Origin of the sequence: Gilvimarinus agarilyticus (genome assembly GCF_000832015.1) — a bacterium.
Classification (GTDB): Bacteria; Pseudomonadota; Gammaproteobacteria; order Pseudomonadales; family Cellvibrionaceae; genus Gilvimarinus; species Gilvimarinus agarilyticus.
The window spans coordinates 2,120,014-2,175,111 of the sequence record NZ_JXCJ01000001.1; the positions used below are offsets into that span (position 1 = coordinate 2,120,014).

Annotated in this window: 67 protein-coding genes and 1 tRNA gene (1 of these 68 only partly in view); 44 read left to right on the forward strand and 24 right to left on the reverse strand. The window is 53.3% G+C overall.

What is annotated here, in order from left to right; translation table 11 throughout:
• The 3 genes in view from SD69_RS09005 to SD69_RS09015 are tightly spaced (at most 44 nt apart) and all read left to right on the forward strand, a layout consistent with a single transcriptional unit that may run on beyond the window.
• Positions 1–1,316: the 3' portion of a PH domain-containing protein gene (locus SD69_RS09005; protein WP_041522955.1), read on the forward strand. 178 nt of this gene lie to the left of the window's left edge; 1,316 of the gene's 1,494 nt are visible here — the last part of the coding sequence; its start codon lies beyond the left edge, outside the window; the stop codon is at positions 1,314–1,316.
• 27 nt (positions 1,317–1,343) lie between these two features.
• The gene (locus tag SD69_RS18440; protein WP_084591528.1) at positions 1,344–1,724 is read left to right on the forward strand and encodes a putative signal transducing protein; all 381 of its coding nucleotides are present in this window, start codon (positions 1,344–1,346) and stop codon (positions 1,722–1,724) included.
• 44 nt (positions 1,725–1,768) lie between these two features.
• Positions 1,769–2,416: a hypothetical protein gene (locus SD69_RS09015; protein WP_157471645.1), complete on the forward strand. Its 648-nt coding sequence runs from the start codon at positions 1,769–1,771 to the stop codon at positions 2,414–2,416.
• Between the two features lie 61 nt (positions 2,417–2,477).
• Here the strand turns inward: SD69_RS09015 and SD69_RS09020 are convergent, their stop codons facing one another.
• A complete protein-coding gene (locus tag SD69_RS09020; RefSeq protein ID WP_041522957.1) occupies positions 2,478–4,187 on the reverse strand; it encodes a DEAD/DEAH box helicase in 1,710 nt (569 codons plus the stop codon).
• A 971-nt stretch (positions 4,188–5,158) separates the two neighbouring features.
• Here SD69_RS09020 and SD69_RS09025 point away from each other — a divergent pair.
• From SD69_RS09025 to SD69_RS09035, 3 genes are all read left to right on the forward strand, one after another.
• On the forward strand, positions 5,159–6,004 hold the full coding sequence (locus SD69_RS09025) for a hypothetical protein (protein WP_041522958.1): 846 nt from the start codon (positions 5,159–5,161) through the stop codon (positions 6,002–6,004).
• A gap of 10 nt (positions 6,005–6,014) precedes the next feature.
• Positions 6,015–6,404, forward strand: a complete 390-nt coding sequence (locus SD69_RS09030) for an HIT family protein (protein WP_041522959.1) — start codon at positions 6,015–6,017, stop codon at positions 6,402–6,404.
• A gap of 1,135 nt (positions 6,405–7,539) precedes the next feature.
• Positions 7,540–7,615: transfer RNA gene (locus tag SD69_RS09035), tRNA-Ala, on the forward strand.
• Positions 7,616–7,734: 119 nt separating this feature from the next.
• Here SD69_RS09035 and SD69_RS09040 read toward each other — a convergent pair.
• From SD69_RS09040 to SD69_RS18075, 17 genes are all read right to left on the reverse strand, one after another.
• Positions 7,735–8,934 (reverse strand): tyrosine-type recombinase/integrase, encoded by a 1,200-nt coding sequence (locus tag SD69_RS09040; RefSeq protein ID WP_041522960.1) that lies wholly within the window; start codon positions 8,932–8,934, stop codon positions 7,735–7,737.
• A gap of 28 nt (positions 8,935–8,962) precedes the next feature.
• Positions 8,963–9,181: a hypothetical protein gene (locus tag SD69_RS09045; RefSeq protein ID WP_041522961.1), complete on the reverse strand. Its 219-nt coding sequence runs from the start codon at positions 9,179–9,181 to the stop codon at positions 8,963–8,965.
• The gene (locus SD69_RS18940) at positions 9,165–9,347 is read right to left on the reverse strand and encodes a hypothetical protein (RefSeq protein WP_041522962.1); all 183 of its coding nucleotides are present in this window, start codon (positions 9,345–9,347) and stop codon (positions 9,165–9,167) included. Before SD69_RS18940 ends, SD69_RS09045 begins: the two co-directional genes overlap by 17 nt.
• The gene (locus tag SD69_RS09055; RefSeq protein WP_041522963.1) at positions 9,344–9,754 is read right to left on the reverse strand and encodes a hypothetical protein; all 411 of its coding nucleotides are present in this window, start codon (positions 9,752–9,754) and stop codon (positions 9,344–9,346) included. Before SD69_RS09055 ends, SD69_RS18940 begins: the two co-directional genes overlap by 4 nt.
• Positions 9,751–11,295, reverse strand: a complete 1,545-nt coding sequence (locus SD69_RS09060) for a DNA cytosine methyltransferase (RefSeq protein ID WP_041522964.1) — start codon at positions 11,293–11,295, stop codon at positions 9,751–9,753. The genes SD69_RS09055 and SD69_RS09060 overlap by 4 nt, the downstream gene beginning before the upstream one ends.
• Complete coding sequence (locus SD69_RS09065) at positions 11,292–11,618, reverse strand: hypothetical protein (RefSeq protein ID WP_041522965.1); 327 nt, start codon at positions 11,616–11,618, stop codon at positions 11,292–11,294. Before SD69_RS09065 ends, SD69_RS09060 begins: the two co-directional genes overlap by 4 nt.
• Positions 11,611–11,850 (reverse strand): hypothetical protein, encoded by a 240-nt coding sequence (locus SD69_RS09070; RefSeq protein WP_041522966.1) that lies wholly within the window; start codon positions 11,848–11,850, stop codon positions 11,611–11,613. The genes SD69_RS09065 and SD69_RS09070 overlap by 8 nt, the downstream gene beginning before the upstream one ends.
• Positions 11,843–12,013, reverse strand: a complete 171-nt coding sequence (locus tag SD69_RS18755; RefSeq protein WP_157471646.1) for a hypothetical protein — start codon at positions 12,011–12,013, stop codon at positions 11,843–11,845. Before SD69_RS18755 ends, SD69_RS09070 begins: the two co-directional genes overlap by 8 nt.
• Before the next feature lie 78 nt (positions 12,014–12,091).
• Complete coding sequence (locus tag SD69_RS09075) at positions 12,092–12,916, reverse strand: YfdQ family protein (protein ID WP_052481020.1); 825 nt, start codon at positions 12,914–12,916, stop codon at positions 12,092–12,094.
• A 39-nt stretch (positions 12,917–12,955) separates the two neighbouring features.
• A complete protein-coding gene (locus SD69_RS09080; RefSeq protein WP_041522967.1) occupies positions 12,956–13,327 on the reverse strand; it encodes a hypothetical protein in 372 nt (123 codons plus the stop codon).
• Between the two features lie 23 nt (positions 13,328–13,350).
• Positions 13,351–13,566 carry a hypothetical protein gene (locus SD69_RS18760; RefSeq protein WP_157471647.1) on the reverse strand — a complete coding sequence of 72 codons (216 nt, stop codon included), beginning with the start codon at positions 13,564–13,566 and terminating at the stop codon, positions 13,351–13,353.
• 8 nt (positions 13,567–13,574) lie between these two features.
• Positions 13,575–13,778: a hypothetical protein gene (locus SD69_RS09085; RefSeq protein WP_041522968.1), complete on the reverse strand. Its 204-nt coding sequence runs from the start codon at positions 13,776–13,778 to the stop codon at positions 13,575–13,577.
• On the reverse strand, positions 13,775–14,047 hold the full coding sequence (locus tag SD69_RS09090) for a hypothetical protein (protein WP_041522969.1): 273 nt from the start codon (positions 14,045–14,047) through the stop codon (positions 13,775–13,777). The genes SD69_RS09085 and SD69_RS09090 overlap by 4 nt, the downstream gene beginning before the upstream one ends.
• An 87-nt stretch (positions 14,048–14,134) precedes the next feature.
• Positions 14,135–14,479 (reverse strand): phage antirepressor KilAC domain-containing protein, encoded by a 345-nt coding sequence (locus SD69_RS09095; RefSeq protein WP_041522970.1) that lies wholly within the window; start codon positions 14,477–14,479, stop codon positions 14,135–14,137.
• A 180-nt stretch (positions 14,480–14,659) separates the two neighbouring features.
• Positions 14,660–15,304, reverse strand: a complete 645-nt coding sequence (locus tag SD69_RS18945; RefSeq protein ID WP_198144081.1) for a DUF6378 domain-containing protein — start codon at positions 15,302–15,304, stop codon at positions 14,660–14,662.
• Positions 15,305–15,702: 398 nt separating this feature from the next.
• Positions 15,703–16,317: a type VI secretion system-associated protein TagO gene (locus tag SD69_RS09105; protein ID WP_052481021.1), complete on the reverse strand. Its 615-nt coding sequence runs from the start codon at positions 16,315–16,317 to the stop codon at positions 15,703–15,705.
• 61 nt (positions 16,318–16,378) lie between these two features.
• Positions 16,379–17,287, reverse strand: coding sequence for a LexA family protein (locus tag SD69_RS18075; RefSeq protein WP_084591529.1), 909 nt, complete (start codon positions 17,285–17,287; stop codon positions 16,379–16,381).
• A 17-nt stretch (positions 17,288–17,304) separates the two neighbouring features.
• Here SD69_RS18075 and SD69_RS09115 point away from each other — a divergent pair, with 17 nt between their 5' ends.
• From SD69_RS09115 to SD69_RS18095, 34 genes are all read left to right on the forward strand, one after another.
• Positions 17,305–17,544: a YdaS family helix-turn-helix protein gene (locus SD69_RS09115; protein WP_041522971.1), complete on the forward strand. Its 240-nt coding sequence runs from the start codon at positions 17,305–17,307 to the stop codon at positions 17,542–17,544.
• Between the two features lie 207 nt (positions 17,545–17,751).
• The gene (locus tag SD69_RS09120; protein ID WP_041522972.1) at positions 17,752–18,219 is read left to right on the forward strand and encodes a phage regulatory CII family protein; all 468 of its coding nucleotides are present in this window, start codon (positions 17,752–17,754) and stop codon (positions 18,217–18,219) included.
• An 8-nt stretch (positions 18,220–18,227) separates the two neighbouring features.
• Positions 18,228–18,437, forward strand: coding sequence for a TraR/DksA C4-type zinc finger protein (locus SD69_RS09125; protein ID WP_041522973.1), 210 nt, complete (start codon positions 18,228–18,230; stop codon positions 18,435–18,437).
• Complete coding sequence (locus tag SD69_RS18080) at positions 18,434–19,459, forward strand: PriCT-2 domain-containing protein (protein WP_052481023.1); 1,026 nt, start codon at positions 18,434–18,436, stop codon at positions 19,457–19,459. Before SD69_RS09125 ends, SD69_RS18080 begins: the two co-directional genes overlap by 4 nt.
• 300 nt (positions 19,460–19,759) lie before the next feature.
• A complete protein-coding gene (locus SD69_RS09140; RefSeq protein ID WP_052481024.1) occupies positions 19,760–21,511 on the forward strand; it encodes a virulence-associated E family protein in 1,752 nt (583 codons plus the stop codon).
• A 283-nt stretch (positions 21,512–21,794) separates the two neighbouring features.
• Positions 21,795–22,301: a hypothetical protein gene (locus SD69_RS09145; RefSeq protein ID WP_157471648.1), complete on the forward strand. Its 507-nt coding sequence runs from the start codon at positions 21,795–21,797 to the stop codon at positions 22,299–22,301.
• Between the two features lie 158 nt (positions 22,302–22,459).
• Complete coding sequence (locus SD69_RS09150; RefSeq protein WP_041522976.1) at positions 22,460–22,933, forward strand: hypothetical protein; 474 nt, start codon at positions 22,460–22,462, stop codon at positions 22,931–22,933.
• Positions 22,934–22,936: 3 nt separating this feature from the next.
• A complete protein-coding gene (locus SD69_RS09155; protein ID WP_041522977.1) occupies positions 22,937–23,281 on the forward strand; it encodes a phage holin family protein in 345 nt (114 codons plus the stop codon).
• Positions 23,265–23,657: a hypothetical protein gene (locus SD69_RS09160; RefSeq protein WP_041522978.1), complete on the forward strand. Its 393-nt coding sequence runs from the start codon at positions 23,265–23,267 to the stop codon at positions 23,655–23,657. Before SD69_RS09155 ends, SD69_RS09160 begins: the two co-directional genes overlap by 17 nt.
• Positions 23,644–23,940, forward strand: coding sequence for a hypothetical protein (locus SD69_RS09165; protein WP_041522979.1), 297 nt, complete (start codon positions 23,644–23,646; stop codon positions 23,938–23,940). The genes SD69_RS09160 and SD69_RS09165 overlap by 14 nt, the downstream gene beginning before the upstream one ends.
• Positions 23,930–24,106: a hypothetical protein gene (locus SD69_RS18765; RefSeq protein ID WP_157471649.1), complete on the forward strand. Its 177-nt coding sequence runs from the start codon at positions 23,930–23,932 to the stop codon at positions 24,104–24,106. The genes SD69_RS09165 and SD69_RS18765 overlap by 11 nt, the downstream gene beginning before the upstream one ends.
• Before the next feature lie 2 nt (positions 24,107–24,108).
• Positions 24,109–24,468, forward strand: a complete 360-nt coding sequence (locus tag SD69_RS19195; RefSeq protein ID WP_084591530.1) for an HNH endonuclease — start codon at positions 24,109–24,111, stop codon at positions 24,466–24,468.
• Between the two features lie 124 nt (positions 24,469–24,592).
• Positions 24,593–25,012, forward strand: a complete 420-nt coding sequence (locus tag SD69_RS09175) for a P27 family phage terminase small subunit (protein ID WP_041522980.1) — start codon at positions 24,593–24,595, stop codon at positions 25,010–25,012.
• Entirely contained in the window at positions 25,012–26,703 is a 1,692-nt protein-coding gene (locus SD69_RS18085; RefSeq protein ID WP_052481025.1) for a terminase large subunit, read from the forward strand. Before SD69_RS09175 ends, SD69_RS18085 begins: the two co-directional genes overlap by 1 nt.
• The gene (locus SD69_RS09185; protein ID WP_052481026.1) at positions 26,703–28,004 is read left to right on the forward strand and encodes a phage portal protein; all 1,302 of its coding nucleotides are present in this window, start codon (positions 26,703–26,705) and stop codon (positions 28,002–28,004) included. Before SD69_RS18085 ends, SD69_RS09185 begins: the two co-directional genes overlap by 1 nt.
• Positions 27,997–28,728, forward strand: a complete 732-nt coding sequence (locus SD69_RS09190) for a head maturation protease, ClpP-related (protein ID WP_052481027.1) — start codon at positions 27,997–27,999, stop codon at positions 28,726–28,728. Before SD69_RS09185 ends, SD69_RS09190 begins: the two co-directional genes overlap by 8 nt.
• A gap of 81 nt (positions 28,729–28,809) precedes the next feature.
• Entirely contained in the window at positions 28,810–30,069 is a 1,260-nt protein-coding gene (locus SD69_RS09195) for a phage major capsid protein (protein ID WP_041522981.1), read from the forward strand.
• 68 nt (positions 30,070–30,137) lie between these two features.
• Positions 30,138–30,509 carry an ETC complex I subunit gene (locus tag SD69_RS09200; RefSeq protein ID WP_041522982.1) on the forward strand — a complete coding sequence of 124 codons (372 nt, stop codon included), beginning with the start codon at positions 30,138–30,140 and terminating at the stop codon, positions 30,507–30,509.
• Positions 30,510–30,513: 4 nt separating this feature from the next.
• Complete coding sequence (locus tag SD69_RS09205; protein ID WP_041522983.1) at positions 30,514–31,101, forward strand: head-tail connector protein; 588 nt, start codon at positions 30,514–30,516, stop codon at positions 31,099–31,101.
• Positions 31,102–31,111: 10 nt separating this feature from the next.
• Positions 31,112–31,459, forward strand: a complete 348-nt coding sequence (locus tag SD69_RS09210) for a phage head closure protein (RefSeq protein ID WP_041522984.1) — start codon at positions 31,112–31,114, stop codon at positions 31,457–31,459.
• Positions 31,460–31,508: 49 nt separating this feature from the next.
• A complete protein-coding gene (locus SD69_RS09215; protein ID WP_041522985.1) occupies positions 31,509–31,736 on the forward strand; it encodes a hypothetical protein in 228 nt (75 codons plus the stop codon).
• Positions 31,737–31,745: 9 nt separating this feature from the next.
• Complete coding sequence (locus tag SD69_RS09220; RefSeq protein WP_052481028.1) at positions 31,746–32,264, forward strand: HK97-gp10 family putative phage morphogenesis protein; 519 nt, start codon at positions 31,746–31,748, stop codon at positions 32,262–32,264.
• A gap of 142 nt (positions 32,265–32,406) precedes the next feature.
• The gene (gp17, locus tag SD69_RS09225) at positions 32,407–32,769 is read left to right on the forward strand and encodes a tail completion protein gp17 (RefSeq protein ID WP_041522986.1); all 363 of its coding nucleotides are present in this window, start codon (positions 32,407–32,409) and stop codon (positions 32,767–32,769) included.
• A 128-nt stretch (positions 32,770–32,897) separates the two neighbouring features.
• Positions 32,898–33,389: a phage tail tube protein gene (locus SD69_RS09230; RefSeq protein ID WP_041522987.1), complete on the forward strand. Its 492-nt coding sequence runs from the start codon at positions 32,898–32,900 to the stop codon at positions 33,387–33,389.
• A gap of 52 nt (positions 33,390–33,441) precedes the next feature.
• On the forward strand, positions 33,442–33,828 hold the full coding sequence (locus SD69_RS09235) for a phage tail assembly chaperone family protein, TAC (RefSeq protein ID WP_041522988.1): 387 nt from the start codon (positions 33,442–33,444) through the stop codon (positions 33,826–33,828).
• 41 nt (positions 33,829–33,869) lie between these two features.
• Entirely contained in the window at positions 33,870–34,145 is a 276-nt protein-coding gene (locus SD69_RS19285) for a phage tail assembly protein T (protein WP_456297718.1), read from the forward strand.
• Positions 34,145–38,128 (forward strand): hypothetical protein, encoded by a 3,984-nt coding sequence (locus SD69_RS18090; RefSeq protein ID WP_052481029.1) that lies wholly within the window; start codon positions 34,145–34,147, stop codon positions 38,126–38,128. The genes SD69_RS19285 and SD69_RS18090 overlap by 1 nt, the downstream gene beginning before the upstream one ends.
• Positions 38,125–39,027, forward strand: a complete 903-nt coding sequence (locus SD69_RS09250) for a hypothetical protein (protein WP_041522989.1) — start codon at positions 38,125–38,127, stop codon at positions 39,025–39,027. Before SD69_RS18090 ends, SD69_RS09250 begins: the two co-directional genes overlap by 4 nt.
• Positions 39,027–40,556 carry a phage head spike fiber domain-containing protein gene (locus tag SD69_RS09255; protein ID WP_041522990.1) on the forward strand — a complete coding sequence of 510 codons (1,530 nt, stop codon included), beginning with the start codon at positions 39,027–39,029 and terminating at the stop codon, positions 40,554–40,556. Before SD69_RS09250 ends, SD69_RS09255 begins: the two co-directional genes overlap by 1 nt.
• Positions 40,553–41,134, forward strand: coding sequence for a hypothetical protein (locus SD69_RS09260; protein ID WP_041522991.1), 582 nt, complete (start codon positions 40,553–40,555; stop codon positions 41,132–41,134). Before SD69_RS09255 ends, SD69_RS09260 begins: the two co-directional genes overlap by 4 nt.
• Positions 41,134–41,904, forward strand: a complete 771-nt coding sequence (locus tag SD69_RS09265) for a DUF4376 domain-containing protein (protein ID WP_041522992.1) — start codon at positions 41,134–41,136, stop codon at positions 41,902–41,904. The genes SD69_RS09260 and SD69_RS09265 overlap by 1 nt, the downstream gene beginning before the upstream one ends.
• Positions 41,874–42,257 (forward strand): DUF1353 domain-containing protein, encoded by a 384-nt coding sequence (locus tag SD69_RS09270; protein ID WP_198144082.1) that lies wholly within the window; start codon positions 41,874–41,876, stop codon positions 42,255–42,257. Before SD69_RS09265 ends, SD69_RS09270 begins: the two co-directional genes overlap by 31 nt.
• A gap of 235 nt (positions 42,258–42,492) precedes the next feature.
• Positions 42,493–43,431: a zinc-dependent metalloprotease family protein gene (locus SD69_RS09275; protein WP_041522993.1), complete on the forward strand. Its 939-nt coding sequence runs from the start codon at positions 42,493–42,495 to the stop codon at positions 43,429–43,431.
• A 312-nt stretch (positions 43,432–43,743) separates the two neighbouring features.
• Positions 43,744–44,502, forward strand: coding sequence for a hypothetical protein (locus tag SD69_RS18095; protein ID WP_052481031.1), 759 nt, complete (start codon positions 43,744–43,746; stop codon positions 44,500–44,502).
• Here SD69_RS18095 and SD69_RS09285 read toward each other — a convergent pair.
• The gene (locus SD69_RS09285) at positions 44,499–45,071 is read right to left on the reverse strand and encodes an SOS response-associated peptidase (protein ID WP_052481032.1); all 573 of its coding nucleotides are present in this window, start codon (positions 45,069–45,071) and stop codon (positions 44,499–44,501) included. The two genes, SD69_RS18095 and SD69_RS09285, sit on opposite strands and share 4 nt — an antisense overlap.
• 1,313 nt (positions 45,072–46,384) lie before the next feature.
• On the opposite strand from SD69_RS09285, the gene SD69_RS09290 reads away from it, so the two are divergent.
• Positions 46,385–46,714, forward strand: a complete 330-nt coding sequence (locus tag SD69_RS09290) for a helix-turn-helix transcriptional regulator (RefSeq protein WP_041522994.1) — start codon at positions 46,385–46,387, stop codon at positions 46,712–46,714.
• Between the two features lie 89 nt (positions 46,715–46,803).
• Here the strand turns inward: SD69_RS09290 and SD69_RS09295 are convergent, their stop codons facing one another.
• The 3 genes from SD69_RS09295 to SD69_RS09305 form a co-directional block, all read right to left on the reverse strand.
• A complete protein-coding gene (locus SD69_RS09295; RefSeq protein WP_041522995.1) occupies positions 46,804–47,604 on the reverse strand; it encodes a hypothetical protein in 801 nt (266 codons plus the stop codon).
• Positions 47,604–48,044 carry a hypothetical protein gene (locus SD69_RS09300; RefSeq protein WP_041522996.1) on the reverse strand — a complete coding sequence of 147 codons (441 nt, stop codon included), beginning with the start codon at positions 48,042–48,044 and terminating at the stop codon, positions 47,604–47,606. The genes SD69_RS09295 and SD69_RS09300 overlap by 1 nt, the downstream gene beginning before the upstream one ends.
• A gap of 470 nt (positions 48,045–48,514) precedes the next feature.
• Positions 48,515–49,555, reverse strand: coding sequence for an IS110 family RNA-guided transposase (locus SD69_RS09305; protein WP_041522997.1), 1,041 nt, complete (start codon positions 49,553–49,555; stop codon positions 48,515–48,517).
• A gap of 337 nt (positions 49,556–49,892) precedes the next feature.
• Between SD69_RS09305 and SD69_RS09310 the strand changes: the two genes are divergently transcribed.
• The gene (locus tag SD69_RS09310) at positions 49,893–50,852 is read left to right on the forward strand and encodes an AEC family transporter (RefSeq protein WP_041522998.1); all 960 of its coding nucleotides are present in this window, start codon (positions 49,893–49,895) and stop codon (positions 50,850–50,852) included.
• A gap of 156 nt (positions 50,853–51,008) precedes the next feature.
• The gene (locus SD69_RS09315) at positions 51,009–51,542 is read left to right on the forward strand and encodes a P-loop NTPase family protein (RefSeq protein WP_041522999.1); all 534 of its coding nucleotides are present in this window, start codon (positions 51,009–51,011) and stop codon (positions 51,540–51,542) included.
• 155 nt (positions 51,543–51,697) lie between these two features.
• Here the strand turns inward: SD69_RS09315 and SD69_RS09320 are convergent, their stop codons facing one another.
• On the reverse strand, positions 51,698–53,413 hold the full coding sequence (locus SD69_RS09320; RefSeq protein WP_084591533.1) for a glycoside hydrolase family 43 protein: 1,716 nt from the start codon (positions 53,411–53,413) through the stop codon (positions 51,698–51,700).
• A 281-nt stretch (positions 53,414–53,694) separates the two neighbouring features.
• Between SD69_RS09320 and SD69_RS09325 the strand changes: the two genes are divergently transcribed.
• Positions 53,695–54,456: a hypothetical protein gene (locus SD69_RS09325; RefSeq protein ID WP_041523000.1), complete on the forward strand. Its 762-nt coding sequence runs from the start codon at positions 53,695–53,697 to the stop codon at positions 54,454–54,456.
• 160 nt (positions 54,457–54,616) lie between these two features.
• Here the strand turns inward: SD69_RS09325 and SD69_RS09330 are convergent, their stop codons facing one another.
• Complete coding sequence (locus tag SD69_RS09330; protein WP_041523001.1) at positions 54,617–54,979, reverse strand: YajD family HNH nuclease; 363 nt, start codon at positions 54,977–54,979, stop codon at positions 54,617–54,619.
• Positions 54,980–55,098 lie beyond the last annotated feature (119 nt).

The window sequence follows — 55,098 nt, forward strand, 5'->3', positions numbered from 1 at the left end:
TAGTGAGCGTGTTTTTACAGTACTGGTTTTTTAGCTATAAAGTTGAGCCCACCCGGTTAACCTTGCGCTCGGGTGTGCTTAATCGTAAACGCCTTACCCTCGATTTTGAACGGGTACAGCAGGCCGACATTGCCCACCCGTTTTACTTTCGCCCGTTTAACCTGGCAACGCTCGGCTTTGAGAGTGCTGGCTCGGCCCAGCAGGAAGTGGATGTGCCCGGCTTGAGTGTGCAGGCGGCTGAGAATTTACGCCAGCGGGTGTTAGAGCAGGCGGCTCAGTCGACAGAGGATGGGACGATTGATGCCCAGCCAGAAACGCTGGACCGTGAGCCGGAATTCTCGTTGCATTTACCGCCGACCGAGATACTGCGCTACGGTTTAATGCACAATACGCTTTTGTACCTGGCCCCGCTGGCGGCGCCTTTGGGGCAATATCTCGGCCCGCTTATCGAAACCTCGGTCGCCTCGCTTGAGCACTCACAAGTGTACGGTTTGGTGACATGGGTAAGTGACAACCTGGCGGTGTCGGTAACTTTAGTGCTGGCACTTATGGCGGTAATGGCTGGTACGGCGCTGTTGTTTGGGCTGTCGGTTATTTTGGCGCTCGTACGTTACTGGAACTACCAGCTAACCCGGGTAGGGGATCGGTTTCAGTATCGCGCCGGCCTTACCACCATACGCACCCGTGGCTTTAAGCATTACAAACTACAAAAGGTCACCATTAGCCAAGGGCTAATAGCGCGTTTATTGCGGCGCTATACCATGCACATTAGTAAAGCCGGTAGCTTTAGTGCAGCGCAGGTACAAGATAATCAGCGTTTTATTGTACCGGTGCTGGATATTGTCAATGTGTTATTGCTGCGTGGAGAGTTGTCGCTGCCGACGGCCCAGTGGCTAAGCGTTAGTCGCTTTTACCTGGTATTTCCGGTGCTGACGCTCAGTGTTATTACGTTGGCGGCTGTGGTGACGGGCTGGTTTACGCTGGGTGCGGTGAGCTTGCTGGGTTTACTGTTTATCCCGTTAATTTACGGTTATTTTTGGCGCCGCTGGCATTGCCTGGGTTACTACCGCAGTGCTGAGTGGTTGGCATTGCGCACCGGGTTTATCGGCTTTACCGAGCGCTGGTTGCCTACCGGCAAGTTGCAAAAAATACGGGTGGTAGCCACGCCTGTATCCCGTTGTTTTGGGCTTGCGCATTTGCAGGTGTGGAGCGCCGATGGCGTGTTGACCATTCCCTGTTTGCCGGCGGCAATGGCGAGCGATTTGCGCGACTCGCTGTTAACCGATGTGGTTAACTACCGTCGCGCTTGGCTGTAGCAACGTCGGTTTTACTGAGGTGGAATTATGAGCGATACACTGTTGTACCAAGCCGCCAATACCATTGAGGCGAACATGATTGTCGATGTGTTGGGGCAAGCGGGTATCGCGGCACGCATACAGGGTGAATACCTGCAAGGCGGCATCGGCGAGCTGCAGGCGTTGGGAGTGGTTCGGGTGATGGTGGCTGAGTCCGATTACGGTAGTGCGCGGCAAGTGGTGGATGACTGGGACAAGGCCGAGCCCGTTATCGATGCCAGCATCGAGCAAGCGGCGGCGAGCTCTGATCGTCTTGAAAGCGCTGAGTGGGCACCCATCCCAAAAGCTACCGCTTCGCGCGTGTTGTGGGGCGTGTTAATTGGCGCTGTGCTGGCCATCGCCGTATTGCTGGTTTCGGCCAGTGTTTAGCCACATTATAGAATGGTATTAAGCAAAAGCCAGGAGGCAACAAGGTGAGGATGATAACGCGAGGGATTTGGCTGGGCATGATGTTGTTAGCGGTATCGGTCAGCGCCGCCGACGAAAAGGCAACATTGCTATCGGCGTGGGAGGCGGTTCAGGCGCAGCACGAGCAGGTGGCAAGCTTTGAAAAGCAGGGTGACGGATTGTACCGAATTGAATTTACGTCGCTGCCATTTAAGGGTGCGTTGAGAGTGCTCGCGTACGATACTGAGCCTTTGTCTTATGGCGGCGAGAAATCTTCGTTTAAGCAAACCGGTTATATCGAGTACGAGCTGGTGGGCGCGCCCGACGATATGCAAGAAAAATATTGGCGCACATTCCAGAACTGGAATGAGAGTAACACCTTGTATTACAGCGAGTCACAACAGCGGTGGGTGACTCAGCGAGAGTTTGCCGAGCAGATGAGCAGCGAGTTGCCTAAGGATAGCGGCGTCAGCGTGTGGCTATTGATATACCAATACTGGAGCTACGCGCTGATTGCGATTGTGATGTACTTTTTTATCTCGCAAATGATTAATAGCCGCCGGATGAAACGCTCGTTAGAGCTTCAGCAGCAAGCGGTAGAACGTTCGGCCGAGTTGCACGCCGAGACTAACCGCTTACTGGCCGATATTCTCGCCGCAACCCCAAAGCGCTGATTGCCAATGCATAAAAAAGGGGCCGCTTTGCAGCGGCCCCTTTTTTTGTCGTTTGCGTTACTTACTTATTAGCAAACTTTTTCTTTTTGCCTTTTGGCTTAAAGCTACCGCCGCCTTTGCGAGCGGGGCCGCGATCTTCACTCAGCGACAACACTTGTCCGCGTACGTGAATAGAGGCAATCTTCTGCGCCATAGGTGCGGCCATATCTTCGGGCAGGTCCAGAGTCGAGAAGCTATCGAACAGTTTGATCTGGCCGATTTGACGGCTTTGCAAGCCGGCCTCATTGGCAATAGCACCGACGATGTCGCCTGGACGGGCACCGTGAGTGCGGCCAACCTCAATGCGAAAGCGCTTCATGCCTTGCTCGGGCGCACGAGAGCGACGTTCAGGGCGCTCGCCTCGGTCACCGCGTTCGCGTTTTTCACGAACTGGGTCGGGCTTAATGTCAGCCAGCTTAACTTGCAGCGGACGATCTTTTTGCAGCAGGTAAGCCATCGCCATGGCCAGTTGTTCGGGCTCGATTTCTTTTTCGCGGCAGTAGTTACCCAGCAGCTCGTCAAAAAAGCTCATGTCCTGGTCCGACTCTAATACATCGGTAATGCCCTGTAGAAACTGATCCACACGGGCAGCGGTGATGGTGTCGCCGCTGGGTAGTTTCATGGCTTCAATGCGCTGTGAGGTCGCCTTTTCGATTGAGTAAAGCAGGCGTTTTTCGCGCGGGGCGACAAACAAAATCGCTTTACCTGAGCGACCAGCACGGCCGGTACGGCCAATACGGTGAACGTAGGCTTCGCTATCGTACGGAATATCGTAGTTGATAACGTGGCTTACGCGCTCCACATCGATACCGCGTGCGGCCACGTCGGTGGCAATCAAAATGTCCAGTTTCTTGTTCTTTAAACGCTCAATGGTGCGCTCGCGTAACTGCTGGTTCATGTCACCGTTAATGGCAGCCGCCGAGTAGCCGCGTGCTTCTAGTTTTTCGGCCAGTTCAACGGTGGCGGTTTTGGTGCGCACAAACATAATGATGGCATCAAACGGCTCAACTTCGAGGATACGGGTTAGCGCGTCCAGCTTGTTGGTGCCGCTTACCATCCAGTACACCTGCTCGATGTTGGCGCCGGTTTTACTCTCGTTGGCGATGCGGATTTCTTCCGGGTTGCGCAAGTAAGTAGTGGCGACACGGCGAATTTCTTTGGGCATGGTGGCCGAGAATAGCGCGGTTTGGCGTGTGGCCGGGGTGTGCTCCAAAATCCAGGATACGTCGTCGATAAAGCCCATGCGCAGCATTTCGTCGGCTTCATCCAATACTAAGTTGGTTAACTTAGACAGGTCTAAGCTGCCGCGGCGCAAGTGGTCCATGACCCGGCCGGGGGTACCCACAACAACCTGAGCGCCACGCTTAAGCTGACGCAACTGGCCGCGCATGTCCTGGCCGCCGTAAATAGGCAGCACGTGAAAGCCGGGCATCTCGCTGGCATAGCGTTGAAAGGCCTCGGCTACCTGAATAGCAAGCTCGCGGGTAGGGGCCAATACCAGAATTTGTGTGTGCGATTTAGTTACATCGACTTGTGACAGCATCGGCAAAGCAAAAGCGGCGGTTTTACCGGTACCGGTTTGCGCCAGGCCAACGATGTCTTTACCGTCCAACAGGGCCGGAATAGCAGCCGCCTGAATCGGTGAAGGTACTTCATAGCCGACTTTGGTTACGGCGCTTAATACCGCCGGTGAAAGGGCCAAATCGGAAAAAGTAAGGTTTTCTGTGGTCATTTATAGTTCCCAGGTGCGCCAATGCGCAACAATCTTTACGGTGACGCGACACTGCGCGCCGTGAGGCGGAGTTTGACCCGGAATGATCGCAGCGACGCACCCGCGTGAGGGGTGACGTTTACGATAAAGTGCAACACAGACAACGACCGGCAACCGTAGCGGGGCTACAGTTAAACTCGGGTATTCGCCATTTGGCTCGTTGATAACGACGCAGATTGCGAAACAACCGCTGCGTAGATAACTGGGGCGCGGCTAGGCGCCAAAATAAGCACAGGCGAGACACATGCATGGTATACACACTGCCGGGAAGCTACGTTCAGATAACTATTCAGCTTTTAGCGCAATTTTTCCTGCAATCTGAACCGTTACTTTTTTAGCTTCCTCCCGGGCTCCGATTCTCTGACATTTGCCAGAGTCTAGAGCCAATCAGCATTACCCTGCAGTGTTCTTTGCACGCAGACGAGCCTTATAAATCGTGGCTCTTTATATAGGAGGGCTTTACTGAGGCGCGCAGTATAGGGTATTGGCTAGGGTTTGACCAGCGGTATTTTTAGGCGGGCTTTGGCGCCGGCCTCCATATGTAAGGTTGCCATTAGCGCGGGCTTTTAATATGCCCGTGTCGCCGGGCGTGGTGAGTTACTTTTCTTTGTTGGGGCGAAAGCAAAGCTCTCAAAGCCGCGCCTGCACATTTCGACAGCTATACCTGCGTTGTTCTGCGCCCTCACAGCCATATGATGGGGGGTGTAAGCAAAGGACTAGAACTAGCACACCCCGTGGGCGCTCAAGGGCGCTTGTGCAGAGCAGCGTAACGACCTACCCGTCATCCCGTGCAGGGTGAAGCGGCGACACGGGATCCGGTGGCTTAGTATTGTGCCCGGAGCTTTGATCAAACCGCATTTTATAGCGGCTCTGTAATATCATGTTACGCTTGATGTTTACGTGGGACGCGGGCTTTTTGATACGGATAGGTTATGCAGGATAAACAAGCACATAAGCATTTATCGACCACCGCGCTGGCGCGGGCTATTGGCAAAGACAGCAAAGAGCTGTTTATTTTGCTGGCCAATAGCGGCTGGATCGTCAAAGTGGACGGCCAGTGGCACTTGACTGAAAAGGGCCGCTTTGAGGGGGGCACTTACGCCAACCACCCCAAGTATGGCGAGTACATTGTCTGGCCCGAGTCGTTGCGTCAGCACAGCGTGCTGCGCTTGTTGCCCGACGCCCCCTTGAGTGCGCGTAACTTATCGCAAAAGCTAAATTTACCGGCGCGTTTAGTGAATTTATTACTAGCTGAGCGCGGGTGGATAAAACGCCATGTGCACGGCTGGCATTTAACTGAGCGCGGTGAGGCGTTGGGCGGGCAACAGCATGTCAGTGATAGCACCGCCATCCCTTTTGTGACCTGGCCCGAGAGCCTGCTGGAAAATCCGCAACTTAAATTGGCCGCGCAGCAATTAGCGCCCTCGGCTACAACCTGCACCGACGGGCACCCGGCGGGCGACGTCGGTCGCGCACAAATCGATAATTGGCTGTATGTGGCAGGCCTGACCCACGCCGTGGATTACACCTTGGTGTTGCCCGGTAGCGCGGGCGGTATAGAGCGCTTAACCGTTGACTTCTATTTGCCCCAGCAACAAATAGCCATCGTCTATTGGGGCAAGCCAACGGGCCCTGGTGAGTTGGCCGAACACTTAGATGCCCGCGAGAAACTAAAAACCGCGCACTTTTCGATTATCGAGATTGAGCACGAGCAACTGAATAATTTAGACGAATTTTTAACGCGTGCGCTTATGCAACACAGTATCGCTGTTTATTAAAGGAGGCTTTATGACCAGTATTTTTAGCAAAATTATCGCCGGTGATATTCCCGGCCACTTTGTTTGGCAAGATGATATTGCCGTTGCCATTATGACCATCGGCCCGTTAAAACCCGGCCATGTATTGGTGATTCCGCGCCAAGAAGTCGACCACTGGTATGACCTCGACGCCGACACCATGGCGCACTTAACCGTAGTGAGCCAGAAAATCGCACGCGCCTTGCAGCAAGCGTTTCCCGCCGAGCGCGTGGCGATGATTATCGCGGGTTTAGAAGTGCCCCATACGCATTTACATCTGGTGCCGATGGATGAAATGGGGGAGTTGGATTTTGCCCGCGCGGGGCAGGGCGAGCCGGATGAGCTTGCGGCACAAGCGGAGAAGATTCGTAGTTTTTTGTAGTCGCGCAGTTAGAGCGTCATCCCGGGCAGAGCGAAGCGGCGACCCGGGGTCCAGTGGCTTTAGGTTGATTGATAAGGGCTGCCGCTAACGCGGATTTTGTTGGTATGTCCGACTTGCCGGGCGTGGCGAATGACTTTTCTTTGTTTGGCTGGTCTCAAAGAGGCACTCCAACCGACTTTAGCGGGCCGTATTATGAGGGCGCCCATGCCCTCACGATACTTGCGCAAAAGCGGCTCAGGCCGGCCTGTCTGTCTTCTTTTGTTTGCTTACTCCCTAAAGTCGTTCTGTGTTCGGCTTGCTCTCAGGGGCCCTGTGAGGGTGCCGGATTCAGGGGGCGAGTGAATCTGTGCCTCTGGAAGGTCTTGATCAGGTTCGTAGTGTACTTCTCGCCCTCTGTCGCCGGGCGGGGGCGAATTACTTCTTGTTGTGCGACAAGAAGTAATCAAGAAACGCACCCCGGTTCGCGGCCCTGCGGGTGCCCCTCACTCCAACCGATTTTAGGGGGCCGTATCGACAGGGCGTCCATGCCCTGACGATACTTGCGTGAGCGTCCTGCTCACTTACCCCCTAAAATCGCTCTGCGTTCGGCTCGCTCTCAGGGGCCCCTGGGGGTGCCATATTCGGATTTGGGGGTGATCTATGAGTGTTTGGCGGAATATTAGTCAGATTGCATAAGGGGTGAATAGTAGGGTGAGAATCTATAAATTTCTTTATCGGAAGTGTTGGCAGTTTTCCGTTTCACGCCTTTATGCGCACTTCTTTCGGGGCCTTAGCTCAGCTGGGAGAGCGCAACACTAGCAGTGTTGAGGTTAGTGGTTCACAAATTCGCCGGGAGCGAATTTGCACGGCGAATGCCGCCCGGAGGGTGGGGCACAAGGACGTGCCCCATGCATCCCGCTAGGCGGGGGTTCTATCAGTGCCTGGCGTGTTTCGACGTCCTATTTCGTGATTTATAGGTATGGGCTAAACAGCCTCAACTTGGGCTAGATAAGGCTGATCCTCGTCTGAGGTGTTTGCGTTGCTGAAAAATCAGGCAGATTGAATAAGGGGTAATCGGTATAGTAAAAAGGCTTAATTTTCTTGATTGAAGGCCTTGACAGTTTTCCGTCTCACGCCTATTATGCGCACCTCTTTCGGGGCCTTAGCTCAGCTGGGAGAGCGCAACACTGGCAGTGTTGAGGTCAGCGGTTCGATCCCGCTAGGCTCCACCAATACCGAGGGTTTGCCGGTTATCAGTTACTAACTGAACAACAACCGGACAAAAACTCTGAACAAAAAAGCCGAGGCGTAAAAACCTCGGCTTTTTTGTGTCTGTAATTTCCTGTCTGTTTTAAAACTTACCACCCAATATTTCATCGCTGATTGATATGTCTATGTCGGTGTAGTGCGTGCCGTGGCCAGCTTGGTAGCCGCGGGTAACGCGTTCGTCGGTGTGGGCCATTAGCTGTTGCACTTGCTTAATGTCGTGGCCAGATTCGTCCAGGCGGTTGCTGGCTAGGCCGCGCACTTCGTGGAATGTGGGGCGTTGGTCTTCGTCTAAGTGTTTGAACAGTCCGGTGGCGTCGCGCACTTGGGCGAATATTTTTGTGAGTCGGTCGGGCGTTACCTGAGCGAAGTGGGTTTTGGTTTTGCCTACTTTACGAATGATGGGCGTATGGCTTATCAGGTAGGGGCAGCGGTAGTTTTGCAGGCTGAGCTCGCGGGCGCGGTTGATGATTTGCTGCAGCATGGGGTGTTTGTTTAGGTCCCACTGTAGGTGGGCGGCGCCCATGGAGCGCTTTTGTGCGTCTGATTTGTTGATGGTTTTGCGCAGATAGTTATCGGTGACGTGGCGGTCTAGCCGGATATCGCAGATATCGCCACGGCGCATGGTGGTGAGTAGTGAGGCGCCCATGGCGATTTGCAGGCATTCAAAACCCATCTTGGGGGCTAGGTTATAGATTGCCCAGAACGCGTTTAGCCGCAGCCGCTGGCGTTTTACGGCGGGCTTGGCGCGCTCCATTAGCCGGGGGCGATCATCGGCGGTGGTAAAGGGGTTGTACGGCAGTGACGGCGTGAGCCCTTGCCCGGCTAAATAATTAAACAGTTTGTTAAATTCGGCGCGGCGTGCGTGTTGCTGGTGGTAGGTGAGCTGCTCCCACCACGGGCGCAGCGCGTCTAGTGTTATTTGGCCGATGGCAGTGTGGGTAAAGTCGTCGCCAAAGTTGTGCATGTGGCCGCACCGGTTGCGCCAGCTGGCTTTTTGCTCGAGCGTAGGGTCGTAGCTTTGTCGCCAATCGATAAACCGCGCTATGTGAAACGTGAGGCTCGAGCGATCGGGGATTTTGCGCTGTAGCTGTACGGCTTTGTCGCGATGTTTGTTGGCATCGGTTGCCAGGCGTATGGCCTCGGTGGTGTCGGCTTTAAAGGTGCGGTATTTGCCGTCGGGCTTGCGGTAGCGCCAGTGGCCGGCTCGTTTACGCGAGTCGGGGTAGAGGTTGTCGGGCAACGGCTTGCCGTCAAACAGCCGTTGCTTCGGTGGTCTGGCCATGGTGATTCCTGAGTGTTGAGCTTTGTGCTTACGCTAGCAGATCGAGCCCGTTTAAGGGATGGTGAGCATCGTTAGCCGACACCGCGCCCACGGCAAAGCGGTCGGCGTCAACGTACGGTACGCCGTCGATTAATCGCCCGGGTATCTCGCCAGAGTCGATCCATTTAATTATTTTAGCCGGCGTGGGGCGCGAGCCTTTTTCGAATGTCTCTTTCGCCCACAGGGTGCCTTTAACCAAGTGCCCCATGGCTGCCTCCAAGCTCAATCTTTACTCGTTTATTTTCTTCTCTAATGCACGCCCCGCACACATCATACGTGCGGCCTGCTGCACCTTCCTCGAAGTCTTTGTGCTCTGTTACATCATCGCTATAGTTTCCGCACCACTCACAGTGGCCTGAAAATGTCGGCTTCATGGGTTAACTCCTATGCACTCTATTTCAAATTCGGTGTGGCGGTAGTGTTCGGGTGCGCCGTGGCGCATTAGGGCTTTTATTTGCTCGATGGCGGTGTCGTTTATTTGGCTGATGGTCGCGTATGCCTCGAGCTCAACGGGCACGTATTGATCGGCGCCGTTGGGGTAGCTGAATACGTTGGTGATGGTGACTAGCCAGCGCAGCGGTTGTTGGTAGGTGATGAATTCGCCGTAGCCGCTCCATACGTCTTTTGCGCACAGGCGGTACACGGGGTTGCGGTGGCTGACTTTGCCATCAACTATGTCGGTTGTGTCGCGCAGCGGGTTTTTGTCGGCCCAAGTGATGATTAGGCCTTTTATGCCGGCGTGTACGCGCTTGCCGCGATTTTTTTTGCGGGTGTTTTTCATGCGGCCACCTGCGCTTGTTGCGGTTGCTGGTAGTTCGCGTTAACGATGGCCTCGGCGATGGGCGGGCATACGCTGTTGCCGCAGCGGGCTACTTGTTTGTATTTGGGTATGGCGTTGCCGTCGGCATCGATGTTGATGACGTAGTCGTCCGGAAAGCCTTGGGCGGCAAAAAGTTCGTGCGGCTCTAGCATGCGCATGCCGATGTCTACGATTTGGTATTGCTCGCCTTTTACGGTTACCAAGCCAAAGCGATGTTTGGTGGTGACGGTTTGCAGGGGTTCGTTTACGTGGTGGCCGATGTTGGTGCCGTAGTATTTGAGCAGGAAGGCGCGTACTTCGCGGATGTGTGTGCCGCTGGCGGTGATGGTCGGTACTGGCGCATCTGTTTGGCTGCCGGTGTTGGTGTCGCGCAGCTTGACCATGTGCGAGGTGACAAGGGCGTTATGGTCTACGGTGGTGATGGTGGGCGCGGGTTGCTCGAGTGATACACCCGGGCCGTTGTAGTTGCCGCCGTAGTGTTTCGCCATAAAGGCTGTCACCAAGGCGCACTTGCCGCCACCGCCTGCGGTTATGGTGGCGAGCGGATCCGCGGCGCTGTTGCAATTGCTGGCACTAAATTGACGCTCTATTACTGGCGTTACTAAACAATGCTCGGCTTTGGTGGTGATGGTCGTTAACGGCTTGTCGCTTTGGTATTGCATGCGATCAGCGCCAAAGCCTTGCTGACCGATGCGCACGATAAACGGTTTTGGGTTGTCGATAACAAAGCGTTGTATGCCTCGCGCAATGCGGCGCAGGGTGTTGTCGGCTAACGGGCGTTTGCGCTCGAATATGCTGGGGCAGGGTATGCTCCAGTCGATAATGTCGGCGGCGGTTTTCCATTTTTTAAGGCCGGATTTTTTAAAGCCAGGCGCGCTTGGGTCGCCATGGGTAGGTGTTGGCCATACGATGGGTTGGCCGTCGCAGCGGGCGATTAAAAACAGGCGTTGGCGTGTGGTGGGTGCGCCGTAATCACAGGCGCGCAGTATTTTATGCTCTACCTGGTAACCTAGTTTTTGCAGTTGGCGTTTAAAGCTGGCGAAGGTTTGGCCTTTGCGTTTTGGGCAGGGGCGGTCGTTTTTTAGTGGGCCCCAGGTGGTAAATTCCTCGACGTTTTCTAACACGATAATGCGCGGTTTAACGGTTGCTGCCCAGCGCACGGCGACCCATGCCAGGCCGCGTATTTCTTTGTTTACAGGTGTGCCGCCTTTGGCCTTAGAAAAATGCTTGCAGTCCGGGCTAAACCACGCAAGCCCAACCGGTTGACCACCGCACACGTTGCGCGGGGAAATATCCCACACGCTTTCGCAGTAGTGCTTTGTGGCTGGGTGGTTGATGGTGTGCATGGCAATCGCGTCCACGTCGTGGTTAACGGCGATATCAACTGGGCGACCTATAGCGGCCTCGATGCCCGTGCTTGCGCCACCGCCGCCGGCAAAGTTGTCGACGATAAGTTCGTCTAAGCCTAAGCGTTGCTGTGGGTTTGTGCGGTAGGCCGTCATTGTGCTTGCCCTTGCATTGGGTAGATCAGTTGAGGCTTTAACTCATACGCTGTGTACTTTTCTTGACTTTTTGGTTTTAAAAAATCCGACATCGGGCCGTTAAACAAGCTGTAGTTTTGCGGCATGGCAACAGACCAGCTTGGTTCTTCGTCTAAGAAAATATTAAAGTCGAGTACTTCGGTGCTGTCGCATTCGTCTAGCCACGCCGTTATACCTTTGCGCGCGCAGCGCTGTATAAGGTTCTGGGTGGCGATTGGGTCTGGCTGTGCGCGCCGTGGTGCTGTGGCCGCGAGCATGGCTAGGGGTAGTAGTTTTTTACGCATGATTGCCGGCCCCTGCGCTCTGACGCTCGGCGTTTCGGCGCAATTTTTCGGCCTTTCGGGCTCGCTTTTTTTCGGCTTGACGCATGGCGCGGCGCTGCTCGGCTTGCGGGCGTTCGGGCTTTGGGTTTGGTTGTAGCTCTTTGGGTGTCTGGTGTAGGTACATCGCCTGAGCGTGGCCGGAAGTACCTGCGAGGCCGGCCAACATTGCGAGTGGTAGTAGTTCTTTACGCATCGGTTTTGCACTCCTTTTCTAGCCGCGCCTTTAGTTGCTCAACTTCGCTGGCCAGACTATTGGCGAGTTGGGTTTGGCGGTCCAGCCGAAAGTGCAGCGCTTGTAGGTCGTTGCGTAGGGCGTGGTTGTCGCGCTTGGCGGCTTCTAATTTTTCGGCTGTCATGGTTGTGGTCTCTGTGGTTGTCTGGCACCCAAAAGCCCCAGTTAAGGGGCTGATGGTTGTTGCTTGTGGTGGGTGGGGTTAGAAGCTGTCGGCTTCGATTAGGTGGCCTTTGCTCATGCCGTCGCGAATGATTTTGAGTACTTCGGCGGTGGCGTCTTCGTGTACGGCGTGTGGACGAATGAGCGTGTACCAAAGAATTAGGCCGTTTTGGGTTATGCGGTAACGGAAGCGCGCCTCTACTTTGTAAGGTGCGCCGCCGTGAAAGGGGCGGAGGCTTAGGGTGAATTTATCTGGCACTGAAAACTGGCCAGTAGTGCCGGCTTGGCCGTTGATTGTTTCGCTGTAGGTGAATTGGGTTTCGCCGTTGTCGAGGCGGATGCCTGATTTAAAGTCGACACCTTTTTTTGCCTTTAATGAGCTGGCAATTTCTAGCATTTCGGCGCCGTTGGGCTCGATAATTTCTTTCAGGTTGTCTTCAATGAATAAGGCGAAGTCTTCTTGCTCCATTTTGTTGTTGTTGTTGGATAGCCACACGCTCCACTCTTTGGATTTGGGGCATGCGTACACGACTAGGTGGTGCTTGTGGGCGGGCTCGGCGGGGCTGTCGTGGTAGTCGAGCACGGCGGTAAATTTGCCGTCTTCGGTGTCGACAAATACGGTGCTGGTTTCGGTGGCAAAGCGGTTGTAGTAGTCGAGAAAGCTTTGGGCGCTTAGCACTTTTACGGTTTGTTGTAGTGATAATGGGCGCTCGCGGCGTTCTTCTGCCCAGGCGTCTAGCGCCTCAACCTTCATCCCCTCGGGTACGATAAAGATAGGGGTATCGCCCATCTTGGTTGCAATGACTTGTTTGGCGCCTGCGTCGTAGGCGGCTTGGTATTCGGGTGTTTGGTTTTGCTGGTCCATGGTGTGTCCTATTGGTTGTCAGTTAGTGGGTTGGGTGGATTACACCGAGCGCGCGGGCACGTCGGGTTGTGTTACCTCGCGCGGGGCTTGTTGCTCGCTGGATACATCGCGCAGCGGTAGCTCGCCTTGGTTGGGATCGGTGCGTTGTAGGTTGCCCTCGGGGGTGCCAAACATGAGGGTTTTGCCGCGCTCAAAGGCGGGTTTTTTGACGGTGATTTTGTCTTCTAAAAAGTACTGGCCGGTGTCGCCGGTGTCGGGTTTAATTTTAATTTGCAGGGTTATGGTGCCCATTTTCCCGGTAGCGCGACAATCTTGTACCAGCTGGTTAACGTACTCGCTGAGTTCGTCTTGGGTTTTGCCGGAGCGCAGTTGCTTGATAGTTTCTAAAAATAAATCTTGGCGGTAAGCCATGGTGTATCTCCTAAGTGTGGTGGTTATAAATCTTCATTTGCTATTGCTTGCAACTCTTCATCTGTGCGAAACGGTGGGGGCGGTGCGATTTCATGCTTTTTTTCTACAAGCCGATCAAATAAACATTGGCAATGCTCTCCAATTGATTCGAACAATCTAGCGAGGCCATATAGCAGCGCTGCGACAGGGAAAAGAAGTAATGTCAAAAATAGCCATCGACTAGTTTTTATAAATTTCATTTGCTCGCCTAGTGTTGTGTTGCGTGGTACTGACAGCACGCGTCGGGCGCGTAGCGTTTACCGGGTATAAAGCGTTTTTTTAGTAGGCCACAGCGACACAATTTGGTGGCGCTGGCGCGGTTGATGCCGAGTTTGGCTTGGGTGTGCCAGCCGTTTTGGGCGGTGGCTAGGGCGGCGCGCTCGCGTTGTGTTAGCTGTGGCTGGTTGCTCATGCGGCTTTGCCTTTGCCGGCGCTGCAGGTGTATTGGTTTAGGCGCAGTTGTAAAAAGCCGTGGGCGTACTCGAGCTTGGCGGCGCGGCTGTAGTGGCCGATGTTGTGGCACAGCTGCTGGGCGCGTTTTATGTAGCGCATGGCGGCGGGCGCCTGCTTTATGTTGCAGCGCTGCATGGCGATGGCGCGGTTAAAGGCGGCCACGGCAATGCGGGTTTGGGTTATGGCGTTGCCAATGGGTTGTTGTGTGTGGTGCGTGATTGTTCGCATAGTTCCATTGCCCCTTGTGGTGTTGGTGCTGTGCCGATGCAGTGGTGCCGGCCGTTGTTGTTGGGTGACCAGGCTAGGTAGCCGGGTTCACCGTGCGATAGCATTTTGCTGATGCGGTACCCGGTGTTGCTTTGTAGCCACCAGGTGCCCATTTGTGTCCATGTCATGTTCGCCATTAAGCACCTCGGCGATAAAAGCTAAGCCCAGCGGCGTTACGAGTGTTTTTTGCACGTTGTGTGTAACGGGGCCGGTGCGGTATTGGGTGTTGGCTATTTGGAAGTAGCCGGCGTGCACGTATTTGGTGTGCGGCAAATTTTTAGCACCCGGGCGGCTTTGCAGTATGTTTGCCTCGCGCAGTGCTCGGTAAAGTCGTACAGGGCCGGTGCCGAGTTGTTGGGCGGCTTTTTGGACGGTTATGGGTAGCTGATTCATCGGTAAAACCTCCGTAGAGAATGCCGGTTGTGAATGCGTTGCCGGGTAGTGCTTCGGTTACGGTTGCCAGGTGCTCGCGCATGGCGTTTAGCTGGCGCTGCATTTGGTCGAGCTGATCGTTTTGGTTGATGATTAAGTCTTTTTGCTCGGCGATCAGGTCGAGTAGTTCGGCGGTTGTGGTCATTCGCGGCCCCGCGAGGCTGTCTCGCCGGCCAGCGCGAAGTAGGCGGCGCCGTCTTCGTAGTCGTCTTGCACGTAGATGCCGTGGGCCGAGCGGGTCATTTTGAGTAGCGTCATGAATTGCCAGCCTTGTTCTTCCGTGAGCTGTTGCCCGTAGATGGTGTTAAAGGCGGCTACGGTTTTGGCCATTGAGCGCTCGCCACCTTGGCTGTCGCGCTGTTTGGCGCGGTTACGCATGTGGTTGGCGGCGGCTTCTAGAAACTGTGGGGCAGGGGTTTCTGTGGCGGCGGGTTGCTCGGCTTTGGTTATGTCGAGGCGACTGATGAACTCAAGGGCGGCAATGTCAGATAGGTTTCGTACTCCCTCAACTTCTGGGGCGGGGGTTTCTGTGGCGGCTGCGGGCTGCTCGATGTGTGCGTCGGGGTCAATAGCCATGTCGAGGCTTGACCAATCGGGCTGTAGGTTTGGCTCTCCCGCGCCCTCTGGGGTTTGGTGCGTTTTATTTGGGTTGGTTGCCCGACACCATTGAAGCCATTTAAGCCCGGTTGCCACATCGTGGCGGCAGAAGGTGCACCCGACAAACTCTGTGCCGTTGCGATCTAGTGGGACTTGGGTGTTTTCTGTTGAGCAGTTAACGCACTTCATGCGGCGGCACCCCCGAACGGGCCGGTGGGCTGGCTGTAGCCGAGGGGCTTAACGAGCTCTACACGGTGTTTGCGCACAACTACGGCAACGCGTTTGGTTTGGGCCTCTAGCCGTGCCACTTGTACGGGTTTAAGCGCTGTTGGGTGTATGTAGATGTGCATGGGGTTGCCCTCAAATAAAAAATAACAGATATGTCTGTATTGATAGATTACAGAAGTGTTTGTATTTTGCAACAGTTTTATCTGTATTTTTTGTTGGAGTGGGGCCGAGGTGTGATGTCGAATATTTATGTATAGGTTATCTTTAAGTTGATTTGTGCCTATATGGGTATATTTTAAGTTTAGCAAACACAAAAAAGCCCGCAGTAGGCGGGCTTTTTCACTATTACCTGTTAAGGCTCACCAGTGGCAGGCTTCTCTTAATGGCTTTATGGCCTCTTCAGTGCCAGTAATGGAGAAGGTGGCCATCACGGGGGACTCCCCGTAGGGGGTTACTTGAGCCAATAATTTATCGTTTCCAAACAGGTTTTTTATGTAGGGCAATATGTCGTTGTCGATCGCGAAAGCAGCTTTACGGTCGGTCGATATGTTCCATAGCCTGTCTTTGGCTTCCTCTTTGTCTAAACGGGTGAGTATTCTTGTAAACTTTGTGCCGAGATAAAGACCCCAGCTAAAGTAGACATCGGTGCTATCTTCCTTGCACCTAATATGGAGTGAGGGCCGCACTTTTTTGTATCCTGATTGTACGCTCTCGTCGGCCTGAACGCTCATGTAAACGTTGGTGGTGTCGTCTATTGGTGAGACTTTGGTGGTTACAGACCAATTGCCCGCGCCTGTGTTATGGGTTGTTTTTGGCTTGTCTACACCAAGGCTTTTAGCGAGGTCGTCATAACAGATTAGCCTGGTTGCGTCGGCTGAGGTCGCGGCGCATTTGGCTATTTCTTTGGTGGTTTCGGCGTATAAGAGCTGTGGAGCTGACGTTAGGATAAGCAGACAAAGTGCTTTTAGTTTCATGTTTCCTCCTGATTTTATAATTTCCCTTGGATAGCGACACACTTTATTTGGGCCGCTGTTTTTAGATGTGCACTCTGTGACTGTAAATAACCACACCGCAGACGTGCCATTCTTCTGTCATTTTGATAATCCTTTCGGGCCAGTCTGGATTTGCAGCTTTTAGGTAGTTGTCTGGCCCCTCCTGCATTAGCTGTTTGAGGGTGACGCCTTGGTCGCTGAGGCGTTTGGCCACTATGTAGCTACCGGATGTGGGCGCGCGCTCTGGGTCTACTACAACTATTTCTCCCGGCTGGAATACAGGCTGCATGCTTTCGCCTTTTACGCGCAGGGCAAAACTGCTCTCTGAAGAGGGCATGTGCCGGGGGATCCATTCTTCGGCATCGCCAGGAGCAAAGTTGTCTACGGCCTCGCAGAAGTTGCCAGCTTGTATGTCCGATATCAGCGGTACTTTATTGTATGGGCGTGTGGGGCTTTCAGCTAGGTTGCTGTGCGTTTTCGTTTGGTGCCTCTCTTCCTGCTCAATTTCGAGAATTAATTCATTTACAAGCTCTTCGTCATAGTCGAAATCGGGGCTTTGAGGGCGCGCCTTTTTGCTGGGGATGGTGTGTTTTTCCATTTGGCCGGTGCCAGATGCCAGCCAGTCGGGGCTGATATCTAGGTATTTAGCGATCTTTACCGTGTGGCTGGAGCCTTTGCCCTTCGTGCGCAAATGCTGAACTGTTTGCTGCGAAATACCAACAGCTTTGGCGAGCTCTGTTTGCTTAACGTTTTTTCGATCCATTGCGGAGCGTAAACGCTCGCTGTAGGTGGTTGCCATTGATGGTTGACACTCAAGTCTAAGTTTGGAAAGGGGGCGCACTCTAAATAACCCTATATGGGTTTTAGGGTACAAATTTTTTTGTTTTCCGGCAAACAGATATATCTGTTGACTTAATACAGATATGTTTGTATTTTGAGTKCCTGAGAACATTATTGAGGTGACCTCGTGTGAGCATTCGATCAATTACTAAACAAGTCGTGGAGCTGCTTGGTGGACAGGTGGCCGTTGCCGAGATAACAGGCGTTAAGCAGCAAACCGTTGGCTATTGGGTAAATAAGTCGGGAAAGATTCCGGCTGAATATGTGCGGCCGATAGAGGCTGAGCTTAGAAAGCGGGGTGCAACCATTACCCGTTATGAGATTCGGCCTGATGTGTATGGCCCGCGATCTGAGGTTGATGCCGCATAAAACCACCGCCCTTGGCAATCCAATGCGGTGTCCCTGACATCCCATCCTGGGGGCGTCGGTAAGGGCGGTGGCACTGGTAAAGGTAGCTGCCGGTTTTGGGTTTGTCTGTGCGAGATATTCCATACGTTTTGTAGTCCATCGCTTACAAGCCGCCATTATGGTGGTTGCGGCGGGGGATGAATACGGTGCTTATTTAGGAGTGACACCATGAACAATGAAAATAACGACAGCTGTTTGAGTTTGGAGATTGCCTGTTACCAGGCGGTTAGATCCTTCCCCGGTGGCGTGCCGGCGGTAGCCGGTGCCTTTGGCTGGAACCCGCGCACGCTGCAAAACAAGTTAAACCCGACGCAGGACACGCACAAATTAACCGCGGTAGAGGTTGAGGGCATTTTACAGCTTACCCGGGATGGCCGTGTGCTGGATGCGCTGTGTGCGCAGTACGGCGCGATTTGGGTGGATATTGGCCGGGTTAAAAATTCGCCCAGCGATATGGCGATGTTGGACAACATTACCGAGACGGTCACCCGGGTAGGCGAGTTAAGCCGCAAGGTGCAAGAAAGCTTGGCCGATGGGGTGGTGGATGCGGAAGAAATGGCACAGCTAGAACGTGCGGTAATGCGTATGTGCCAGGGCGGCTTTATGGTGCTTGAGCGCGCCAAACAGTTTATGTGAGGTGCGTTATGGATATTGCGGATAGAGCACAAATAGAACAAGACCGCGCGATGGCGCGATTTGAGCAGGCGAGGGCGGCGGCGCCGGTACCGGTAAGCGCGGTGGATTGCGAGAGCTGTGGCTATGAGATACCCGAGGCGCGACGCGCGGGTGTGCCAGGTGTGCAAACCTGCATTGAGTGCCAAACGCTGATAGAGCGCGGGGTGCTGTGGTTATGAGCCAGTATGAGCAGTGCAGTTTAAGCGATGTAGTTAATGCGTTGCAGTTTATTGACGCGGATTGCTCGCGTGACGATTGGGTGCAGGTGGGTATGGCGATTAAAAGCGAGTTTGCCGATGCTTTTGATGTGTTTGATGCTTGGAGCCAAAACGCCGACAGCTATAAACCCCGCGACTGTTTAGCGACGTGGAAAAGCATTAAGGCCAGCGGCGGTGTAGGTATTGGCACGCTGTTTAAGCAGGCTATGGGCCGTGGCTTTGAGTTTGATAAGCGCGAGCTGACCGATGCCGAGAAACGCGAGTTTGCTATTGAGCGTGAGGCCCGCGCCAAAAAGCGTGCTGAGGTGGAAGCCCGCGAGCAAGCCGAGACGGCCGCATGGCATAAGCGCATTGCCGAGGCGGCGCAGTACATTTGGCTGGGCTTGGTACCCGAGGGTGAGAGCGAATACCTGGCTAAAAAACAAGTGGGTGCGTACGGCGTGCGCTTTGTGCAAAAAGGGTTGGTGATTGTGTTTGGCGAAACGCCAGAGCAATTGCGGCTGATACACGGCCGCGCTGAGATTAACGCGTTTTTTAAAAACCGCAGTAAGGATGACTCGTTACGGTACTTGAAAAAAGGCCAGCTGGTGGTGCCGTTGTTTGACGAAGGTGGCGAGCTGGTTAACCTGCAAATTATTTATAAAACGGGCGATAAAGCGTTTTTAAAGCACGGCCGTAAAAGCGGTTGTTATCATCTGGTAGGCGAAATTACCGAGCAAACCGCTGTGCTGGCCTTTGCTGAGGGTTACGCCACGGCGGCAAGCATTCACGAGGCTACCGGCTGGCCTGTGGTGGTAACGTTTGATTGCGGTAATATCCCGCCTGTGGTGCGAATGTTCCGGTCGCGCTACCCCTCCCTAAAGTTTTTAATCGCGGCTGACGACGACAGCCAAACCAAAAATGCCGGTATTACCAAAGCGCGTGAGGCTGCGAATGAGTGCGGCGCGGCGGTGGTGTTGCCTGTGTTTAGTGAGGTGGCGTGATGACTGAGAATGTTCGAAGACCAATATGGGTCGTTCGTTTGGACAATTTAAATAAGCGTAGCCCGAAAAAAGACAAGGTAATCGTTAGGGCGGAGACTAGAGCAGAGGCCATAGCCACCGCACGCGCGAATAGTATTGTCTTTAGAAGCTCGCGATCGCATGCCACAGCGTACATCGCGGATCCTGTTATGGATCTTGGTATGACAAAGACGCCGCCAGCTGCACTCAGGAAATTTAAGCTGATGGGATATGTATAACGGGTCGTAGTTACTGCTACGGGCTATTACGAATAGGTTTTGTATGGCTGGAAGTAAAACCGATTTTAACGACTTGCACATAGAGGCGGGTTTGCAGGCGGTAAAAGATCAGCTGTTGGCGGCGTTGGAGGGGCACGAGAAAATGCCGGCCCCTGTGGATGATAACGAGCCGCCACCGTGGGATGAAATACCGCCGGATGCTTACGAAGGCGAAGCCGAAAACTCGCCTAATCACTCGCCGACGGTGCGCAAGCCGTTGTTGGGGGATAAGACCGTTTTGGAAGCCAGTGAGGTTGCAGGCCGTATGGATTTAGCCGCTGTGTTAGAGCGGTTTTTTTATTTGGCGCCCTCGGGTGAGGTATGGGATGCAACGCTTGAACGCCGTATGAAAAAGACGGCGTTTAAAGACTTTGTAACGGCAGCTGTGGCTAAAGAATGGCTAGAGCACGATGCCCGGCAAGGTATGACTGATGACGATGTGAATGCGTTTGTTAGGGCGAAGTTTGCACAAGAGCGAGCCACGCGCCCGCCTAGCTGGACGGATAATTTTCAGCGTAACGACAATAACGATATTAGGGCGGACATTGCCAACGCTAAGCTGGTGCTGGACAACGATACCCGCTTTTCGGGTGTGTTGGGCTACTGTGATTTTAGTTACCGCATTATGAAGCGTAAGCGCCCACCGTTTGCGCACAGTGAGCCGGGCGAATGGACGGACACCGACACCGACCGCCTGCGCATTTGGTTAAGTGAAAATTACGGTTTTACCCCAAAAAACGCTGACGCGCTGGGTGCGGTTGTAGTGGCTGCTGAGGGACGCCGGTTTCACCCGGTGCGTGAGTACTTGGAGGGGCTTAAGTGGGATGGTGTGTCGCGTGTGGATACGTGGCTGCACGATTACTTGGGAGCGCAGAGCTTAGAGGATAAGTCGAACCCATCGGGTGCTATTGAGGGCCACATTACTTACCACAGTTTGGTAAGCCGGTTTTGGATGGTTGGCGCGGTAGCGCGTGTGATGCGCCCGCCGGTGAAGGTTGATAACGTTTTAATTTTTGAGGGTTTGCAGGGGCTGGGTAAATCAACGGCGCTGAGTATTTTGGGTGGGGAGTGGTTTACGGATACGCCTTTGGAGATTGGCGCTAAGGATGGGTTTCAGCAAATGCAGGGGGTTTGGATTATTGAGCTTGCCGAGCTTGATAGTTTGAACAAAGCAGAGAGTACCCGTGCGAAGCAATTTTTCGGGTCATCGGTTGATAAGTACCGGCCCAGTTACGGGCGTATGGTGCAAACGTTTGCACGGCAGTGTGTGTTTGCCGGCTCGACTAACCAAGATGCTTACCTTAAAGACGCAACGGGCAACCGGCGGTATTGGCCGGTTAAGTGCTCGAGGGTAGATAAAGAGGCGTTGCAGCGTGATAGGGATCAGTTGTGGGCTGAGGCCTTCCATTTATTTAAAGAGGGTGCTACCTGGTACCCATTGGAGGAGCACAAGCGATTTTTTGAGCCGCAACAGGATGCGCGGTTTGATGAGGATGTATGGCAAGACAAGATTGAGGGGTATTTGTATGGCTTGGCAAAAGGCCGGGTGACGATGTACGAGATTATGGAGGAGGGGTTAGGTTTGGCCGCTGCACAAATGAAGCCGCCTGAGCAAAAGCGGATTGGGCAAATTATGGCGCGGCTTAGGTGGCATAAGGTGCGGGCGCGTGCGCCGGGTGGTAAGCGTGAATCGGCTTATGAGGCGCCTAGTGATTGGAGTATTGCGCCGGTTGCGGGTGTGTCCGATAGTTTTTAGTGGTCAGGGTACGCGAGTGTGACCACTAGTGTGACCAGCTAGGGCCCGCGTGTGGCGTGGGGTGGTCAGGGTGGTCAGGGTGGTCAGGGTGTTTTTCACTATACACGCGCGCGTGTTTTTACTTTTACGTTACGTATTATTTTTTTAACTGCCTAGTGTGTGCGTAATTTAACTATGACCACCCTGACCACCATGACCAGAGTAGTAATAGCAAGGGCTGTAGCCGGTCACCCTAATTTTGGCAAGGGTGACCACCATGACCAGAGTAAATAACGGGGGATTTATGATTGATCGAATACACGAGCGCTTGTGTGAGTGGGCAGACCAGACAATGGGCGGCTTTGGTGGCGGTTTTGGTTCGCCTATGGGCGCGATGATTGATAACCGCACGGCAGAGTACTCGCGAGGCAAGCGTAAGCGTGTGGCGCAGCATGTGCCGGTGCGTATTGTGGATGCGAGTGGCGAGCATACCGTGCACCGGTTGCGCTTTGCGGCGGCAACAGAGACGGCGACAGGGGTGCAAACGCGTGTGGCGCGTGAGCGGACGGTGGCGGTGAATGATAGCGCGATGGATACGGCCGATGCGGTTGCGACGTTGCCGGATGATTTGCGCGAGTGTGTGCATGTTTTTTATTTTGATGGTGACCTGGCGGCGCGAGTGCGTGCTAAAAAATTAAAAGTGTCGGTAGCTACGATGTATCGGCGTCGTGATGCGGCGCATGTGATTTTGGATGCACGTTTGTATGGCGCTGATTTGCCAAGGGTTTCCAATAGTTATCCACAGGATTAACGTCAACGGTGTTAGCGTTGGTTTGTCACCGTGAGAATAAGGGCGTATAAATACGGCATGCTCACGGTAGTTGTGTGAAGCCGCTTTATCTTAATGTCCTTACTCCTAAGTACTCATTGCCGCTCTATTCAGAGCGGCTTTTTTTTTGGATTGAATAAATGGTTTTTTACGGCTTGGCTCGACCACAGCATGTGCGTGACTACGCGCGTAATGTGTGCGACGTGCTGGGCCGTGGCGTTAACAACAACGCTATGCAAATGCTGATAGAGACAGCAGCGCAGGAAACGCAATGTGGTCAGTATCGTGACCCTTCACCGGATGGTGCTGGGCGCGGGCTTTGCCAGATAGATTTAATTGCGTTCAACGATGTTAAAGACCGCACCCGTGAGCACAATGTGGGTATGGTGTTTGAGGCGTTTAATATTGATGTCCGCGCGTTAGACCATCGCGAGCTAGACCATAGCCCGCTGGCTAGCATGGTGATGTGCCGTTTGTTTTATATTTTGATTCCTGACCTTTTCCCCATCACGGTTGAAGGCCGCGCGGCTTACTGGAAAAGACACTACAACACGCGCCTTGGTGCTGGCACTGAGGCTGAATACATTGAAAACGCTAAGCGATTTGGAGCGTAGCTAGTGCCTTACAAAGACCCTAATAATTTCAATGCGTTAACGGTTGCGCTCATGCTGGTGCTTGCGGCTTGGGGCGGCACGGTTAACTACCTGACTCGAATTAAGCGGGGAACGGTGCATATGTTTTCGTTTATTGAGCTACTGGGCGAGATGTGTATTAGCTGCTTTAGTGGTGTGTTGGTTTATTTGATTGGCGCCAGCTATAACGTGCCACCGCTGCTGTTGGCAGCTATGGTGGGTGTGGCTGGCCATGCTGGTGGGCGCACGGCGTTTTACCTTGAGACGGTGTTTAACTCTAAGTTAGACACGTTAACCAAGACGATACAGAAGAATGAGCCAAAAAATTAAGGCGCTAATGTCGGGTAATTTAGTTTACCTGGTGGGCGGTGTCGTGTTGGCGGCTTTGGTGTCGCTGTTAACGGCAGTCGCTATCTATAAGCATCAAGCCGATACGTTAGCTAATGAGTTGCAAGCGGTTAAGTTAAGCAAGGCGATTGTGTCGGMTAACGAGCAATCGTGTAGCGCGCAGGTTGTACAGCTTAACGCTGATATAGAGCAGTACGGCGTGGATGTTGCCGAGCTTAAGAGGCGCCGTGCTGATGCTTTGGCCAGTGCGGCAATTATGGCGGCTGATTATGATAAGCGCATTGAAGAAATTAAAGCAGACCATGCTCACACATGTGAGCAGGTAAGGGTTAAGTTGATTAAGCATGCGCAACGTTAATATTGTTCTGGCCCTATGTGTTGCTGGCTTTAGCCCGGCGCTGGCCGGCTGCCATGGCACCACCCCTGTTGTTGAATACCGCGAGCGTGTAGTTCCTGTGCGTGTTGAGTGCGTCGATGTCGATGCGTTGCCTGTTGCGCCTGTGTATGCGACGGCATCGGTAAGTGAGCAAGACACAATAGCCGAAGTGGCCGACGCTTACCTGATTGAGCGTAACCAATTGCGCAGCCATATGGCTGAGCTAAACGCAGTTATTGAAGGTTGCTTACCATATGGCGACTGATAACAAAGATTTGATCGCCGCTATCGACAAGTTTACCGCGCAAGTGGCTGAACTAACCGAGGTGTTTGTGGTTGCCCATGTCGAGCTAATGCAGGCTATTGGTGGTGATGAACCGCAAGAGCAGGCCGGCAGCCTAGATGCTGACGATGAAGGCGAAGCGCTTTAACCGTGCCGTCAAAGCCACCCAGCTGGTGCGCCAAATGCAGCAAGCCACACAGCGGCCCATGCCCACAGCGCAAAGCGTGGGATAAGCCAGCCGCCAAAAAGAAACAATCGGGCCGTGGTGGTAGACCATGGCGTCGCAAGCGTGAGCGGATATTCAACCGTGATAGCTTTCTATGTCAGATACACAGCCGTAAAGGCGAGTTGGTCGGGGTAGAACTCCACGGCCCGCGTGCCGGTATCTGCGATCACATCATACCGCTTGAAGAAGGCGGCACCGATGACGACGAAAACCTGCAAACGATCTGCAAGGCCTGCGACAAAGAGAAGACGCAAGCCGAGTCACTAAGGGGCAGGGGGTACTAAAAAGTTTTACAGTAACCCAGCGGACACCGCGCCCTAAACTTACTTTTCGCGAGAGCCAATTTTTATAGGGGGGGGTTAAAGCCTCGGGGTTATGAGTACACCAAAATCAGCAGCAGTCATACCGATGAAGGATTTCCAAAAATCCGACTCGAGTACCGCGGCTGATAAGGGTGAAACCTTTCAGGGCTTGGTCGCCCGGATACCCAAGGTGCCTGGCAACCTTAGTGATGTCGCCCGGGAACACTGGTATTACATCGGTGAGCGTTTGGTTAAGGCCAATATGATTACCGAAGTGGATTTGGGGCAGTTCCAAATTCTTTGCGAAACATGGGCCCTATACCTTAAAGCGTCGCGACTTTGTGATGAACTTGGCGAGCTTCAATCCACGCCAAATAACTACCACCAGCTGGCACCGTGGGCTGTAGCACGCGAGCGCCACGCCAACCGTTATCAGAAAGTTTCGGATAAGTTTTTCTTGAGCCCTCGCGCCCGTAAGTCTGTAGATATCAAAAACCCAGCGCAGGGCAGTTTAGATCTAGATTAATGACCGATGTTGACGTGGGCCGCGCGTGGCTGGACAAAGCGTACCAGTACGCGGACGACGTTAAAGCCGGCATAGTGCCCGCGTGTAAGTTTGTGCGATTGGCGGTTGACCGATGGTTTGATGACATCGAGAACGCCCATAAGCGCGGCCTGTACTTTAGCGAGTACCACGCGGCGCGTTACTTTCGGTTTGTTGGCCGCTACTGCCGACATTATCAAGGCGACTTGGAAGGCAAGCTACTAACGCTAGAGCCTTGGCAGTGCTTCATCGATGCCAACCTATTTGGCTGGATCCGAGAAGACGGCACGCGCCGCTTTCGTATGGCCTATGAAGAATGCGGCCGTAAAAACGGTAAGACCACCCGCATCGCCGCCGCCGGTAACTTTTACCTGATTGGCGATAACGAGGGCGGGGCACAGGTCTACGCCGCCGCAACAAAGAAAGAGCAGGCCCGCGAGATCTTCGACAGCGCCAAAGCGATGATCGAACAAAGCCCGCAGCTGTTGCGGGTGACTGACCCGCAAGAACACAAAATACTGCACAAACGCAGTAAGTTTTTGCCGCTGTCACGCGACAACAAAAAAATGGACGGCTTCAACGTCCACGCCGGTTTGGTTGATGAGCTGCACGCCCACCCAAACAGCGGCATATGGGACGTACTGCGCAGCGCCATGGGCGCCCGCAAACAGCCCGTACTGCGTGCTATTACCACAGCAGGGTTTGACCACAACAGCTACTGCTACAGCCGCCGCCAGTACACGATACAAGTACTCGAGCGCAGCATTGAAGACGACACCTTCTTCGGCATCATCTACACGCTAGACGATGAGAAAAAGTGGGACGACGAAAGCGAATGGATAAAAGCCAACCCCAACCTGGGCGTATCCGTAGACCTTGACGACCTCCGCGCCCAATGCGCCGAGGCCAAACACATCGCCACCAGCAAGGTCGAGTTTTTAACCAAGCGCCTAAACATCTGGGTGTACGGCGAACAAGCCTGGATGAACATGGAGGCCTGGGCCGCCTGCAAAACTGATTTTGATTCCATCGAACTTTGGGACGAAGACGCCGACACCGAGCTTGATGGCGACGAATGCTACGGCGGGTTAGACCTCGCCAGCGTTGAGGACATGTGCTCATTTAGCCTGTGCTTCCCGCACTCGGGTGGCAAGCGCCGCGTTATCCAACGCGCCTACTTACCGCAAGCCGCGTTAGAGCGTCGGCTTAAAAAGGGCGACAAAACCCTTGAGCAATACAAAGACAGCGGCCACTTAATCGTAACGCCCGGTGCTGTTGTCGATTACGATTGGATTAAAAAAGACATCCTCCAAGCGTGCGATCGCTTCGATGTGCAAGGTATTGCGTTCGACCGCTGGAACAGCTCGCAGCTGGTGACGGATCTAACGGAACAGGGCATTCCAATGGTCAAGTTCGGCCAAGGCTTTGCCAGCATGTCAGCGCCCACAAAAGAACTTTTGCGGCTAGTGCTAACCGGCCAAATTGAGCACAACGACCCATTGCTAACCTGGGCAATAAGCAACGTGGTTACAGAAACAAACGCCGCTGGCGACATCAAGCCAGACAAAAGCAAAGTATCAGAGAAAATCGACCCAGCCGTAGCCGCCATCATGGCCATAGCACTTGCCATGGGCGTAGACGAAACCGACGATCAAGACTTTTTGGAACTCTAATGCAGCTAAACTGGTTTAATAAAACGCAAAGCGCGCTACCCGTAGCCGAGCGACAAGAGCCAATCATAGAGGCCGCTGCCGTTCCTGCCGTGCGTAACGACAACGAAGCCCGCACCTACCAGAGTATTACCGAATTCACAGAGGCCATGGGCTTTGTCGCCAGCAGCGCCGGCCCCGTCGTTACCAGCAAAACCGCCATGCGCGTTGCCATCGTCTACGCCTGCATCCGGCTGTTAGCCGGCGCCATGGCCACCATGCCACGCACCATCTACCGCAAAACCGCCGCCGGCCGCGACAAAGACAGCGCCCACCCGCTAAGCGTATTGCTAAATTTACAACCAACCCCACTCATGAGCGCCGCCATGTTCTGGGAGTTTATAACCGCCTGCATGCTGCTAGAGGGCGACGGTTTTGCCGTCATCCTGCGCGACGCCTTTGGCGAACCCGTAGAGCTTTTACCCGTAAGCGCCAATAACGTACACGTCGAGCAACGCGGCAATCGCCTGGTGTATTTCATCGTGCTTAACGGTGTGCATCGCGGGTTTGATCAAGACGACATATTGCACTTTGCCGGCTTCGGCTTTAACGGCACTCGCAGCCTATCGGCTGTTAAATACGCCGCCGGTCAAAGCGTTGGCATGGCCATGGCCATGGAGAGCTTCGCCGGTGACTTCTTTAAAAACGGCGTGCACTCCGATTTTGCCGTAATCAAAGACAGCAAGTGGGGCCCCGAAGACCAAGCCGCATTCCGCGAGGCATGGGCTGCTACCTACGGCGGCACTGGCAAAGGCAAAAAGCCACTTACCATTGGCAAAGGCCTAAGCATCGAGCAACTAAAAATCAGCGCCGCCGATAGCCAGCTACTCGAAAGCCGCGAGTTCGAAAACATCAATATCTGCACCGCCATCGGCGTGCCGGGCTTTTTAGTCAATCAAGGCAAAAACGTTACTGCCTGGGGCACCGGCATGGCCGAGATGAGCACCGCCTTTGTCCGCTATACACTCAGCCCCCACATGGTTCGCTGGGATCAAGAGCTAAACCGCAAGCTCTTTATGCGCACCGAACAGTTCGTCGAAACAAACCCGGCCGGTTTAATGCGCGGCACGCTCAAAGAGCGTAACGAAGCCTACAAATCTGCCCTTGGCGGCTCCAACGTGCCTGGCTACATGTCCATTAATGAGGTGCGCCAGCTAGAAAACATGCCGCCCATGGACAGCGACCTATACGACCAACCCTACGACCCACGGCTAGTCGGCGCAGCCCCGTTTGCCGAGCCAACAACGGAGAAACCCGATGCGTAACATGCAACAACTGCTGCAGCTGATTATCGACAACAAAGACCGCAAAAAAAATCTGCGTGCCGAGCAAGCCGACAGCGGCAACGTGCTGTACCTGTACGACATTATCGACCCGTGGTTTGGCGTAACCGCCACCGACATGGCTCACGCCATGGAAACCTTTGGCGGTGCCGACTTTGAGATGCGTATTAACTCCCCGGGCGGTGATGTGTTCGAGGGCCGCGCCATTCAAACGCGCCTAAAGCAATACCCCGGCAACATCCATGTAATGATCGACGGTCTTGCGGCCAGCGCCGCCACCACCGTGGCGCTTGGCGGTAAAACCCGCACCATGGCGGCGGGCGCTTTCTTTATGGTCCACAATAGCTGGACACTCGCTTTTGGTAACCGGCACGACGTACGTAAAACCGGCGATCTGCTTGAGCAAATCGACGACGCCATCGGGGCCGACTACGCCGCCGCCACCGGTAAAGAGCGCGATCAAATCGTACAGTGGATGGACGACGAAACATGGTTCAGCGCCACCGATGCAAAAGCCAATGGCTTTATTCAAGACATCTACACCGGCGACGACGCCCAAGCCGCGAAAAACCGCAACGCTTGGAATTTATCAGCCTACAAAAACGTACCCAAAGCCCTAACCGAGCAACCAACACCCGAGCCACCACAGCCAGACCGCGCCCACATGGCCCGCTACCTAGATATGTTAGAGCTCGGCGTAAGCTAACCCAATTTTAAAGCGCCCCGCGCGCACCACCACCAACCCGCCATGTGCGGGTTTTTTTGTTTTTAAACTAGGAGAAATACCATGGCACAATCAATCCAAGCGCTGCGGGAAAAACGTAACGGCCTCGCAAAAGAAATGCGCAACCACTTTGATAAGTTCGATGGCGACAACGCCCCCAAGTGGGACGCCGAAGCCGAAGAAACCCACAATAACCTCAAGGCGCAGGTCGAAGAAATCGACAACAGCATGAAGCGCCACCAAGACATTCTCGACATTGAAGCGTCTGAACACATGAGCAACCGCCGTGAAGAGCAAGAGCCCGGCAAACCTGCCAACAAACGCGGCACAGCACAAGCGAACGAGAAAGATCGCGAGATTTTCCAAACCTACCTGCGCGGCGGGGTAAATGCTCTAACGCCTGATCAACAACAATACGTTGCCGAGCAAGCCGCCAAAGTGCAAAACACCATGAGTACCGGCACCCCAGCGGAAGGCGGCTACCTGGTGCCCGAGCAATTTGGCGATCGCTTAATTGAGTCGCTAAAAGACTTTGGCGGTATGCGCGATGTTGCCACCATCATGTCTACTGAAAGTGGCGCAACCATTAACTACCCAACCACCGACGCCACCAGCGAAGAAGGCGAGCTAATTGCCGAAAACACCGAAGTGGACGACGAAGACCCAAGCTTTGGCACCGTTGGCCTGGGCGCTTTCATGTTCAGCTCTAAAGGCGTGGCCGTGCCATTCCAGCTGCTGCAAGACACTGGCATTGATTTAGAGGCCCACCTGTATGGTCGCCTTGGTATGCGGATCGGTCGAATTACCAACCGCATGTACACCGTGGGCACAGGTACCGGTCAGCCGCAAGGTGCGGTACCGGCGTCGGGTGCGGGTAAAGTTGGTGCCACAGGTAAAGCCACCAGCGTCGACTTTAGCGATATCAATGCGCTAATTCACAGTGTCGACCCGGCCTACCGCCGCTCTGGCGCTTGCTCGCTTATGTTCCATGACAACACCCTGCGCGACTTAAAAGACATTCGTGATGACCAAAATCGTCCGCTCTGGTTGCCCGGTGTTGGTGATGACGCCCCCGACACCATCTACCGCTACGCGTATGCCATCAACCAAGATATGCCCGTAATGGCGGCCGATGCTAAATCAATGCTGTTTGGTGACTTTAGCAAGTTCATCATCCGCGATGTGCGCCAAATGATGTTGTTCCGTATGACCGACTCGGCCTACACACGTAAGGCCCAAGTCGGCTTCTTGGCATTCCTGCGCAGCGACAGCCGCTTAACCGATGCCGGTGCGCTTAAGCACTACCAAAACTCATCTACCTAAGCGGTAGGTAATTGCCGGGCAGTGGCGGTACGCCGCCACTGAACCTTAACCAACAAAGGTGTAAAGCCATGCCAGATCAAACAGACAAGCCAGAACAGCAAGCGCCCGGTGCGCCGGACCAGACAACCACCACAGGCGAACCACAGCAAGCCCCAACACCGCCGGCGCCAAACCCGCCGCCCGAGCCCGAGGTAAACCCCAACGCCAGCGTGCAAGCGCGCGTGCTTATGAGCGACGTAATCGAGGGTGTTTCATACAGCCCAAACACCTACGTTCAGTTCAAAGCCAAGGTCGCTATACCGCTTGAAAAAGCTGGTCGCATCGATACCAGCGACGATGCCATTGCGTACTGCAAAAGCAACAAGCTGGAAAAAATTGTGCACGAAGACGCCAAAAAAGCGTTGAACGCACCCAAGCCAAAAAATAAAGGGCGTAAGTAAACCCATGCACCTGGTTAAACAATCTGTGGCTGACGTCCAGCCAATCACGCTGGACGACATCAAAGCCCAAACCAACGTCACGCACAGCTTAGATGACGCCTACCTAACCGCCTGTGCGGCGCAAGGGCTAGACCAAGTGGCCAGCGACACCAACCGCGCTATGGTCGACACCACGTGGACGTTAACCGGTGCTGGGTTTACCCCCGTAATTAAGTTGCCACGGCCACCGCTTATTGAGGTGGTCAGCATTAAATACATCGATACCGCTGGTACCGAGCAAACACTACCGGAGGCTGACTATCAAATTACCATTAGCGATGTAGCCACCTTTATACAGCCCGCTGCTGGCAAACAGTGGCCCACCATCCAGCGCGGCAACGCCAACGCCGTTACGGTGCTTTACCGCGCCGGCTATGTGCAAAGCGATGGCGAAGGTGGCACCACCGGTAATTTGCCCACACAGGCCCGCCAAGCCGCGCTGCTGTGGGCCGCGCACTTATACGAATTTCGCGAGGCCGTTACCACCGGCCAAACCTACCAACTGCCCAGCTATCGCGCGTTAATCGCCCCGCTGGAAGTTGACCTAATTTAAGGAACTGTTTATGCGTTCCGGTAACCTACGCCATCGCATCACATTCCAGCACAAAACGCAGGTGCGCAACGGCGAAACCCTAAGCTACCAATGGTTGCCCGCCGTAAGCGACGACAACCAAACCATGGAGAACATACCGGCTGAAGTACTCACCGGCCCCGGGCGTGAGCTTACCGCCGCCGGTGCCAGCCATGCCGAAGTCGCCGCCCGCATAAACCTGCGCTGGTTCCCCGGGTTAAAAGCCAACTGGCGGATACTGCACGACGGCAGCATCTACGACATCACCGGCACCTCAACCGACCGCACCGGCCGCCGAGAGTGGCGTTTAGTGTGCAAGGCGGGTGTGAGTGATGGCTAGCACAATTTCTGCGGGACCCGCTCGGCCTTACTGTAAGTGCTGCGGCAAGATGCCGGTCTGCGTTGTTGTAGAATCGTTTAGCTCAATTCGCAGCACGCTTTTTGATATTTTTGGCTTTGATCTTTCCGGTGATGATGAGTATGCAAAACTGGAGTTTAGTTGCGGTACATCGGTTAGCTTGAGCATGCGCCAGTACCGTTTGTTTGACGAAAACATTGCCGAGTTACAAATGCGATACTCGCTAAGTGGTGGGCATTTACTTTCATTCAAAGATTAAGGCCTAGCGATGTCAGACCAAATAACCGCCGACATAGAAGGCATAGCCACCATATCAAAACGGTTGCGGGCACTGGGTGAGGACTACCGCAAAAAAGGAATGCGCTTTGCCACCCGAAAAGGGGCGCAAGTCATACGCGGGGCAGCAAAACAAAAAGCCGATACATTCGACGATGCCAAAACGCCAACCAGCATTAGCAAAAACATCGTCGAGCGGTTTTCTAACAGCTACTACAAACGCACCGGCAATATTAAATTTCGCGTGGGTGTGCTGGGCGGCGCTAAAAAACCATCGGCTCTAACGGCAAAAGCCAAAGCCAGCCACAAATACCTAAAGCCCAAAAAAGGCGCACCGGGTGGCATCACCTACTACTGGCGCTATAAAGAATTCGGCACACGCTTTGTACAGCCCGACCCGTTTTTACGCCCCGCGGCCGAGAACAACCCGGCCGAAGTGTTTGCCACCATCGCAAAACACGGCGCCGCCTGGACGGGCCGTGCCATAAAACGCTTAAACAAAATTAAGTAGCAGGACGCTACTTATACCGTTAACTGGGTTGCGCAAACGCGGCCGTAACGGTGCACCGTAATTGGCTGGGCTGGTGCCCCGGAGCCAAACACACAAGCCCTCGCGGGTTAACTCGCGGGGGCTTTTTTATGGGTAACCCTAAATGCTAGCACCCGTGTTCACCAGCTGCGAAAACGACGCCGGCGTACAAGCCGAGCTTGGCGACCCACCGCGCATCTACGCCTTTGGCACCGCGCCAGATGATGCGGTACCGCCATACCTTATTTGGTTCACCGTAAGCGGCGCACCCGAAAACGTATTGGCCGGCACGCCCGATTACGACGGCTACCGCGTGCAAATTACCGCCTATGGCACACAACAAAACGATGCCGTAAACGCCGCCCGCGCCGTGCGCAACTGCCTAGAGCAAGTGGCCGATGTTGTTAGCTGGAACGGTGAAGGCCGCGACCCGGATACCAAAGAATATACCTATTCGTTTGACGTTAGCTTTTTACCGCTGCGTTAAACAAACAAAAAGCCGCACCTAGCCCCGCCGTGAGGCGCCGCGACCGTGCGCACTAACCGCCTGCCTATTGGTAGGTACATCACTCGCCGTGAGGCGACACGGGCCCAAAGCAATATTGGGAGCAAGCTATGCCTAAGTTATCAAAAGGTACCCACCTGTTTTTCATCGATCCTGATGATGACTCAACAGTGAAAGTACATAAACCCAAAAACATCGATGGTATCGATGCACCACTTACCGACATTGATATTACCGGTCTGGACGATGAAGGCTTCGAGTACGAAGGCGGCATGGCTCAGCCCGGCGATGTCTCGTTAACCATTGACCTGGACCCAGACATTCCCAGCCACTACCGCATGTACGAGCTAATGACACAAAGCCCGCGCCCCGTGCTTCAGTGGGCCGTTGGCTGGAGCGATGGCACAGAAGAACCCAGCGGCACCCATGCCGACGGGTTCGACTTTACCACCGCTGTCACTGGGCGGGCTTACAGCCTGTTTCGTGGTCACGTAAAAAGCATGCCACAAAGCTTCACCATTAACGCCATGGTGGGTGGCACGGTAGCGGTCAAAATGTCTGGCTCGCCAGTGTTGATGAAAAAAGGTGATGGTGGCCCCTAACCCCAATCCTTAGCCCGCCTTGTGCGGGCTTTATTTTTTACATAGGTAACCCATGAACGCACTACAACAACTGCAAAAACTTGGCGGTATCACCAGCGCCGAGACCGTACGCAAAACCGCTAAATGGAAGCGTGGTGAAAATGACACCCTAAACATCGACGTAGCCATTAAAAAAGAGCTTAGCTATGGCAGCTTTGAACGCATCACCAGCGCCTTTGCTAATGACGATCGCGCCCGCAACGCCCGCATCGTAGCCGAGGCCGTGTTGCTGGTTGATGACGACGAAAACGAGCTACCTATTACCTACGCAACCGCCGATGCCATGAAAGCCGATCTACTCATGGCCCTTAAAAAAGCCTACGACGAAGTGCACAACCTGCCTGCCGATGCAGCCGAAGACGCCAAGCCAGAAGAAGGCGAGGACACCGAAAAAAACTAAAACCCGTCGATGCCCTGTTCCATGAGCTAGTACTCGCGGGCATCGGCGGTAACACCGTACGCGAGGCAAAGGAATGCCTCACCCAAAGTGAGCTAAAAGCCTGGCAGCAATATCGCGCCGAGTTTGGCCCGCTAAACATTGGCCGTCGCATTGATTACGCCATAGCCCGTTTAATTTTTGTCACCCGGCTTTGCCACGGCAACAAAGGCGCTAAGCCTGAAGACTTTTTGCCTAGCTACGGCAGCACACCCGACAAAGACGACGAGCCAGAACTAACCCCCGAAATGTTCCACCGCATGTTTGGAGAAAATGACTAATGGCCTCCGCCAGTATCGGTACGCTTACCGTTGACCTTATCGCCAAAATGGGCGGCTTTGATGAAGGTTTAAACAAAACCGACCGCCGCATGAAAAAAACGGCCGATAACATCGACAAGTTTACCAAGCGTGCCAGCAAAGCCATTGCCGGTATGGGTGTGGCGGCGGCGGGTGTTACGGCCGCATTGATAAAAAACCAAGCCGATGAGGCAACCGCCTACCTGCAAACCGCCCGCGCACTTGACATAAAAATCGAGGCCCTAAGCGCGGGCAGCTACGCCGCCAAGCAATTTGGCATCGATAACGAAAAGTACGCCGACATACTCAAAGACACCAGCGATAAAATTGGCGACTTTATCGCCACCGGTGGCGGCGGCATGGCCGACTTTTTTGAAAACATCGCCCCGCAAGTAGGCGTTACCGCCGAGCAATTTAAAAAGCTAAACGGGCAAGATGCGCTGCAGCTGTACGTTAGCAGCCTAGAGGCCGCCAACGTCTCGCAAAGCGAGATGACCTTTTACATGGAGGCGCTTGCCTCCGATGCCTCAGACCTAATTCCGTTATTTGCCGACAACGGCAAAGAGATGGCCCGCTTTACCGACCGCGCTAAAGAGCTGGGTGTGGTGCTGGATCAAGACACAGCCGAGGGTGCCGAGGCGTTTAATCGCACGATGGGCGATTTAAAGGCCGCAGTGGGCGGTGCCGGTAACGAGGTATTGCAAAGCCTGTTGCCGCAAATGCGCGACTTTACCGACCTAATGAATGACCCAGCCACCATCGATGGCCTAAAAGGCATTGTCGGTGGCGTAGCCGACTTATCCAAATGGATGGTCCAGCTACTGGTCGACACCAAAAACGTTACCCAGTTTATTGCCGAGGAGGTAGCCGCCACCCTAAATGGCGCGGCGGCTGGTGATATCGCCCGGCTGGAAGAACAAGCCCAGAAAGTGCGCGACCTTCTAAGCGACGACAGCCTATTTGGTTTAACCAATCGCCTGCGCTTTTTTGGCAAAGATGGCGTGGTGGAGTACTACAACGAAGAAGAACTAAAAGCCGAGCTTGCCAAACTAGAGAGCCAAATCGCCGACTTTTACAAAGCCCCCTCAGCGCCATCGCCTTTAGCTGGCCTCACTGAAGATGCGCTTGACTTTTCGTATGTGCTCAATGGGGTCAGAGAGTCTGTAGGCAGCGTCAATGCGCCTTTTTCAAAGCTGTTAGCGAACTTAGAGCAAGAGCGCATACTGCTAGAGCAGGGCGAACGCGCGGCATACAAATACTCTTTACGCCTCGAAAAATTTAACGACGAGCAGATAGAGGCCGCCCTAGCAATTTACGACTACAACCAGTCATTACGTGATCAAAAAGACGTACTCGATCAGCTTATGTCCGGCAGTGTTGACACATCTTATGTGTTGGATATAGGTGAGGATTACAATGCTTTGGGTGATATATCCAATGGCGTAATGAGCGGCCTAGTCACCGATGCCGACGGCGCCTTTGACAATATCGGCCAAAACTTTACCCGCCTGCTGGGTAACATGGCCGATGAAGCCCTGCGCAACCAAATCGAATTGCAGTTTTCTACCGCGCAAAGTGGCGGCACGGGTGCCGACGACGCCAACCAGGCCGGTGGCGCCATCGCCGCTGGTGGCATTTACGCCGCCATCGCGGTAGCCGTAATCGCGGGCGTTAACGAGTGGAACAGCCAGCAAGACGACAAATTTGCTAACCTCACCGCCGAGGTGCGCCAGGGTAACCAATCCACCGGTACACTGCTGGGCGCGCTGGATGATAAATCGTTTAGCTTAAACAACGTTATTGCGGATTTAGAGCAAACCGCCGGCGACGCCCTAAACGTTAACAACGCCCAGCTGCAAACCTTGCTGGATATTCGCACCGGTATCACCGGTGTGGCCCAAGGCTTTGCTCGTACCGGTTTTGGCTCGGCAACCGCCGATGTGTACAGCGGGTACCAATTTGGCACCACACTGCCCGGCGAGATAGGCAGCGAGCACGGTTCTTTGGGTATTGGCCACCGCATTCTACGCGGTGCCGATAACCTCGATTTACTGGTTAACCCCATTGATGAATTCGTGCTCGACTTTCTCGATGGCATCGCTGGTGAAATTACCGGCCAGTTGTTCCGCTCAAAAACCAAGCTCACCGACTCGGGCATACAGGTATTTGGCGGCACCCTGCAAGACATCATCGATGGCGGCTTACTGGATGCCCAAGCCTACGCCGACATCACCAAAGAGAAAAAAATATTCGGTATAAGCACCGGTAAAGACTTTGAAACCCTAACCGAAGACTTAGACCAACAAGTACTGCAACAACTAACCGGCGTATTCCGCAGCGCGGGCGTAGCGCTAGAGTCCGCCAGTGAGCAGTACGGCATCGACTTTGGCGCCCGCGCTGGCGAGCTGATTATCGATGCCGGCCGGCTATCGCTTAAAGATTTAAAAGGCGACGAGCTTACCGAAGAAATTGAATCATTCTTTAGCAGCACGCTCGACCAGTGGGCCACCACGCTACTAAGCCACACCGAGGTATTAAAAGAGTTTCAGCAAGTAGGTGAGGGCGCATTCGAAACTATGCTGCGGCTGTCCAGCCAAACCGCCGAGTTTGCCGACGCAGCCAAGCGCCTAAGCTTAAACTTTGAGGCCACCGGTACCGATGCGGTGTTTCAGTCCCAAGGCGTTATCAGCGCCGCCGGCGGGCAAGATGTGTTAAGCCAATATCTGGCCACCTACAGCAACGCGTTTTTGTCCGATGCCGACCGCTTTAACAATTTAGAGGGGCAAATAACCGACGTATTCACCAGCCTTGGCCAAGCGGTACCGCAAACCGCCCAAGCCTACCGCGATATGGTGCAGGCACAAGAGGTGGTTACCGAGGCCGGGCAAGAGCAGTTAGCCACACTACTTAGCCTGGCCGGCGCCACCGATGAATACCTGCAGGCGCTAAAAGACCAGGCCGACACCGAGCAACAATGGCGAGAGCAAGAGATACGCGACCGCGAAGCCGGCCAAAAAGCATGGGCCGATTACCTAGCCGAGCAAGCCGGCATACTGGACGATTTTAAAAACCGCACCAGCGGCGCGCTAAGCGATTTACGCGGCGTGATTGACAGCGAGATAGGCCAGCTAAGCACCGCGCACCAATCCACCGTTGATGCCATTAACGCCGACTTTGACACCAAAGCCAATAACATCAACAGCTGGCTGGACGCTCAACTTTCACGGTTTGAGCGCCGCAGCACGGCGCTATCAGGCAGCATTAACGATTTAACCAGCCTGGCAAGCGCGCTGGAATCGGCCGTAGGCTCGCTGCAAGTACAAAGCTTTTCGCTTGATCAAAACCGCTTTAACGCCGCTCGTGGCGACATTAGCAGCTTATTGGCAACCGCCAACAACGGCGGTGGCCTACCCAGTGCCGATATTATTAACGCGCTGGCGGGTGACCTTAGTAATGGCGAGCAATTTTTTACCACCGCTGAGGCGTTTGGCCTTGCCATGGGTCACGCGGTAAACGACCTTGCCCAACTGCAAAAGGCCACCGGCGTAGAGCTAACCGACCAACAAAAACTGTTGGCACAGCTGCAACAGGACGAAAAAAACGCCCAAAGCCGTAATGCCGCGTTACTGGCCAGCAACGATCGCAACCGCGATAAAGCCCTGGCCGATGCACAAGAAAAGTTTGATGAAGAAAAACAGTTGCTAGAAGACCAATACAAACTGTTTGAAGACCAAGTAAACGCCCTGCACGGCATCGACGACAAAGCCCTTAACTTAGAAGCCGCGATAAACAATATGCGCACCCAGCTAAGCGCCGAGCAAGCCGAGCGCGCCCGGCAAGACAACAGCGAGCTTAAAGCCATGCGCAATCACCTGGCCGACATCGCCAACAACACCGGCGTGCAAGCCGCCAAAATCCGGCAAGACTACTACGACCAATACGCCGATAACGGGAGCGCCGCGTGAAGTTAGTAAAGCCCAACCTAATAGACGATACCGTGCTGGTGTCGTCCAGCGTGCCCGAGACAGAGCCCGAATGGGCGGCTGGCACCTACGACAAGTTTGATCAGGTGCGGGTAGGGCACGACATCTACGAAAGCCTGCAAGATAGCAACACCGACGAACCAACCGCAGGCCTGCTAACCGATCCGCCAAGCTGGGGCATTGCCGGTAAAACCAACCGTTTTAAGATGTTTGATATAACGCGCAGCACCGACGTGCGCACCAGCAACCCCGATGAAATTACCACCATATTGCAACCAGCCGGCATTGTTACTTCCCTAACGTTATTGGGGTTATATGCACGCACAGTCGATGTGCTTTACAAAGACGCTGATAACAACGTCGTTTATGAGCAATCCTACGATTTGTTCGACAGCACCGACATTACCAACTGGTGGCTGTGGTTTCACGTACTGCCCCGTAGTGAGCAGCGTTTGGCCATTTTAGATTTGCCCGGCATCACTGGCGGCACGCTCACCATCACCATTAATCACATTGGCGACATTGCCGAGTGCGGCAAGCTGTTAATTGGTACCGAGTGGGACCCGGGCAAAACCCAACCCGAACCACCCACACGTTTAATACCCGTCGGTGGTGGTCGCCAGCGCGACGCGTTCGGAAACCTGGTATTCATTAGCCAGCGCGTTTACCGCGAGACAGACTTTAGCGTACTCGTGCGCAAAGCGTTATACGACTCAGCCCTGAGCACCCTTAAAGATTACATGGCCGGCCCGATCGTAATTATCGGCAGCCAAATAGACAAAAGCGCCATTATGTTAGGCGCCATCAAAGACACGCCTCAAGGCAAAATCCCCACAGGCTCGCCTTACGGCATTATCAAATTTACCGCGGAGGAAATCTAATGCCTGCAGTAACACCCACCACGCCACCCGAGGACATACAAGCCACCGGCAGCTGGCCTAGTTATAAAAAACCCATAAATCAATTCGCGACCGACGCCAACAATGCCATGGTGCAGCTGCCCGATATTTTTGATGACATCAACGAGCACACGGCTTACCAGAATGAGGCCGCGCAAGCCACCCACCAAAACGCCCAATTCACCACACAAGAGGCCGACCGCGCCACCGGGCAAGCCAACGATGCCGCCGCCAGCGCCATAGCCGCCGCTGGCGCGGCCAATTTTGTGGGCCTGTGGTCGGAGCAAACCGGCGCGTTTGCCAAAAACCAATCGGTGGATTACGGCACACCGTCACGCCGCTGGCGTAGTGTGGTTGATATCCCCAACGTGGCCGCGAGTGTGCCCAGTGAAAGCAACAGCGATTGGTCGTTAGAGTTGGGGACGGCGGCTAAGCGGGATGTGCACGATTTGTCTTTTGGTGGTGGTAGTGACTTGGTAGATGTTGACTGGGTTGGATCTTCTTTAACCTCCCCCGGTGAGAACCTGATTGAGCATTCCAATAATTTTACGGGGTGGTTTAAAGTAAATGACACTACGGTAGATCCTAATTCACGGGAAAACCAGTATGGTGAATTATTGTGCGACCGTTTAGTTACAGGTGAAGGTGATGCTATTTATGGTGTTACTTATGGGCTTTCTGTTAAGCAAGGTGTGACTTATCAGTTTAGAGTGACTGCAAAATCTGAGGGTTTTGACGGAATAAGAATTCTTGGTTCTTCTAATGCATTCGGAAGTGGCCCTGAGCGCGGTGTGGATTTCAACCTGATCACAGGTGTTCCGTCTAGCTCCGCTGGGAGGATTTCAAAGAGACAGAATGGATTCTGGTCTTGTACTTTGTCAGTGACAGCTGTGGATACGGTGACGGCTAGCCTTCAGGTTTATATATGGGACTCTGGCAGTACAACTGTGACCGGCGATGGTTCGACTGGAGTCATAATCGAAAATATACAAGTAAGCCGAGGCCCTTTCCTTTCAAAAGACATTGTAACGGGCGAGTCCGCAATAGTGGGTTCAGATCCTGTCGCCCGAAATTCGTACGTTGACAAAGCTGTAGCAGCCGCCGACGCCATCCGCTACCTCGGCACCCAAACCTATACGTCCGCCGACGAAGACGGCAGCGGCAACATCGAAATTCCCGTCGACTTCTCGCAAAAAAACTGGGTAGACGTTGACTGCTCTGACGCATCGATCAGCGCGAGTGGCGCGTTTGATTTTGACATCACCGGCTTGCAAACCGCAAAACCCGCGACTTACACAATCCACATCGAGGGGGTCGCTGTTAAAAACGATGTGTTGTACACGCTACCAGCTGGTTGGTCGTTACACTGGCACGCCACACCCATCTACACAAACACCGGCGGCACAACTGCAGAAAAGCGCGCCGGACACACCTACATCACGCTGCAAACTGACCCACTAGCCGGGCAGAATGTGAACGGCAGTTACGGCGACTCGAGGTACTACGAATGATGTCGCTGTTGGCCTACAAGCGCCCGATGATTGAAATAGATGGCAATGTCTATCCGCGCGGTGAGAGTTTTAATATCACGGCCGCTGCAGAGTTCTCTGGGGCATTTGTGGCTGAGGTGTTTGTTAGGGGGGCAGGCCAAGGCCATGGTGGAAACATTAACAAAAGCGGGGTTCTGACTGGGCAATACGGCAGCAACGCCTCGTCCAGCGGGCCCACTGTACGCTCATTTGTGGGCGATATAGCTATAACTATCGGGTATCGCGGCACTAACGGTACCGATAGAACCTATGTTGGGGTTTCCATCGTCGCCCCCGATGGTACTAACGGTGGTAGCACGCTGGTTATTACCGACGCGTTTACTCAGGCGGCGGGCAACGCGAACAACGCGGGTGAGGGGGCTGTATGGAATGAGAGCTCTGGTACATCCGAAAGCTACAACCCTTACATCGCCTCCCCGACAAACCCCCTGGGTGGCAGCTACGGCCGTGGCGGCTACCAGCTCAGTATTGGTGGCGGTAGTTATCAGTCTTTCAACGCAAGCAATGGCGTTGTCCAAATCACAAAGGTTATCGATTAATGCAACTATACATTGATGCTCAAACACGCACCGAGCTGTCAGAGCGAGAGGTTAAAACTCGGCTATCGCAGCCCATTCAGCGCACCAAAACCGATCTAGTGCCACAGCCGCCGCTCGTGGAGTACGACGAAGCCGGCGAGGTTATCAGCACAACCGAGCGCGACCCGCAGCCGGTAGAGCGCAACGTTACCGTTACGCGCACCGTGGGGAATGTGGCGGCGGTAACAAATGCCGAGCTGGCCGATGTTGATGTGCTGCGTATCGAGTACATCGAAACACCGCCGCCGGTGATTGAGCCGTGGCAAACCGTGGCACAGGGCGAGATCGACAAATCTGCACCAGGCGAGTGGCGCACGACGTGGGTAATCAACACGCCGCCGCTGGCCGATATCGTCGATGCCAAACTCGCCGAGATTGCCGCTGCGCGCTGGGAGTTTCAAAATAGCGGCGTCACTGTAGCCGGTACCGAGATCGCGAGCGATACCGACACAGCACTCTACATTGATACCAGCCTAACCAAAATGGCGGCAAACCCCGCGCTGGTGCTTACGTGGAAAACACAGGCCGGCGATTTTGTCACCCTCGACCAGCCCGCGCTAACCGTAGTGGGCGATGCCATCTTTGCTCACGTACAAGGCGCCTTTGCCGCCGAGGCCAGCTTAATGGCCACCATAGGCAGCATCGCCGACGACGAAACCCTAACCGACGCCGAAAAAATAACCGAGATATGGGCCGTGGTGTGGGTAGACCCCGTGCCCGCCGCCGCATGATCGAGCTATTTAAAGGTACCTACACCGGCGTAAGCGTGCGCCACCTACCGGGCGGCAAAACCGTGCGCCTGCTCGAGCGCATCATACTGCCCGATGGCACCACCATACCCGCCGGCTTTATCTGCGACCTAGACAGCGTAGCCCGCGAGTTAGGCCCGCTATACACCTGGCTTAAAGGCCGCACCGTGCTAGGCGCCATCGTCCACGACTACTGCTACCGCCACCACCGCCCGCGCAAGCAATCCGACCAGCTATTTAAGCAAGTAATGGCGTGGGAGCAAGTGCGCCGCCGGTACCGGTTGCCTATCTATTGGGCCGTTCGTGGGTTTGGGTGGTTTTTCGTTTATGAATAGCAGTCAGCAGAATAAATTTTTACATTTGGCACCTACTTTTTGCGTGTGCTTCTGTGCTAGGGTCAATCTAGCCTCGGCCGTAGGCTGACTCTTTATACTTTCGGGGCGGACTGTGAGGACTAATCCGCGCAAGGTTATAAGTCCAAAATATTGCTATATTAGGCTGTCGGCGCCTGATGATGCACCAGAGCGGCAGTTAGAGAAACTGTCTGTTGATTATTAAAAGGAGTTTTATATGCAGTATCGTACGTTAATAAAAATGTTCATTTTTGCGTTTTTGGTGTGCAAAAGTCCAACAAGTTTCTCGCAGAATTGCAACGCCGCCTTGGTGGCGGCTGAAAGCGAAGTTAACGTGTTATTCTTTTACACAACCGCAGTTAAGAACAATAAAGGCGGATCCGCAAATGTCGAAAGCTGGGTTGGTGATATGGTCGATGGTTTTAATGAGCGTACCGCCGCCCTTACGATGCAGGGGAATCCGCCAACCCCATTGGCTTCTGTGGGAGCCATTGAGACATCTACCTTGAATTTTAATAGTGCTTTTGTCGAAGGCACATCACAAGGGTCAAGCGGCTCGATTACCGACTCGATTGTTGAGGATCAGCGGTGGTTTATTACTAGCTCTGAAGTTAGTCAGCACATGAATAGTTTTGGCGCTGATATAGCGGTGCTGTTAGTGGCGGACAATCAAAAGATGCCGGGTGATGATCGGCATGGATTTGCAGGGTTAACCAGTTATTCGAATCACGGTTATTCTTGTAACTTTAGAGGTTGCGGTCGTTACGCGACGATCAGAGATATATACGCTAGCGCGAATTTAACCTTTGATCACGAAGTGGGTCATTTGTTTGCTTTGGAGCATACTGATGCCTCCATCGGGCATTGCGGGGCTAACTCTCCGAATGGGCCCACTACCGCTTGCAGTTCGTATAAGCCTCCGATGACAATAATGGGTGCCTCGCCGTCTCCGGGCTCTGAAATATGCGCGACATCTAGTTTTGTATTGAGCAAGTATTGTAACCGGCGAGTGAAAGCATTTGCCTCAAACGCAACACCCTATTTGTTGATGATTTCCAATATTCCGGTTTACAGGTACTTGCCACATCAAGGTTCCTCGTCGGTGCTCCACGTTCTGAATAGTGGCTTGACTTGTGCCTCGAGACTCCATCAATAGAATTTTTGTGCATTAAGCAGTCTAGCTGCTCGGGTGATTGCTCTGCTGTGTAGTGCAAGTTCGGGTAGCTTTACTCTGCTAAAAACGTGCTCAACGTTTACTCAACCGATCCACTTTATAATTTATTAAGTGGCCCTCAATTGCGAAATAATCGCCATCGAACGCCGAGTATAACGCCACGACTACAGTTACCGTCTTTCCATCTGTTGGGCTGTACACGGTTTTGGGCGATGGCGGCGCCCAAAAACCAGCATTGAACAATTTAAAGCCAGTGGTACTATGCGCCTATAAACATCAAAAAGGGATAAGCGTATGAAACGGTATTTAGCCGCGCTGCTGACACTGACTTTGGTTGGTTGCAGCACATCGTGGGAAGCTGACGGCACCCAGGGGCACTACAGAAAGGTTAATCCAGATAATGTCTCTCAGCCGTCGTTTACGCGCACTGCTTATTCGGGTGACATGATCGTTACTTCATGGCGAGTGGCTAAGCAAAAAACGATTGTTTTGCACGAGCCGGCCACAATCAGTGGTGAGAATTCCCGCAAAGTGGCGGGCGTGGCCGCCGTTAAATCCTTCCCCTATACGATAACCGCTAGGCCCGGCGTTGGCGTATTAGTGGGTAAAGACAACAGGTACGACTATTACGAGTTGGACCAAAACCTGCGAATGGATTACGCCAATCAGTACGGCTCTAAAGGTGGTGTAGCGATAAATCGAACAGAGAGCCGCGAGCCATTCCGCCTTTATTGGTACCCAGACTCAGAGCCCGGCAGCATTGCCACAGCCCCAGTCCAAAACATTGACTACACCCTTGGGCCCGACGGCAGCGCTTTACGCGAGTTTGATGGGTTTGGCCAAACCATAACCTACTTGGGCATGTCCGGCGGCCAGTTGAATTTTGTGTACAAAGAATACAATGACGACATGCTGCGCGACGCATTCACTCAAGAGTTTAGCTACGACTACCAGCCCGAAACCGAGTACCGCTACAAAAATGCCGTATTCGTCGTGCATAGCGCCTCGGCCAACCAAATCGACTACACCATGGTAAAACCCTTTACCGACTAACTCGCCTTGTCAATCGCAAAATAATCGCCATCGATCGCCGTGCACAGGGGCAGGGCATCGGTGGCGGTACCTTTCAAGTAAGCATCCACCTCACCTGGCAAGATAAACACCGGCATCCGGTGGTGGTATTCCGCTAGCCGCTGGTTAGGTGCCGTCGTCAACGTCACCAGCGCATTATCATCGCCCGGGTAATAAATCCCTGCCATAAGCAACGGCTCACCATCGGCGCGCGTAAAGCTGTATTTTTGCTTGCGCTTACCGCCTTCATCCCGCCACTCATAATACCCAGTGCAGGGCACCACACAGCGGCTCTCGGCAAACGCCCGCTTAAACGTCCGTTTCTCCGCCACCGTCTCAGCCTGCGCGTTTATCAGTAGCGATTTAGACCAACTCGGCTTAATGCCCCATACCGTATCCACTTGCTGTAGCGCAGCATCGGGAGCGCCCACCGTGGCCACCTGGTGGGTTGGGCGTAAATCAGTATTGGTTGTGGTGCTAAATTCAATGCCTAGCGCATCGCAAACCCACTGAGTTAGCGGGTCGTCTACAACGTTTAGTCGTCCGCACATGGCGATAACCTCCCTGATAAGTGCACAAAAAGTGCAAACAACAATTAATCGTTTATATAACTAATTGATTTTTAATAATTATTTTTGAGTGCACGGCCAATCCATCATCGGGGCGGCGCATGCTGTGCTAGCTGTCTAGCACAGCTACCATGTCTTTGGGCTGAACGCAAGGAGTTTTAAAGCGTTAGAAACTCCTTGTCCACGCCTAAGGGTGAGCGGTACCTTTGTTTTCTGGCGGGCTAGCCTGTCAATGCAGATTGTCTAACTTTACTAAAGAGGCTGTGGTTATGGCATTAAGCTCTATTAAGAATCGTGACTTTGGCGTATACCGATCGCAATCTACTGGCCAACACTATGAGGTTGTAGAGTCAATTCGTATGCATTCGTATAGTGCGCTCAAGGGGGGTGTGCAAGAATCCGAAGGCTCCAGATCCTATGCAACTCGGTGTGGACTGTATTTGAACCCCCGTGGCTCAAGCACAGAGAGTTTCGTTGTTGTGCAAAACGATGACATTTTGACAAGGATATAAGCGCCCAATTTGTTTGGTATTTCCTTTTATATCAAAGCTTTAGCAGTTTGTCCCCGCGATTCTGGCAGTGTTGAGGTCAGCGGTTCGATCCCGCTAGGCTCCACCAAACACAAAACCCTCTGTCCGACAGGATAGGGGGTTTTTTGTTTGTGGGTCTAGTTGGGTGAGATCGTTGACGCCAGCGGTTCACTAATTCGCCGGGAGCGAATTTGCACAGCTCCGCTGCCCCATGCATCCCGCTAGGCGGCGGTTCTATCAGTGCCTAACATCTATCGAAGTCCGGTTTGTTCTTTTCTTGTCACTCCTAATTCGCTCCAACCCCTCTCAAACCAGCTTTATATCGTACTTCCCGCCCTCTATCGCCGGGCGATGGCGAATGACTTCTTGTTGTGCGACAAGAAGTAATCAATGCTGCTCCTGCGTGTCCATACGCTCGCTGCATTAGTGCATCCTGCACGTCAAACGCACCCCGGCGTCTGGCCCTTCGGGTGCCCTCACTCCAGCCGATTTTAGCGGGCCGTATCGACAGGCCGTACCCCAGGGCACCCTCTCTTGCTGCACAATTCACCTTGTCCATGGCCTGGCGATACTTGCGCAAATGTCCTATTTKCTTACCCCCTAAAATCGGCTTCCGTTCGGCTCAGTCGCAGGGGCCCAAAGGCGGCGCTCCGTAGCGCGTTTCGATTGGCGGGTGCGTTCCCAGTTGCGGCAGAATACTCTGTTCGAAATTATGCTATATTTGGTATAAAATTGACGGGGATTAAGTCGAAAAGGTTTAGTTAAATGCGTGCCGATAAACGCAAAGAATTAGAGGCTACTGGCTGGACAGTTGGTGATGCAAGCGATTTTCTCGGGTTAACGCCCGAAGAGTCAGCTTATATTGATATGAAAATATCGCTCGGTAACGCTTTAAGAGAGCGTCGAAAAAGCCAGCAAATAAGTCAGGTGGCGCTTGCCAAGCGGGTAAAGTCTAGCCAGTCGCGCATTGCCAAAATGGAGGCCGGCGATCCGAGCGTGTCGATTGATGCGTTGATTAAGTCATTGTTGGCTTTGGGTGCTTCCTCGATGGAGCTGTCTAAGGCTATTTGCAATGCTGACTCGCAAGTGGCTTAAAGAATGGCAACCATTTGAGAGCTTCGACTGGTTCGTTTAGTTATCCTGAATTGTGGAAACTGTCCCCGAAATTTCCATATCGCAACCACCTAAGATCGACCATGTCTCAATATAGACATATGCTCTTCCAGTATATTCTTTTTGTGATTAAACACTCTCAAGTCTGCATAGGGGTCAAACTCCACTACATATTGAATGAGCGCAATAGCTCCCACGAGATCCGACAAGCGATTCCCAAAGATGCTCCTTAAACCATCAGGAATAGGTAAAAGCCCCTGTGTTACCATAAAGAAGTTTCTAGGTCCGTCCAGCTCCACATCTTCAAGTATAAGATCGCAAAAACTTTCAACCCCATCGATAATTTCTTGTGTTCGTTCCTCGTACCATTCTTGAGGTCTTTGTTTTTCCTCTAGGAGCTTCTCCAGCGCACCATTAATCCAACTTAATTCGTATTCACATCCTCCTAGGAAGTTTTCACAGACGTCGGCTGTCCCATAAAGAACAGACGGAAAAAATTTTTGATAAAGTTTGCTTGAAGAGTAACTTTTTACTCTTTCAGACTTCCACCCATCCATATAAACCCTAAATTCCTTGAGGTGGGTGTAGTAGTTAGTAATGGTGGACTGGTGCGCGAACTGCTTGGAGCGGTGATGCGTGGCCATAAGAGCCAACGTGGCTGCCGTAAAAGCCAGCATGCCAAGGGGCACCTTCATTAAGTTGATAAAGAAGTAATTGAGGCAGTTTGGCGACCAACACCTATCAAACTCCCATGCGGACCACAGAAAGCCACCAGCAGATATAGCGAAAAGCGCCAGGCCGATCCCTACTACCCAGCGAACAACCGGTAACTCAAAGAACCCTTTACCTGGGTCAAATACCTGCCTTTCCACTAGCCCTTCCCTCCAGCGATACTCGTGCCAGCTTGCCACATCAGCCCACCGTAGCCTGAAATAAGCGTTCCTAGAATCAGTAGCGCAATAGTTATGATTTGCCTTTTACGCCACTGCGGAATGAACCTGCGATTTAGAATCTCATCGATGAGAACGCACATAGGCGCAATTGTGGGAATGAGATCTTTAGCCTTCGCCAACCGATACTCCATGTATATAGCAAACGCTACCAGCATCACACCACTCTGCATAAACCAGCTGCTAATCGGCTGGGAGGATGGCGTGAACGCAATCACTATAAACTCAAATACTACCATCGCCACTAAAGTAATTGTCCAAGCCTTAAACTCCTTCTGAATCAGAGCGGTATCATGGTCCATTTCAGCCATAGCCTTTTCGCTCAACCTAGCAACCATGCTATCAATCTCACTATCATTCATCTCACTTGGTTCCCAATCCTAAAAGAACCAAGTCTACTGAAGAAACCTAACCCGTGCTAGCGCACCCGCCATTCTGAATATAGTTCCAACCACCCCACAAAACAGTACCACTACTATAGCCATAACCGCCCGAAACCGGTCGTTATTCTGCCGGTAAGGTATGCTGGTGCTTTCGAAAACTGAGGACGGTTCACAACAAGGCTGGGCTCATATATGGTCCGCCCCGTATTGCAAGATAAAATGTCTCGTAATCGTAAAAAGGTTGCTTCCATATATCCGGCCTTTGGATGAGGTTATTTAAACCTCTGGCCCTGATGGAATTCGCGCCTATCTGTCTCATCAAGTCTTCGGCTTCTAATGAGCCCGAGACCCCAGCAGACTTACTGATAGACAGGTATTACCTTTTTTGCCATCACTTGAACTGTATCTACGCAACTCGTTGATAACAGCTTGCTGTTAAATTCTTTGCACTATGCTGCGCTGGCCTGATATGTAGATTTCTTGCTAAGTAATGCCCAGGCCACTCGTGCATTTTTGTTGGCGACCGCAACGGCTGATATGTTTTTGCCTCGCCGCCCTTCTAGCTGCGTCACCCATGTACTACGCTTATCTTCATGCTTGTTTGCCACTCTAACCACTGTGCGTCCGCCGTGTATGAGCAGCGTTCGTAAATAAGTGTCTCCGCGCTTACTAATACCTAGTAACGTGGGCTTGCCTCCAGTGGAGTGCTGCCGAGGCACTAACCCCAGCCAGGCCGCTAATTCCCGACCATTTTTAAAGACGCTAATGTCGCCGATGGATGCCACCATCGCCGTTGCGCTAAGCAGCCCCACACCCGGAATACCCAAAAGACGTTGGCAGTCTTCATTCTGGACACAGAGCGATTCAAGCTTGATTTCTAGGGTTTTAATCCGCGCATCCAGATGAACCATTTCATCGTAGAGATTGGCCAGAAGCTCTCGAAACATAACGGTTAATTCATTATCGGCATCTTCTAGTATCAGCGGTATCGACTTTCTAACGTAAGCAATCCCCTGCGGAATGATAAGGCCGTACTCCATCAGTAAGCCGCGGATCTGGTTGGCTTGCGCGGTTCGTCGAGCAACAGCTTGGCTCCTGATGCGGTGCAAGCTTTGGATGTCTTGCTGCTCAAGACTTTTCGCAGGCACAAAACGCATCGACGGCCTCTGCACCGCCTCACATATTGCTTCGGCATCGGCAGCATCATTTTTATTGGACTTCACATAAGGCTTTACAAATTGTGGGGCAATCATATGCACAGTGTGGCCGAATTTCTCAAATACCCGAACCCAGTGGTTTGCGCCACCACAGGCCTCTATGCCAATGGTGCAAGCTGGGAGTTGAGCGATAAAGCTGTAAAGATCTTTCCTGGATAACCTCTTTTTCAATACAGTTTTTCCACCGGTATCCACGCCGTGAAGCTGGAAGCTTTGCTTTGCCAGGTCAATGCCTAACACCGCCACGTCATTTTTTAGGGTATGATTACTCATGGTCTGCTCCACTCTTTTTGATGTCTGTTCGCACACACATCATGGCTCATTCGAAGCCGTATTGGGAGTGGGGCGGACCATTCCATTAGGTCTTGAATTGGGCATTCCGGAGACCTCGTCACCCCCGTTACTCGTTACCCGTCAACCGGGGGGCAGTTAATTATTTAGGCTGCGCTGTTCCCAGTCTCGGTTCGAGCAAAAATGACCACAGACAAAACCGACACGAGCCACACGCCCTCACGACAAGCTTAACCCTTTAAACTTCCGTCTTTACCTTGACAGAGTCTCGGTAAAAAGCGGAAGCTAACACACCACACATATCTTCGTAAGAGCCCCCGTGAACGACAGTAATCTACTATCCACCTTTATCTTTTCGGTATCGGTAAGCACACCTATTTTCTTGATGATTGCCCTAGGCGCGGTATTGCGCCGTGTGAGCCTGATAGATGAGGCATTTATCAACACCGCGTCACGTTTGGTTTTTTCCGTTGGGCTGCCCGTGCTGTTATTTTTCAGTAACGCTAGCGCGGATTTTGGCTCGGCTACCGATGGTCGCATTATGATCGCCGTGGTCACCGGTGCTCTGCTCGTTTTTATATTGAGCTTTGCCACGGCCGGCTGGTTTGTGCGCGATAAAAAAGACCGAGGGGTACTTACCCAGGCGGCCTTTCGCGGAAACCTGATTATTATCGGTCTGGCGTACTGCGCGAATGCCTATGGAGAAAAAGGAATCGCTATGGCGGCTCTGCCGTTGGCCGTCACCATCGTGCTGTACAACATATTATCCGTAGTAGCTCTCAACCGAGACCTGGACGGCGAGCGTGGTTTTCGCGGCGTATTTACGGCCATTGCGCGCAATCCTTTGATTATCGGCATTGTCGCTGGGCTGATTTACGGCGCTTGGGGGCCGTCTATTGCCGAGCCCGTGCGGCGGGCGGGAGGCTATCTGGGAGACATGTCTCTGCCACTGGCGCTGTTGTGCGTTGGAGGATCGCTTAGCATGAAATCGCTGGGCAAAATGGGCGACGGTGTGCTGGCTGCTAGCTGCTGGAAGCTATTGGTCTCGCCAGCAATAGCGGTGACGCTGGCGCTACTATTGGGGCTAAAGGGAGATGCGGTCGCGGTGGTCTTTTTATTGGCGGCCGCACCCACCGCGACAGTAAGCTTTGTCATGGTGCGCGGCATGGGCGGAAATGCCGCTCTTGCGGCGACTATGATTGTACAGACAACGCTGTTCGGCTTGGTGAGCCTTACCATCGGGCTGTGGCTTGTCGAGGCGTTTGCTCCTACGCTGTAAAACATCCACCGAGATCTTTTCGACCCAGGGTGCCCCACGTCTTCTAGCGGCTCGCCGAGCTTTCCGGTACCCTTTTTAGCCTGCCTACAGGCGTAGACGCGCTTGACGACGGGATACCCCGAACCGAAAACCAGAACAAACCACAGAAAATTCTATATGCGCAAAGTAAACGTTATCGGAACCAGTGGTACAGGGAAAACTACTTTCGCAATCGCGCTTGCCGAGCGGCTTGGTTGTCCGGTCATTCATATGGATGCGCTGTTCTGGAAGCCGGGATGGACGGAGAGCGAGGACGAGGAGTTTTTTGCCAAGCTTGAGCAAGTGCTTTGCTGCGATAGATGGGTGTTGGATGGCAATTACAGCCGGAGCCAGCCGGTGAAATGGCAAGATGTGGACACGATCATCTGGTTGGATTTCAGTTTTACCCGAACCTTTGTTCAGGCATTAAAGCGCGCTATTGGGCGAATATGGATGCAGGAAGAGCTTTGGCCTGATACAGGTAACCGCGAAAGTCTTCGCCTGCTTTTCTCACGGCACTCAATCATACTTTGGACGCTGCGTATGTACCCAAAAAACAAAAAACGCTACGCGAATTTAATGAACGACCCCCAATACGCGCATATTACATTCGTTCGCCTACAGAGTCCGAGCGAATGCCGTACCTATATTGAGTCGGCGAGAACGGATTAAGGGAAGTAGGGCCTGAGGGATCAGGGCTTGGCTGGCGTAGAGTCGGGGTTACAAAGTATCTGAGCTATGCCTTGGATTTCAAAAAAACTTAAACCAGAAGCCCTTTATTGAGTTGCCTCTGCCGCCAAACGGCGGCAAAGGCAGTTCACAACGCATCAATCCGTACAATAAAGCCCAATCAAAGTCCCGACAAAACCACCCGTCACGTTGGTGCTGAGAATGGTGGCGTCTACGCCCTCGGCGAGCGTGTGCTGCGTACCATTTACCTCGTAGCTTGCCTGCATTTGTCCAGCGTCGAACGCGAGCGTCAGGGTTACTTCCCCTGAGCTGGAAACTGGCATGGCATCGATCAGCTCGTCTTCAGCCGATCCGTTTCTGCGGTAAAGCGCTACTTGTTTTTTACCATCGAGTTGGGTGACGCCCAGGAACATTAAGTACTGGTCGTTTTGCACGGCGGCAAGGCCTGCCATTTCGCCTTCAGCGGTCGGGTCAAAGGTGACCGTGGTGGAAATATCGGCAATATGGTGTTGTTGGCGGCGCCCGACGAAAGAGGGTACAGCATTCAAGTCACCAAGCCCGCCTCGGCAAGCCAGCGAGAGAGCGCCGTTTGCTACTTGATAAAAGTCGTCTTGCGGGTCGCGAATACCCATCCAGCTTACCGAGAGCGTATCCCCGTCAAAGTCGTCGGTGTAACTGAAGTCACCGGAGGTGGGGACGTCGGGTTGCGGCTGCTCGGGTAGCGCCGGCTTTTGCATGGCAAAAGGGATGCGCTCGCCTTGCGGCAACATGTAGGGCCAATCGTTTTCCCAGCGCACGGGTAGCAGGAAGGTCTCGCGGCCGATATTGAACATGTCGTGGTCGTAGGGGCGGATGGCGAGGAAGGTGGCCCACCAGTCGCCGTTGGGCAACTGAACAAACTTGGCGTGGCCGGCAGCAATGATGGGGTCTTCGCGTTCAAAGTCCAAATCACGCTGGGTTAAGATCGGGTTGTGGTCGGCAGGCTTGTAAGGGCCCCAGACATTGTCGGCGCGAAAGATGGTTTGCGAGTGCTGGATGCTGGTGCCACCTTCGGCCGCGGTGATGTAGTAGTAGCCATTGCGCTTGATGATGTGCGGCCCTTCAATCCACACGGGCTGTTCGGTGATGTCCACACCGCCGTTAATCAGCTGCTTGCGCTCGCCCACCATTGTCAGGTTTTTCCAGTCGAACTCCTGGATCCAGATGGCGCGGTGGCCGTCGTAGCGGGGCTCTTCGTTGGGGGCGCCGTTGTTGAGGATATAGGCTCTGCCGTCGTCGGCCCAGTAAATAGAGGGATCAATGCCCTCAAAGCCCAGCCAGTGCGGATCGGACCAAGGGCCGGTGGGTTTATCGGCGGTCATCACGAAGTTGCCTTTACAGTCCACGCAGGTGGATGTCAGATAGTAGGTGCCGTCGTGATAGGAAAGATCGGGCGCGAAGATACCGCGCGAAACGTTAAGGCCCGAGAAGTCGAATTGCTCCGGGCGATCAATAGCGTTGTCGATTTGAGTCCAGTTAACCAAATCTTTCGAGTGATAAATGGGTAGCCCCGGAAAATGTGTGAACGAGGAGGTCACCACATAGTAGTCGTCACCCACCCGAGCTACGGTAGGGTCGGGGGCGTAGCCCGAAATAATCGGGTTGCGGAACTCTCCTTTGCCGACGGTGACTTCCTCCTGAGACTGGCCCTGATAGGAAAACTGGGTGAATGTGGCGGCCTTTTGCCCTGCGGACGCTTGGCTGGCGGCCTGACCCGCGTGTGACGTACCACTTTGCGGGTTATCGCCCGGGGCGTTGCAGCCAGCGAGAGTGGCGATAAGCACCACAGCGTTGAGTGCGGACACTTTTCTCATGCTATTGATCCTCAATGTTCTGATTAACGTTATTCTGCGATATTTTTTAAAATATATTATGATAAATAGATATGGTGCATTTAACTATAACTATTTTGAGGTGTACACTCAAACCCGTTCGGCTCAGGCGGAAGCTGTTGGTGTGAGTCTATAGGCGAGCCGCACGATATTTGGAGTTTAAGTCAGGCCGCGCTGTCGACTTAAGCCTAAGTAACATCGAGCGCACAGATTACCCGCCAGAGTAAAATGGATAGCGATAGTTGGATGGAGACGCTTAACATATGAATAAAATTACGGTGGTGATAGTCGGCATTGGTTTGGCTTGTATTGCTTTAGTGACTTACTTGTACGGTGCCGGGGAGGTTGAGCATAATAACTCTGCCTCTATAGCCCCCCCTGCCGCCGAGGTCGACGTCTCACCCACCGCAATTGTTAAGCCTCTTGTCGAGAATGCTGAAAGGGCGGCTTTGGTTAGCTCCGACGCTGATTCTGAAGCTGGAGCGACGCAGGGCGATAAAAGTACTCCGCATACACTTATGGATAATTATGCCGAGCTTCACGAGCAACACGGTTATTATGATGATGTTGACCTTAGGGCGTACGATAATTACAGCGATGAAACTTTGCATGCCCTTGGGGGCGGCGGCGATGTTAGAGCCTTACTTAAGTTGTCAGAACGTTATGCAAGACGTTTAGAGCCTGAGGCAAGTCGTGCCCTTTTAATGGAGGCGGCCGCAAGAGGGGCGACCTCCGCTTTAGTGACCAATGCCATATCAATATCCTCCAGGTTACTGGCGGGACTATACGACGAGCAGGAGTCTAATACGGCCATTTACGAAGTGCTTGCCATGTGCGAAGTATCTTCGAGAATGGGCAATAATGTAGGCTGCTTGGATTTTCGCGAGGGATTTGTTGAGGATAATAATTTTATTCCAACGGAGCGAGATCGCGAGATTATTGACAGTAGGGCTGATGCTATTTATGAAAGTCTCAATAAAAAGCGGCGTGCGCTAGGTCTAGGCGACTTTGATGGCGAGAGTTGACTGAAAACGGTTATTTAAATGAGCTGATGGGGTTGGGGGATGCATTTTATATTCGCATGTATGCGGCATGCTGTGAAGTTGCATGGCCGCCCCGCTTTCTGTTATTTGGGTGACTGCACAGTCAGTACTCACCACTCACCACAACACTAACGGTACGCGCTCAATCCTCTTTGCCGCTCAGCTGCGCTTTTAAATCGGCAAAAGGGTTGTAGGTGGCGGGGGCGATTTTCTTTTCTGTGGTACTGCCGTAGCGTACGAGGTTTTCAAACTTTGTGTGCTCTTCGTCGTGGCAATAAAGGCATAGCAGCTCCCAGTTGCTACCGTCGGGCGGGTTGTTATCGTGATTGTGGTCACGGTGGTGCACGGTCAACTCAGAAAGGTTTTTACGAGTGAATTCGCGTGTACAGCGCCCACAAACCCAGGGGTAGAGCTTTAGTGATTGCTCGCGATAGCCTGCGGCTCTTTTGTTGTTGTATTCCTGCTGGGCGGCGCGCACCTTGTCAAAATTACTGGGGTTGCTCATAAAAGCCTCATTTCTGTTTAGCACAAAGCATAAACTAAAGCCGGTGGTAGGGGTAGGTCGCTGTCAGTGCTGCCTGTTAGCTCCCTCTCGGGCATGAGCGTTTGTGCTGGGGTAGGTCT

Bases quoted from the DNA above. Each gene is read 5' to 3' on its own strand.
- SD69_RS18440 (WP_084591528.1), top strand. From the start codon at position 1,344: ATGAGCGATACACTGTTGTACCAAGCCGCCAATACCATTGAGGCGAAC.
- SD69_RS09020 (WP_041522957.1), bottom strand. From the start codon at position 4,187: ATGACCACAGAAAACCTTACTTTTTCCGATTTGGCCCTTTCACCGGCG.
- SD69_RS09025 (WP_041522958.1), top strand. From the start codon at position 5,159: ATGCAGGATAAACAAGCACATAAGCATTTATCGACCACCGCGCTGGCG.
- SD69_RS09030 (WP_041522959.1), top strand. From the start codon at position 6,015: ATGACCAGTATTTTTAGCAAAATTATCGCCGGTGATATTCCCGGCCAC.
- SD69_RS09040 (WP_041522960.1), bottom strand. From the start codon at position 8,934: ATGGCCAGACCACCGAAGCAACGGCTGTTTGACGGCAAGCCGTTGCCC.
- SD69_RS09045 (WP_041522961.1), bottom strand. From the start codon at position 9,181: ATGGGGCACTTGGTTAAAGGCACCCTGTGGGCGAAAGAGACATTCGAA.
- SD69_RS18940 (WP_041522962.1), bottom strand. From the start codon at position 9,347: ATGAAGCCGACATTTTCAGGCCACTGTGAGTGGTGCGGAAACTATAGC.
- SD69_RS09055 (WP_041522963.1), bottom strand. From the start codon at position 9,754: ATGAAAAACACCCGCAAAAAAAATCGCGGCAAGCGCGTACACGCCGGC.
- SD69_RS09060 (WP_041522964.1), bottom strand. From the start codon at position 11,295: ATGACGGCCTACCGCACAAACCCACAGCAACGCTTAGGCTTAGACGAA.
- SD69_RS09065 (WP_041522965.1), bottom strand. From the start codon at position 11,618: ATGCGTAAAAAACTACTACCCCTAGCCATGCTCGCGGCCACAGCACCA.
- SD69_RS09070 (WP_041522966.1), bottom strand. From the start codon at position 11,850: ATGCGTAAAGAACTACTACCACTCGCAATGTTGGCCGGCCTCGCAGGT.
- SD69_RS18755 (WP_157471646.1), bottom strand. From the start codon at position 12,013: ATGACAGCCGAAAAATTAGAAGCCGCCAAGCGCGACAACCACGCCCTA.
- SD69_RS09075 (WP_052481020.1), bottom strand. From the start codon at position 12,916: ATGGACCAGCAAAACCAAACACCCGAATACCAAGCCGCCTACGACGCA.
- SD69_RS09080 (WP_041522967.1), bottom strand. From the start codon at position 13,327: ATGGCTTACCGCCAAGATTTATTTTTAGAAACTATCAAGCAACTGCGC.
- SD69_RS18760 (WP_157471647.1), bottom strand. From the start codon at position 13,566: ATGAAATTTATAAAAACTAGTCGATGGCTATTTTTGACATTACTTCTT.
- SD69_RS09085 (WP_041522968.1), bottom strand. From the start codon at position 13,778: ATGAGCAACCAGCCACAGCTAACACAACGCGAGCGCGCCGCCCTAGCC.
- SD69_RS09090 (WP_041522969.1), bottom strand. From the start codon at position 14,047: ATGCGAACAATCACGCACCACACACAACAACCCATTGGCAACGCCATA.
- SD69_RS09095 (WP_041522970.1), bottom strand. From the start codon at position 14,479: ATGAATCAGCTACCCATAACCGTCCAAAAAGCCGCCCAACAACTCGGC.
- SD69_RS18945 (WP_198144081.1), bottom strand. From the start codon at position 15,304: ATGAAGTGCGTTAACTGCTCAACAGAAAACACCCAAGTCCCACTAGAT.
- SD69_RS09105 (WP_052481021.1), bottom strand. From the start codon at position 16,317: ATGAAACTAAAAGCACTTTGTCTGCTTATCCTAACGTCAGCTCCACAG.
- SD69_RS09120 (WP_041522972.1), top strand. From the start codon at position 17,752: ATGAACAATGAAAATAACGACAGCTGTTTGAGTTTGGAGATTGCCTGT.
- SD69_RS09125 (WP_041522973.1), top strand. From the start codon at position 18,228: ATGGATATTGCGGATAGAGCACAAATAGAACAAGACCGCGCGATGGCG.
- SD69_RS18080 (WP_052481023.1), top strand. From the start codon at position 18,434: ATGAGCCAGTATGAGCAGTGCAGTTTAAGCGATGTAGTTAATGCGTTG.
- SD69_RS09140 (WP_052481024.1), top strand. From the start codon at position 19,760: ATGGCTGGAAGTAAAACCGATTTTAACGACTTGCACATAGAGGCGGGT.
- SD69_RS09145 (WP_157471648.1), top strand. From the start codon at position 21,795: ATGATTGATCGAATACACGAGCGCTTGTGTGAGTGGGCAGACCAGACA.
- SD69_RS09150 (WP_041522976.1), top strand. From the start codon at position 22,460: ATGGTTTTTTACGGCTTGGCTCGACCACAGCATGTGCGTGACTACGCG.
- SD69_RS09165 (WP_041522979.1), top strand. From the start codon at position 23,644: ATGCGCAACGTTAATATTGTTCTGGCCCTATGTGTTGCTGGCTTTAGC.
- SD69_RS18765 (WP_157471649.1), top strand. From the start codon at position 23,930: ATGGCGACTGATAACAAAGATTTGATCGCCGCTATCGACAAGTTTACC.
- SD69_RS09175 (WP_041522980.1), top strand. From the start codon at position 24,593: ATGAAGGATTTCCAAAAATCCGACTCGAGTACCGCGGCTGATAAGGGT.
- SD69_RS18085 (WP_052481025.1), top strand. From the start codon at position 25,012: ATGACCGATGTTGACGTGGGCCGCGCGTGGCTGGACAAAGCGTACCAG.
- SD69_RS09185 (WP_052481026.1), top strand. From the start codon at position 26,703: ATGCAGCTAAACTGGTTTAATAAAACGCAAAGCGCGCTACCCGTAGCC.
- SD69_RS09190 (WP_052481027.1), top strand. From the start codon at position 27,997: ATGCGTAACATGCAACAACTGCTGCAGCTGATTATCGACAACAAAGAC.
- SD69_RS09195 (WP_041522981.1), top strand. From the start codon at position 28,810: ATGGCACAATCAATCCAAGCGCTGCGGGAAAAACGTAACGGCCTCGCA.
- SD69_RS09200 (WP_041522982.1), top strand. From the start codon at position 30,138: ATGCCAGATCAAACAGACAAGCCAGAACAGCAAGCGCCCGGTGCGCCG.
- SD69_RS09205 (WP_041522983.1), top strand. From the start codon at position 30,514: ATGCACCTGGTTAAACAATCTGTGGCTGACGTCCAGCCAATCACGCTG.
- SD69_RS09210 (WP_041522984.1), top strand. From the start codon at position 31,112: ATGCGTTCCGGTAACCTACGCCATCGCATCACATTCCAGCACAAAACG.
- SD69_RS09215 (WP_041522985.1), top strand. From the start codon at position 31,509: ATGCCGGTCTGCGTTGTTGTAGAATCGTTTAGCTCAATTCGCAGCACG.
- SD69_RS09220 (WP_052481028.1), top strand. From the start codon at position 31,746: ATGTCAGACCAAATAACCGCCGACATAGAAGGCATAGCCACCATATCA.
- gp17 (WP_041522986.1), top strand. From the start codon at position 32,407: ATGCTAGCACCCGTGTTCACCAGCTGCGAAAACGACGCCGGCGTACAA.
- SD69_RS09230 (WP_041522987.1), top strand. From the start codon at position 32,898: ATGCCTAAGTTATCAAAAGGTACCCACCTGTTTTTCATCGATCCTGAT.
- SD69_RS09235 (WP_041522988.1), top strand. From the start codon at position 33,442: ATGAACGCACTACAACAACTGCAAAAACTTGGCGGTATCACCAGCGCC.
- SD69_RS18090 (WP_052481029.1), top strand. From the start codon at position 34,145: ATGGCCTCCGCCAGTATCGGTACGCTTACCGTTGACCTTATCGCCAAA.
- SD69_RS09255 (WP_041522990.1), top strand. From the start codon at position 39,027: ATGCCTGCAGTAACACCCACCACGCCACCCGAGGACATACAAGCCACC.
- SD69_RS09260 (WP_041522991.1), top strand. From the start codon at position 40,553: ATGATGTCGCTGTTGGCCTACAAGCGCCCGATGATTGAAATAGATGGC.
- SD69_RS09265 (WP_041522992.1), top strand. From the start codon at position 41,134: ATGCAACTATACATTGATGCTCAAACACGCACCGAGCTGTCAGAGCGA.
- SD69_RS09275 (WP_041522993.1), top strand. From the start codon at position 42,493: ATGCAGTATCGTACGTTAATAAAAATGTTCATTTTTGCGTTTTTGGTG.
- SD69_RS18095 (WP_052481031.1), top strand. From the start codon at position 43,744: ATGAAACGGTATTTAGCCGCGCTGCTGACACTGACTTTGGTTGGTTGC.
- SD69_RS09285 (WP_052481032.1), bottom strand. From the start codon at position 45,071: ATGTGCGGACGACTAAACGTTGTAGACGACCCGCTAACTCAGTGGGTT.
- SD69_RS09290 (WP_041522994.1), top strand. From the start codon at position 46,385: ATGCGTGCCGATAAACGCAAAGAATTAGAGGCTACTGGCTGGACAGTT.
- SD69_RS09300 (WP_041522996.1), bottom strand. From the start codon at position 48,044: ATGAATGATAGTGAGATTGATAGCATGGTTGCTAGGTTGAGCGAAAAG.
- SD69_RS09305 (WP_041522997.1), bottom strand. From the start codon at position 49,555: ATGAGTAATCATACCCTAAAAAATGACGTGGCGGTGTTAGGCATTGAC.
- SD69_RS09315 (WP_041522999.1), top strand. From the start codon at position 51,009: ATGCGCAAAGTAAACGTTATCGGAACCAGTGGTACAGGGAAAACTACT.
- SD69_RS09320 (WP_084591533.1), bottom strand. From the start codon at position 53,413: ATGAGAAAAGTGTCCGCACTCAACGCTGTGGTGCTTATCGCCACTCTC.
- SD69_RS09325 (WP_041523000.1), top strand. From the start codon at position 53,695: ATGAATAAAATTACGGTGGTGATAGTCGGCATTGGTTTGGCTTGTATT.
- SD69_RS09330 (WP_041523001.1), bottom strand. From the start codon at position 54,979: ATGAGCAACCCCAGTAATTTTGACAAGGTGCGCGCCGCCCAGCAGGAA.